Consider the following 52,199-nt stretch of genomic DNA (forward strand, 5'->3'; position numbering starts at 1 on the left):
CTCATCCTCGCCGCCCGGGCGCTGGGGCTGGATACCGGCGCGATGAGCGGCTTCGACAACGCCAAGGTGGATGAAGCCTTCTTCGCCGAGAGCGGCTGGAAGTCGAACTTCCTGGTCAATCTCGGCTATGGCGATCCCGCCAGCCTTTTCCCCCGCAGCCCGCGCCTCAGCTTCGACGAGGCGGCGCGCCTGGAATAGCCGCCACCCGCGCGGGGCGCGCTGCTCTCCGCCCGAACCGGACCGCCCGCTGCCCTGGCGCGGCCTTGCCGCGCCAGGCTGTGCGCGCTTTCGGGCCACGAGCGCGGAAGGCCCATGGCGTCCCGCAGCGACATCGCGGGAAGACACCTTGCAAGGCGGTGCGCCTGGATAGCCGGGCGCTTCCGCGCCCCGCCGAGCCGGACCGCCCGTTGCCCTGGCGCGGCTTTGCCGCGCCAGGCTGTGCGCGCTTCCAGGCCACGAGCGTGAAAGGACCCCGCGGCGGCGCGCAGCGCCCCGCCCGGGGCGAAACCCGGGGCCCCCATGAAGGCGCGCCAGCACCTTCATGGGGAATTCAAACCACCATCTGCCCCGCCTTGGCGTCCAGCCGATAGCCGCCGCCCTCGGTCAGCAGCAGCTTGGCATTGGCGGGGTCCGGCTCGATCTTCTGCCGCAGCCGGTAGATATGCGTCTCCAGCGTGTGCGTGGTGACGGCGCTGTTGTAGCCCCACACCTCGTTCAGCAGGATCTGCCGCCCCACCGGCCGGCCGCCGGCGCGGTAGAGGTATTTCAGTATGGCGCATTCCTTCTCGGTCAGCCGGATCTTCCGGTTGCGCGCCTGCTCCAGCAGCAGCTTGGCAGACGGCCGGAAGGTGTAGGGGCCGATCAGGAAGACCGCGTCTTCCGAATTGTCGTAGACCCGGAGCTGGGCGCGCAGCCGCGCCAGCAGCTCGTTCAGCCGGAAGGGCTTGGCGATGTAGTCATTGGCCCCGGCATCCAGGCCACGCACCACGTCCTGCTCCTCGCCATGCCCGGTCAGCATGATGATGGGCACCTTCAGCCCCTGCCGGCGAAGCTGCGCGCAGAGGTCCCGCCCATCCGCGTCCGGCAGGCCGATATCCAGCAGGATGGCGTCGAAGCGCGCATTGGCGCCGGCCAGCATGTGCTGCGCCTCCTCCGCCGTCGCTGCCTCGACGGGTGAGAACTCGCCATCCAACGAAAGCTGCTCCGCCAGCGTTTGTCGCAATGCGACATCATCGTCGACGATCAGCAGGGGGCGCGGACCAGCCATGCCATCTCCCAGGGAATCCCGCTACGCGGGCAGCCTTATCTGCTTCCGATGGCGAAGCTATGGCGCGCTTGTCAAGCCTGGACGGTTCCGCAGCCGGTGCGGTGTCATCGGATGAGCCCTGTCGAATATTTCATCCCGGCCCTGGCGGATGCCGTTTCAGCGCCACATTCCGGGGGCGCCATACCACGCCGATGGACCTATATGAATGCCGATGCCCCGGATGATGGCTGAAGACCCCCGGCTGGGCGCCCCTGCGCCGCAGCCCGACCCAGCGAGGGCCGCGCTGCGCGCCGTCCACCGGGCGGTGGCGGAGCTGCGCCGGGGCACGCCGGTGCTGCTGCGCGGCGAGGATCACGGCGTTGTGATGGCGCCGGCCGAGACCGTGGGCGCCGCCGGGCTAGGCGAAATCCTGGCTTTGGCCAAGGCGCCGCCGGTGCTGCTGCTGGCGCCGAGTCGCGCCGGGGCGCTTGCCCTGCCCCTTGCTCCACCCCCTGGCCTCCGCCCGGTGACGGCGGTGGAGGAGGCCGCCGTGGCGCTGCGCCTGCCGCCCGCCATGCTGGAGCCGGCGGCGCTGCGCAGCCTGGCCGACCCCACCTTCGAAGGGCTGCTGGACGCCGGCGGACGGCCGGAGCGTGCCCCGGCCCCGCCCCTGGCCCTGGCGGCGCTGGCCCTGGCGAAGCTCGCCCGGCTGCTGCCGGCGGTGGTGCTGGCGCCGCTGCGGGAGGGGCCGATGCGGGAAGGCCCCATGCGCGAAGGGCTGGCGCGGCCGGACCTGCTTTCGGTGGTGGCGGCGGATGTCCTGGCCTACCCGGCCAGCGCCGCCTCCAGCCTGCGCCGGGTCGCCGAGGCCGCCGTGCCGCTGGAGGATGCGGCGGATGCCCGCATCGTCGCCTTCCGCGCCGCGGATGGCGGGATCGAGCATCTGGCGATCGTCATCGGCCGGCCGGAGGATATGGCCGAGGCGGGCGGCGCGCCGCTGGTGCGGCTGCATTCGGAATGCTTCACCGGGGATCTGCTCGGCTCGCTCCGCTGCGATTGCGGGCCGCAGCTTCGCGGCGCCATTGCCCGCATGGCGCAGGAGAAGGGCGGCGGCGTGCTGCTCTACCTGGCGCAGGAGGGGCGGGGGATCGGGCTGGTGAACAAGCTGCGCGCCTATGCGCTGCAGGATGCCGGCCTCGACACGGTGGATGCCAACAAGGCGCTGGGCTGGGGGGCGGATGAGCGGAATTTCCTCGTCGCCGCCACCATGCTGGAGCAATTGGGCATTGCCCGGGTGCGGCTGATGACGAACAACCCGGACAAGCTGGTCGGGCTCGTGGCCTGCGGCGTGGCGGTGGAAGGCCGCGTGCCGCACGAGATCGCGCCGAACGGGGTGAATGACGGCTACCTTGCCACCAAGGCCGCGCGCTTCGGCCATCTGCTGGCGCCGCAGGAGGGCAATTGAGATCCCCATGAAGCCGCTGCGCGGCTTCATGGGGGCCCTGGGTTTATTCCCCACAACGTCGCTTCGCGCCGTTGCGGGGGCCCCGGGTTTCGGCCCGGGCGGGCGCTGCGCGCCGCCGCGGGGCCCTTTCGGGCTGGATGATCGGGGCCTCGCACAGCCTGTCGCGGCAAAGCCGCGCCAGGGCAACGGGCCGTCCGGTTGGTGGCTGCGCCCGCTGATTGCCCGGCTTGCGCGTGGCCGCGACGGTCGAGGTGCCAAACTCAAGGGTTCAATGGACCTTTCGGCCCTTTGCGGGGAGAGCTTGAGAGGGGGTCGCGGCGCTGCTGCGACGCCCCTCTCGATCTTCCTGTTCTTCGCCGCCTGCGCGGCGCCGCCGCCGCCCCCCGCCCCGCCGCTGCCCTACCCGCCCTCCGCCAAGGCCCGCATGCTGCGCATCGCGGAGGCCGAGTGGGTGGAATGGGGCAGCATCACCGTCGCCCCCAGCGATGGCGGCCGCACCACCGGCGCCGAGAGCGCGCCGGAGAATTTCCCCCGCGTCCTCGCCTATTGGCGCGCCGTGCCGGAGGATGAGGGCGCCATCGCGCTGAACCGCCGCCTCTACGCCGCCGCGCTTGCCGGCCAGGCGGCAGGCGCCGCGCTGTGGCACGAGCCCGCCTGGTCCGCCGCCTTCATCAGCTTCGTCCTGCGCAGCGCCGGCGTGGATCTCCGCGAATTCCCGCCCTCCGCCGCCCATTCCCACTATGTGGACGCGCTGATCGCTGATGCCGCCGCCTTCCCGGCCAGCGCCCCCTTCCTGCCGCGCGCGCCGCAGGACTACGCGCCGCAGCCCGGCGACCTGCTCTGCGCCGACCGCAGCCCCCGCCCGCTGCGCCGCTGGCAGGACCGCGCGGCGGATAACGGCGCCTTCCGCCCCATGCATTGCGACATCGTCGTGGCGGCAGGGCCGGGTGCGGTGGAGGCGATCGGCGGCAATGTGCGGGACGCCGTCACCCGCACCCGCTTCCCCGCCGATGCAACCGGGCGTCTCTTGCCGCTTCCGCCTGGCGCCCCAACCTGCTTCGTCATCTTCGAGAACCGCCTCGGCCGCCTCGGCCCCTGGAGACAAGCTTCATGACGGATCTGTTCGAGCCGCTGGTCCTGCGCGGCGTGACGCTGAAGAACCGCATCGGCGTCTCGCCCATGTGCATGTATTCCTGCGGACCGGACGGCATGCCGACGGAATGGCACCTGGCGCATCTCGTCGCCCGCGCCGTCGGCGGCGCGGCGGTGACCTTCACCGAGGCGGCGGCGGTCGCCCCCGAAGGCCGCATTTCCCCGGCCGATCTCGGCATCTGGTCGGATGCGCATCTCCCCGGCCACCAGCGGCTGACGGCGGCGATCGCGGCGGCGGGCTCGGTGCCCGGCATCCAGCTCGCCCATGCCGGGCGCAAGGCCAGCCGGAAGGCGCCCTGGGAGGACGGGCCGGCCGAGCCGGGCTGGACCACCCTCGCCCCCTCCGCCGTCGCCTTCGGCGACTACGCGGTGCCGCGGGCGATGAGCGAGGCGGACATCGAACAGGCCATCGCCGATTTCGCCGCCGCGGCGAAGCGCAGCATCGCGGCCGGCTACCGGATCATCGAGCTGCATGCGGCGCATGGCTACCTGCTGCACCAATTCCTCTCGCCGCTGTCCAACCAGCGCAATGACGGCTGGGGCGGCGACCTGAACGGCCGGGCGCGGCTGGTGGAGGAGGTGGTGAAGGCGGTGCGCGCCGCCATCCCGGACGAGGTGCCGCTGGTCATCCGCGTCTCCCATACCGACTGGGTGGAGGGCGGCTGGGATACGGCGGAGACGGTGCAGCTTGCGGCGCGGGTGAAGGCGCTGGGCGTCGACATGGTGGATGTATCGTCGGGCGGGCTCGACCATCGGCAGAAGATCGTGCTGGGCCCGGGCTACCAGGTGCCGGGCGCCGTCGCCGTGAAGGATGGGGCGAAGATCCCGGTCGCCGCCGTCGGGCTGATCACCGAGCCGGCGCAGGCCCAGGCCATCCTGGCGGAGGGCAAGGCAGACCTGATCCTGCTGGCCCGGGTGCTGCTGCGCGATCCCTACTGGCCGCTGCACGCTGCGGAGGCGCTGGGCCGGCCGGAAGCGATCCCGACCCCGCCGCAATACGAACGCGGCTGGGCGACCTTCGGCAGGATGCAGCGGCTGATGTCGACGGCGGCGGTGCAGGCCAGGCTCTGACGTGAGATCAGGCTCTTCTGACGTCAGATAGGGGCTTCGCCCCAAACCCCCGGCAGGGGGCGCTGCCCCCGTTGGCGGCAGTGCCGTCAACCCCCGCCGGGGGGTGGACCACCCCCCGGACCCCGGTCTGGGTCCGGGACCCGTGGGTTGAACCGGCGGACTCACGGCGGGGTGCCGGGCGGTCATGCGCCGGCACCCGCCTTGTACGAATTCCGCGGACTGCCGAATGCCGCCGGCATCGGCGGTGTCCCCGTCGCCAGTCGGCTGGTCCTGCGTGATCGGTTGAGGTCGAATCGACCGAAACCGTGAATCACGCGACCGAACAATGAGCTAGAGCGGGGCGGGTGAGCGCAGCTCAACCGATCCCACGCTAGAGCAGATCGCCGGAGGGCGGCATCGCCCGGAGGCGTGAAGCTGCTCTACCATCCATAAGCTAGAGCGGTTTCGCGCTGCACAGTCAGCGTGAAACCGCTCTAGCGGCACCGCCGCCAACGGGCAGCGCCCCCATGGCCCGCCGCCCCCGCTTCCGCTTATCCTGCCGCCGATACGGCAGGAGGCCGGCCGATGCCCGAGGCGGAGACCGATTGGCTGGTGGAATACGGGCCGCTGCTCTGGCTGCTCGGCTCCTTTCTCCTGGTCGGCGTGCTGGCCGGCTCGGTCGGGCTGCGGCGGGCCATCTGGCATGCGCGGGTGCCCGCCGCCTTCGCCGTCATCGCCTGCTTCGCCCTGGCGGGGCCGGAGCAGACCCGCTTCCTGCTCGCCGGCATCGACGGCCCGGGCCGCATCCTGGCGCTGCTGGCGGCGGTGCTGCTCACCGGCATCGGCGCCTGGTTCTGGGCGCGCTGGTCCCTGAACCTCGCCTGGCAGGCGGCGCTGCCGGGGGTGGAGGAGGTGTGCCGGAGCTGGTGGTGGAGCGCCCTGCCGCGCATCATCGCCGTGGCGCCGGCCGTCGCCGCGCTGCTCTGCCTGTTCCTCGCCCGGCGCATGCTGGACACCTGGGTGGCCCTGGCCCTGCTGGTCGGGCTGGTGGCGGTCGGCGCCGCGCTCGTCGCCCTTGCCGTCTTCCGGCGCAGCGTGCTGCGCGGCCATGCGGCGCGGCGGCTAGGCCGCCGTATCAGCCTCTCCGGCGTGCTGGCGGATGAGGCGCTGCAGCTCCGCGCGCCGGCGCGGCCGGTGGGCCTCGGCGCCTGGCTTTCCCTGGCCCGCGATTGCCTGCCCTTCGACCTGCCGCTGATCCGCCCGCTGCTGGTCGCCTTCCTGCTGGCCATCGCCAGCGTGCTGGTCGGCGTCGCCTGGCCCAGCGACCTGGCCCAGGCGGTCGGCGCCGCCCCCACCGCGCTGTTCGGCCTGGCCGCGCTGCTGACGCTGCTGGCGGCGCCGGTGGGGCTGGTGGCGGCGGCCTGGCGCTGGCCGGCGATGTTCTTCCTGCTGCTCCTCATCCTCGGCGCCGCCGGCGTCACCGTGAACACGCTGGTGCGGCACGGCGATCAGCCCGCCCCGCGACGGCCGGAGCTGGCAACGGCCGCCGCCTGGTGGCTGCAGCATTGCGCCATGCCGGAGGGCCCGCAGCGGGTGATCCGCGCCATGGTCGTCGCCAATGCCGGCGGGGCCAGCCGCGCCGCGCTCTGGACCGCCGCGGTGATGGGCGCGCTGGAGACGCGGCTGGGGATGCAGCCCGGGCAGCATCTCTTCGCCATCAGCGGCATCTCCGGCGGGGCGCTGGGGTCGGCCGCCTATGTCGCGACGCTCGACCAGTCCGGGTTGCGCTGCGGCGCCACGCAGGAGGCCGGGGCGCGCGACCGGCGGCTGCAGCGGCTGCGGAAGGGGCTGGGGCAGGATTTCCTGGCGCCGCCGCTCGCCGGGCTGTTCCTCGGCGACGGGGTCTGGCGGATCTTCGGCCCGGTTTCGGCGCTGGCCGGCTGGGTGGGGCTGTGGCCCGCGGACCGCAGCGTGCGGCTGGAACAGGCCTGGGAAGCCGCCTTCGGCGAGCAGGACGGGGCCGGGCTGGCGGCGCCGCTGATCGCCCGCAGCGTGTCGAAGGCGGGGGAGCCGCTGCTGCCGCTGCTGCTCACCGGCGGCACGCATCAGGAAAGCGGGCGGCTGGCGGTGACGGCGCCGGTGGATCTGCGCCGGGCGCTGCCGGAGGTGATCGACGTGGTGGCGACGCTGGATGCCGACCTGCCCTTCTCCGTCGCCGCCAGCAACAGCGCGCGCTTCCCCTATGTGACCGCGCCCGGCCTGCTGCGGAACCGGCGGGAAGAGGCCTTCGGCCAGCTCGTCGATGGCGGCTACCACGACAACCAGGGCGCCGTCGCCGCCCGCGCCGCGGCGGAGGCGCTGGCCCAGGCGCATGCGCGGCTGCTGGAAGCGGGCAGGCTGACGGGGACGCGGCTGGAGCTGTTCGTCGTGCAGGTGCTGAGCGACCCGGAGCTCAAGCGGGACGAGCTGCCCCGCTGCGGCCCGGAAGCGCCCGGCTTCCAGCCGGTGGTGCAGGAGGCGAAGGCGGCGCCGAGCCGCCCCTCGGCGCTGGATTTCCTCACCTCGCCGGTCGGCGCGCTGGCGGCGGTGCGGGGGGAGCGGGCGAATGGCGGGGCGCTGGAGATGGCCCGGCGCTATTGCGGCGGGGCGGGGCAGCATTTCGCGGTCTTCGCGCTGGGGGTGGGGCCGGAGGGGGTGAAGCCGCCGCTCTCCTGGGTGCTGAACCAGGCGGTGCGGGGGGCGATCACCGCGCCCGGCCTTGCGGGTTTCGACCAGCCCGGCACCAGCCAGGGCAATGCGGAGGAGCTGGAAAGGCTGGCCGGGGAGTGGCAGGCCGCGCTGGTGCCTTGAGTCCGACACCCTGCGGATTCCGGTCGCATGCCCACGGGGCGGCTCGCTGACCGGCCCGAGCCTGCGCGGGATCGGGGCCGCTGCCATCGGGCCACCGGCGCTTGTTCAATGCCGGCCTGCCTGCGAATTCGCCGGCAATCCGGCGAAATTCGCAGGCAGGACACTCAGCCCTGGTCCGCGCAGATGGAAGCGCGGGTCATGGCCTGCTTTCATGCTCCGGCGCGTGGTTCAGGCCCCCGGATGGACGATCGCGCGCCGGGGGAACCCACCGAAAGGGAGGAGACGGAGAATGAGCGCCTATCTCATCGCCAATATCCGGGTGAAGGACCCGGGGAAATTCGCCGAGTACCGCGACAAGGTGGCGCCGCTGATCGCCGCCCATGGCGGGCGCTACCTGATCCGCGGCGGGGCGCTGACGCCGCTGGAGGGCGCGGCGGTGTTCGACCGGGTGGTGGTGCTGGAATTCCCGGACATGGCGAAGCTGCGCGGCTTCTATGAGAGCGCCGAATACGCGCCGCTGATTGCGCTGCGCCAGTCGGCGAGCGAGGGGGAGGTGGCGCTGGTGGAGGGGTATGGCTGAGGTTGGGGAGACATCCCCGCCCCGACCCTCCCCCGCAGGCGGGGGAGGGAGCAGGCAGGCTGAGCCTGCCAACTCGGCACGGCCTTCACCCGCCGGCGGAGGTGCAGGAGGCAGCGCCTCCTGCCGGGGGCTGGCGGCACTGCCGCCAACGGGCGAGGCCGCCGGTTACGCCGCGTCCTCGCGCCGGTCCCGCACCTTCACATAGGCCAGCGCCGCATGCTCGGCGCAATAGGGCTTCCCGGTCAGCGCGCTTTCCGTGCAGAAGCGGAAGCCGCTGGTGCCCGGCTCGCCGATCGGCCAGCAGCAGGTGCGGCCGGTGGCGCGCGGGAAGGGCCGCACCACCGCGGCGGGGGCGGGCGGCGCCACCGGGGCAGGCCGCGGCGCCGCGGCGGCCGGCATCGCCGGGCGCTGCTCCAGCCGCCGCATCGGCGGGGCCATGGGCGCGCGCGGCGCGGCCATGGGAGCCTGCGGCCGCGGCGGCGCCACCGGCTTCGGTCGCGGCGTGGCGTCGCGGCGGATCGGGCTCGGCCGGGCCGGCAGGTTCAGGCGATGCGCCTTACCGACCACCGCATTCTTCGAAATGCCCATGCGGCGGCCGATTTCGGCGGTGGACAGGCCCTCATCCCAGAAGGCGCGCAATTGGTCGATGGCTTCCGCTGTCCAGTCCATGTGGTGCTCCCCTGTATCGCCCCACCATATTTTGTGCCTACCAGATACGGTAGGGCAGAGCCCGGGCGGACCACAAGTTCTGGATGGCCTGGCGGCAGCGAAAATCTGTGGACAACCTCAACCGGGGCCGAAGAGGCGCCAGAGCAGGGGCAGCAGCAGGGCCGAGGCCAGCGCGTTCAGCCCCATGGCGAGGCCGCTGAAGGCTCCGGCCGTGGCATCCACCGAAATGGCCCGGGCGGTGCCAAGGCCATGGCTGGCGGTGCCGAGCGCCAGGCCGCGCGCCCGCATGTCCCGCACCCGCGCGACGTTCAGCACCAGCGGGCCGAGCGCCGCGCCGGTGATGCCGCTGGCGATGACGAGCGCGGCGGTGAGGGAGGGCAGGCCGCCGATCCGCTCGGCGATGCCCATGGCGACGGGGGTGGTGACGGAGCGGGCGGCGAGGCTCGCCACCACCTCCGGCGCCGCGCCCAGGCCGAGCGCGATCAGCACGCCGGTGGCCGCGGCGAAGAGCCCGCCGAGCAGCACGGAGGCCGCCGCCGCCCCGGCGGTGCGGCGCACCAGCCCCCATTGCCGGTGCAGCGGCACGGCCAGCGCCACGGTGGCGGGGCCGAGCAGGAAATGGACGAATTGCGCGCCCTCGAAATAGGCGCGGTAGTCGATGCCGGCGGCGAGCAGCCCGCCCGCCAGCAGCACCACGGCGAAGAGCACGGGTTGGCCAGAGGGTGGCGCCTGCACGCCAGATGCAGCCGGTGCGCCAGCAGCCAGGCAAGCAGCGTCGCGGTCAGCGCCGCCAGTGGCTCGCGCGAGAGATAGACCCAGATGGCGGCGATGTCGGGGTTCATCGCAGCCGCCGGAACAGCGCCTGGGCCAGCCGCCCGGTGGCGGCGATGGTGAAGAGCGTGCCCGCCAGCACGGCGAGGCCGAGCGGCGCCCAGGCCTCCGCCAGCAGCGGCAGGTAGAGCGTGATCGGTTGAGGTCGAATCGACCGAAACCGTGAATCACGCGACCGAACAATGAGCTAGAGCGGGGCGGGTGAGCGCAGCTCAACCGATCCCGCTCTAGAGCACCACGCCGACGCCCGCCGGCACGAAGAGCAGGCCGAGATTGCCGAGCAGCGCCTCCGCCGTCAGGGCGAGGGCGCCGGCGCTTCCGCCCGCCGCGCCTGCAGCCAGAGGAAGAGCAGCACCATGCCGATGACCGGGCCGGGCACCGGCAGGTGCAGCGCCCGCACCGCCACCTCCCCCGCGAGCTGGCAGGAGAGCAGCGCGGCGAGGGCGCCGATCACGCCCGGCCGGCCTGATAGGCCGCGAAGAAGCCGGTGGGGCGGATGATGCGGTTCTGCATGCGGATCAGCGCGCCCTGTTCCGCCACCTTGGCGAGATAGGCGGCCCAGGCCGGGTCGGCGGCCATGGCGGCGCGGCGCTTCTCGCGGTCCCCCTGGTCGGCATAGCCCCACATATGCACCACGGTGTTCAGCTCGCCTTCCACCGTGGTGTACCAGCCGACGCAATTCCCCAGATGCTTCCGCTGCAGCGGCCAGCCCTCGGCCTCGTAGAGCGCGACGAAGTCGTTCAGCCGGTTGGGCAGGCAGGTGTAGATGCGGAGGTCGACGATCATGCGGCACGGGCTCCCGAGGCCAAGGGGCGCGGCCGATTCAGACCTTCGGGCCTGCGGCCCTTCGGGCATCGGACGCGTGTCGCGGCATCCGGTCCGGCTCCTGCCGCTCCGGATGCGCGCCGCGCATGATCCGCCGCCGCCTACTGCAAATCCACCGTCACCAGATCCTGGAACCAGGATTGCGCGGAGACGAAGCCGCGCACCCGGCGGGACATGGCGCGCGGGTTCAGGTCATGGACGATGTAGAGCCAGGGCGGGTTGTCCACCAGCCGCTCATGCGCCTTGGCATAGGCGGCGTCATAGGTCGCCTGGTCGCGGGCATTCTCGAGGGCGGCGAAGGCCTCCTCGAATTGCGGGTCGTTGTACTGGCCCCAATTGAAGCCGTTGGGCGGCACGAAGGCCTGCAGGAAGTAGCGCGCCGCGACCGCGGGGTCGGAGGAGGGCGAGGACGGGTTGGTGGCGGTGGAGCCGTTCAGGATGGGCGCATCCGGCCCCTGCCGCACGGCGGTCAGCAGCGTGTTCCACTCGGTCACCTCGAAGGAGACATCGACGCCGCAGGCCTCCTTCAGGTTCTGCTGCATGTACTCGTTCATCGGCAGCGGCAGCATCTGGCCGGAGCCGCTGGCGGAGATCATCACCTTGAAGCGCAGCGGCCGCTGCGGCGTGTAGCCGGCCTCGGCCAGCATTGCCCGGCCGCGGGCCGCGTCGAAGGCGTAGCGGTGCTGCGGGGTGCCGAAATGCGGGTCGGCGGGCTTCAGCCAGCCCACCGAGGGCTCCGCCGTGCCGTTCAGCAATTGCACGAGGCCGGCGCGATCGACGCAGTAATTCAGCGCCTGGCGCACCCGGATGTCGCGGAAGGGGGAGGTGGTGCCGCCCATCTGGTACAGCCAGGGCCAGACATGCGGGTAGGAGTTGGTCACCACCTGGAAGCCGCCCTGGCGCAGCCCGGGGATGGCGTCCGGCGGCGGCACCTCGATCCAGTCCACCTGGCCGGAGCGCAGCGCGGCGAGGCGGCTATTGGCTTCGGGCACCGGCAGCAGGATGACGCGGTCGAGCTTCGGCACCCGCGCCTGGTCCCAGTAATCCGGGTTCTTCGCCAGCTCGGCGGAGACGCGCGGGGTGAAGCGCGCCAGGCGGAAGGGCCCGGTGCCGGCCGGCGGCAAGGCGGCGACGCGCGCCCAGTCCCGCCCGCCCTGCTCGAAGCTCTGCGGGCTGGTCATCAGGATGTAGACGACCATGAAGGGGAAGTAGCTGGCGACGCGCGTCGTGCTCATCGCCACGGTGAAGTCGTCGATCTTGCGGTAGCTCGCCATCAGCGGCACGCGGGCGCGGGTGATGCCGCTGCCGGCGGGTTCGAATTGCGGGCTGTCCGTCTTGAAGTAGCGGTCGAGGTTCCAGATCACCGCATCGGCGTTGAACGCCGTGCCGTCATGGAATTTCACGTCGCGGCGGAGATGGAAGATCCAGGTCTTCGGGTCGTCGGCGGATTGCTCCCACCGCTCGGCGAGGCCGGGGCGGAGCGGCGCCGGCCGGTCGGCGCGGGAGAGATCCCAGAGCACCAGCCCCTCGAAGATCGGGTAGCCGAGGAAGCGCACGCCCTCGAAGCCGTTGTTCGGCATGCCGGTGGTGGTCGGCACGTCGGCCGCCGTCATGGCGATGCGCAGCACCTTCTGCTGCGCCTGCCCGGCCGCCGGCAGGGCGGCAAGCAGCGCGGCGAGGGCGAGGCCCCCGGCGCGGTGGAGGAAATGCATGGTCGTTCAGCTCCCGATCCCGTTCTGGGGGCGGGGCGATGCAAGGGGCGTGCAAGGGAAAGCCGGGCCGGGGCGGCAGGTTGCGCGCGAGCGCGGCGACAGGGCTGCCGGCTTCGGTGGCAGGGGCGCCGGAAAATAGGCAGAGGCAAGGCTGCCGGCATGGCCGTTGGCGGCAGTGCCGCCAACCCCGCCCATGTCCGCGAAGTTTGGAAGTCGGGGGCTTTGCCTCCCGAACCCCCCACCGGGGGCTGGACCCGGTGTGAGTTTCAGGCCCGGCGGTCGCCTCAGCCGACTCACGGCTGGGTCCGGGGGAAGCCTTCCCTCGGCGGCGGTGCAGGGTCGCGGGCACTGCCCGCGACGACCTCCTGCCGGGGGCCTGGGGGCAAGGCCCCCAGTCTTACTCGGCCGATTTCACCTCTTTATCGCTCAACTTCGCACCTGTGGGCCCCAGCCCCGAACCCCGGTCCGATTTGTCAGGCCCGGCATCCGAACCCGCCGATTGACGGCAGGGTCCCCGGGGACGCCCCATCCTCACCCAAGCCGCCGCAGCTCTTCCAGGCAGGCCGCATGGTCGGCGGTGCAGCCGCCTTCCAGCCACCAGGCCCGCACCGCCTGCAGCGCCCTTCCCATCGCCGCCCCCGGCGCCATGCCGAGCGCCAGCGCGTCCCGCCCCTGCAGCGGAAAGACCGGCACCGGCGTCGCCGCCAGCCGGGCGCGGAGGGCGGCGCGGTCGGCGCCATCCGCCGCCTCGGCCAGCCAGGCGAGATCCTCGGGCAGCGCCGGGTCCGCCTTGCCCTCGCCGGCGGCGGTGAAGAGCCAGCGGCGCAGCGCCGCCCCCTCCAGCTCCGGCGCCGGCGGCGGCACCGCCCCGGCGCGGCGCAGCAGGGCCAGCCGCTCTTCGGCCGAGAGCTTGAGCCGGGTGGCGAGCGCCGCCGCCCAGCCCGCCGGCCCGCCCGGCTGCCCCATGGGCGCCAGCGCCGCCAGCCGCAGCATCACCCGCAGCGGCGCACCCAGCGCCAGCAGGCGTTGCAGCCGGGGGAGGTCGCACCCCTCCCCCAGCACATGCGGGCTGGTGAGCACCCCCGTCTTCGCCATCAGCGCCAGCGCCGCCCCGGGCTCGGGCGCGGCCAGCAGCCGCTTCAGCTCCATCCAGACCCGTTCCACCGAAAGCCGCGCCAGGCCCGGCACCGCGTCGCGGATCGCCGCCACCGCCGCCGCATCCGGCGCGCCGCGCCCGTAGCGGGCCTGGAAGCGGAAGAAGCGCAGGGCGCGCAGGTAATCCTCGGCCAGCCGCGTCGCCGGGTCGCCGACGAAGCGCACCTGGCCGGCCGCCAGATCCTCGGCGCCGCCGAAGTAATCCCACAGCTCCCCGGCGGCGGAGAGCGACATGGCGTTGATGGTGAAGTCGCGCCGCGCCGCATCCTCCCGCCAATCCGTGGTCCAGGCGACCTCGGCATGGCGGCCATCCGTCACGACGTCGCGGCGCAGGCTGGTCACCTCCACCGGCTGGCCCCCCAGCACGGCGGTGACGGTGCCGTGGGCGAGGCCGGTCTCGAACACCTTCAGCCCGGCGGCGCGGAGGCGCTGCGCCGCCGCCTCCGGCGGCAGGGGCACGGCGATGTCCACATCCTGGATGGGCCGGCCCGCCAGCGTATCCCGCACCGCCCCGCCCACGGCGCGGGCGCCGGGCAGGGCCGCCAGCACCGCGGCCGGGGCGCCGGCGGCGAGGGTGGCAGGGGGCTGGATGCGGCGCTGCGGCGGGTCGGGCGCGATCATGGCGCCCGCCCCCCCTGGATGATCCTGCCATCCGGGCCGAGCTGGGCCGGGCGGTATTCCTCATGCGGCTGGCTGCGGAGGGAGAAGCCGTACCAGGCGAGGCCGGCCATGGCGCAGGCCAGCCCCGCCGCGGCCAGCCACAGCGCCTTCGGCCGCGGCGCCATGCCCGGCGCCAGGCGGCGCCAGGCCAGGAACAGCGCGAAGGGCGCAAGGAAGAGCAGGATCTCGAAGAGATAGGGCATCAGCGCGGCGGGCTGCCCCAAGGGGAGGAGGCGCCGCCGGCGCCGGCGGCAGCCTCCGGCCGCAGCGTCACCGCCGTGCCGCTGGCCGAGACCATCAGCATGCCGTTGTTGCTGCCGAGCACCTCATAGTCGAAGTCGATGCCGACGATGGCCTCGGCGCCCAGGGATTGCGCCTGGGCGAGCAGGGCCTGCAGCGCGGTGTCGCGCGCCGCGCCCAGCTCCCGCTCATAGGTGCCGGAGCGGCCGCCGACGATGTCCCGGAGCCCGCCAAGCAGGTCCTTGAAGACATTGATGCCCAGCACCGCGTCGCCGAAGACGAGGCCGAGATAGCGGTCGATCTCCCGGCCCTGGATGGTGGCGGTGGTGGTGAACAGCATGGTCGGGGCCCGTGCGGCAATGGCGGGCCGAGCCTAGCATGGGCGCGGCCCGGCGGCGCGTTCGGCTCAGCCGCGCAGGCGCCGGGCCAGGTTCACCAGGATGGCCGCCGTGGCGCCCCAGATGAAGTGGCGCGCATGCGGCCAGACCCAGAATTCGCGGCTGCCGCCCGGCGCTTCCCGCCGCTGCCGTTGCGGTGCCCGGGGGTCCAGCACCACGGCCAGCGGCAATTCGAAGGGCTCCTCGACCTCCGCCGGGTCCGGGGTGAGGTGCAGGGGCGGGGGCACCAGGGCGACGATGGGGGTGATGTGGAAGCCGGTGCCGGTGAGCTGGTCCGGCAGCCGCCCCAGCAGCTCCGGCAGGCGGGGGTCCAGCCCGACCTCCTCCGCCGCCTCGCGCAGCGCGGCGGCTTCCGGGGTTTCGCCCTTCTCGATCTTGCCGCCGGGGAAGCTGACCTGGCCGGCATGGGAGGTCATCCGGGCGGCGCGGAGGGTCAGCAGAATGCTGGGTTCCGGGTGGGTGACGATGGGCACCAGGACGGCGGCGCGGACATGCGGCGCTTTGGGCGGCGCATCGGCGGGGCTGGCGGTCCCGGCCGGGGGCGGCGGCGCGGCGGCGAAGCGGGCGGCGATCTCGGCGGGGGTCACGCCCCCGGCTTAAAGCAGAACGCCCTGGCGCGGAACCGGCGATGCGGCGGCGCTACACCACCGCCGGCCACCGCTGCCGGGCCGGCAAATGCCGATCGCCCGCCGCCCACGCCTGAACCGGACCGCCCGTTGCCCAGCGAGCGTGCCTCCGACGGTCCAGGACGGCGGGGCGCCATGCCTGAGTCCTGGCGCCCCGCCCGCACCGGGCTGCCCGTTGCCCGACGCGGCTTTGCCGCGGCAGGCTGCGCGAGGCGCTGCTCGTCCGGCGCTTATCGGGGCCCGATGCGCCGTGCAGCGGCGCCATGGGGCCGAAACCCGGGGCTCCCATGACGCCGCGTCAGCAGTGTCATGGGGATGTCACTCCGCCGCCTGGTCCAGCCCGGTGACCTCGTCGATGGGAAAAAAGACCCCCTCGGACCACACGCCGAGCATTTCCTTCCCATCCACCATCTCCGTCTGGCCCAGCGCCACCAGCTCATAGAAGACGGGGCGGCTGAGCTTCGCCTCCAGCCCCGGGCGGATGGTCACGTAAGGCTGCGGCTCCCGCGTCACCGGGCAGAGATGGACGCGGATCGGGTGCTCGGCATTGGCCGTCACGATCTCGTCCAGATTCGTCCGGAAGGTGAGGCATTGCTTGGGCGCGCAGCCATCGCCGCAATCGCAGTGCCGCCACCACATTTCGACGGCGACGAAGGGGGCGTCCTCCACCTCGATCCGGCCGCGTTCCACCGGCGTCTCCAGCCAGAAGCTGCCATCCGCCTCCCGCTTCAGCACGCTGGCGAAGAGGCAGACCAGCTCCTTCCGGTTGATCGGGCTGCCCTGGTAATGCCAGGTTCCGCGCCGGTCGATCCGGATATCGAATTCCCGCGGCTCCGGCCGCTTACGGGGGGTGTCGCGCCGCGCCGGCATCGCGCCGCGGCCGCATTCCGCCGGCTGCATCGCCTGGCGTCCCAGCATCTGCCTCACGCCTGCCTCCCATTCGCCGCTTTGTTCGCGCCCTGCGCCGCCATAGGCTGTCTGTCCATCGGGTTCTGGGGAAGCTCTGCCCTGCACCTGCACGATAACGCACCTGCCCAATGCCCAATGCCGCGCCTTCGGTTGATGAAGGGTTACTGCCGCAGGCATCGCCGCAAGGGAACAGGCCCCCATATAGGGAGCAGCAGTGGGATGATTGAAGTGGCCGAAACCACAACAGGCAGCAGCGACCCCGCCACCTTGCTGGCCGAGGCGGAGGCGCTGGGCGACCGCCTGGCCCGGGTGCGGGAGGCGATCGGGAAGGTGATCTTCGGCCAGCAGGAGGTGGTGGAGCAGACCCTCATCACCCTGCTCTCCGGCGGCCATGCGCTGCTGGTGGGGGTGCCGGGCCTCGGCAAGACCAAGCTGGTGGAAACGCTCGGCGCGGTGCTGGGGCTGGACGCCAAGCGGGTCCAGTTCACCCCCGACCTGATGCCGGCGGACATCATCGGTTCCGAGGTGCTGGAGGAGGGGGAGAGCGGCAAGCGGTCCTTCCGCTTCCTGCCCGGGCCGGTCTTCTGCCAATTGCTGATGGCCGACGAGATCAACCGCGCCAGCCCGCGCACCCAGTCGGCGCTGCTGCAGGCGATGCAGGAGCACCGGGTGGCGGTGGCCGGCGTCGCCCACCCGCTGCCGGCGCCCTTCCATGTGCTGGCGACGCAGAACCCGATCGAGCAGGAGGGCACCTACCCGCTGCCCGAGGCGCAGCTCGACCGCTTCCTGCTGGAGGTGGAGGTGCGCTACCCGGATGAGGCGGCGGAGCGCGCCATGCTGCTGGCGACGACCGGCGCCCGGGAATCCCGCCCCGCCCAGGCAATGACCGGGCCGGAGCTGATGGCCGCCCAGGCGCTGATCCGCCGCCTGCCGGTGGGGGAGGCGGTGCTGGACGCCATATTGAAGCTGGTGCGCGGGGCGCGGCCGGATTCCGCGCCCATGGAGGCGGTGCGCAAGCATCTGGCCTGGGGGCCGGGGCCGCGGGCGGCGCAGGCGCTGATGCTAGCGACGCGCGCCCGGGCGGTGATGGATGGGCGGCTGGCGCCCTCCGTCGAGGATGTGCTGGCGCTGGCCGAGCCGGTGCTGCGGCACCGCATGGCGCTGAATTTCTCCGCCCGGGCGGAGGGGGTGCGGCTGGCCGAGGTGATCGAGGCGCTGAAGGGGGAGTTGGCGTGAGGGCAGGGCTGACGGCCCGATATCCATACCCACCCCCGCCCCGGCCTGCCCCCGCTGGAGCGGGGGCGACGATTCTCCCGCTGGCGGGGGAGGGCTGGGGTGGGGGAGGCCTCCCCGTTTGTGGGGGTGGCTTCCCCGTTTGTGGGGGTGGCTTCCCCGTTTGTGGGGGTGGCTTCCCCGTTTGCGGGGGTGGCTTCCCCGTTTGCGGGGGTGGCTTCCCCGTTAGTGGGGGTGGCGTCCCCGTTTGCGGGGGTGGCTTCCCCGTTAGTGGGGGTGGCTTCCCCACTGGCGGGCGTGACCTCCTCGCTCGTGAGGGCGATGCCCCCGCCGGCCCCGCCCACAGGCCCCCCCATGCCGGCTGACACCACCTTCCGCGCCGAAGCCCTTGCCGCCACCCTCCCGCCCCTCGTCGTGGCGGCGGAACGCGTGGCCGCCACCGTCCTCCAGGGCGTGCATGGCCGGCGCCGCGCCGGGCCGGGCGACGCCTTCTGGCAATTCCGCCCCTTCCTCCCGGGCGATCCCGTCGGCCGGATCGACTGGCGCCAGAGCGCCAAGTCGGACCGCCTCTTCATCCGCGAGACGGAATGGGAGGCGGCGCAGACCATCGCCCTCTGGTCGGACGCCTCCCGCTCCATGGAATGGCGCTTTTCCGCCAACCGCCCGAGCAAGCGGGAGCGCGCCGAGCTGCTGCTGGCCGCCCTGGCCGCCCTGGCGCTGCGCGGCGGGGAGCGGGTGCGGCTGATCGGCGGGCCGGGCCGCGCCCATGCCGGCCGCGCCGGCCTGGCGCCGCTGGTGGAAAGCCTTTCCGCCATCGCCAAATCCCGCGCCGTGCCCGCCCCGGACCCCGACCTGCCCCGCCATGCCCGCGCCGTGCTGATCGGCGATTTCATGTCGCCGCTCCCGGAGATCCACGCCGCCATCGCCGCCCTTGCCGCCTGGCCGGTGCGCGGCCATCTGGTCCAGGTGCTGGACCCGGAGGAGGCGACGCTCGGCGAGGGGAACCGCGCCTATGCCGGCCGCGTCCTGTTCGCCTGGGGCAAGGCCGGGGAGACGGTGCTGGTGCCGCGGGTGGAAGAGGCGAGGCCGATCTACCAGGAAAGGCTGCGCCGCCACCGGGAAGGCATCGCCGCCATCGCTGCCGCCGCGGGCTGGGGGTTCCTGACCCACCATGTCGACCAGCCGCCCCAGACGGCTTTGCTGGCATTGTGGCAGGCACTCGCGCCAGAGTAGTCCCTATGCCATCGAGGACCCGCATGCCGTGCATCGCCTTGCCGAGCTGTCACGAGGGTGGCCCCAGGCTTGCTGGTAATTCGGCCGGATGCTGACCCTCGGCCCCCTCGCCTTCGCCGCCCCCTGGCTGCTGCTGGCCCTGCCGGCCCTGCCGGTGCTCTGGTGGCTGCTGCGCGTCACCCCGCCGGCGCCGCGGCGCCTGGCCTTCCCGGCCCTGCGCCTGCTGCGGGATCTGCCGGTGGTGCAGGAAACCCCGGCGCGCACCCCCTGGTGGCTGCTGCTGCTGCGCCTTGTCGCCGCCGGGCTGGTCATTCTCGGCCTTGCCCGGCCGGTGCTCGGCCCCGGCGGGGCGGCGGGCGGGGCGGAGGGCACGCTGCTGCTGGTGGTGGAGGATGGCTGGGCCGCGGCGCCGGACTGGCCGGCCCGCATGGCGCTGGCCGGCGCGGCGCTGGACCGGGCGGGGCGGGAGGAGCGGCGGGCCGCCCTCCTCTCCACCGCCCCGGCCGAGACCGGGGCGCCGCCGCGACTCATCGGCCCCATGCCGGCGCAGGACCTGCATGCCCGCCTGGCCGCGCTGCGCCCCAAGCCCTGGGCCCCGGACCCTGCCGCGGCGCTCGCCGCCTTCACCGCCTGGCGCGGCGCCAATCCCGGGCCGCTGGCCCCGCTGCTGCTCTCGGACGGGGTGGAGCACACGCCGGACTCCGGCCGCCTGGCGGCGGCCCTGGCGGCCGCCGGCCCGCTGACCCTCGCCCTGGCCGAGGCCGCGCCGCGCCGCCTGCTGCTGCCGCCGGTGGCGGAGGCGGACCGGCTGCGCCTGACCGTGCAGCAGCTTCCCCTGCCCACCGCGACGGAAGCGGGGGTGCTGGCCCGCACCGGGGATGGCCGCGCTTTGGCCCGCGCCGCCGTGCCCATCCCGGCCGGGGCGGGCCAGGGGGAGGCGGTGCTCGACCTGCCGGTGGAGCTGCGCAACCAGGTGGTACGGCTGGAGATCGAGGGTGCCACCGGCGCCGGCTCCGTGGTGCTGCTGGATGAGCGCTTCCGCCGCCGCCCGGTCGGGCTGCTGCCGGCGCAGGAGGAAAGCGCCGATGCGCCGCTGATCGGCGATCTGTTCTATCTGGACCGTGCCCTCGGCCCCTATGCCGAGATCCGCCGCGGCCCGCTGGACCAGCTCCTCGCCCGGCCCATCGCGGTGCTGGCCCTGGCCGACCGCCGGGTGCCGGACGGGGCGGAGCGCCAGGCCCTGACCCGCTGGGTGGAGCAGGGCGGCACGCTGGTCCGCTTCGCCGGGCCGCGCCTCGCCGAAAGCCCGGACCCGCTGCTGCCGGTGGCGCTGCGGGCGGAGCGGCAATTGGGCGGCGCCCTGTCCTGGGAACAGCCGCAGCGCCTGGCCGCCTTCCCGGAGGGCTCGCCCTTCGCCGGCCTGCCGGTGCCGGAGGAGGTGACGGTGGAGCGCCAGGTGCTGGCCGAACCCTCCCCCCGCCTGACCGAGCGGGTCTGGGCCAGGCTGCAGGACGGCACGCCTTTGGTCACCGCGGAAAGCCGCGGCGCCGGGCGCATCGTGCTGTTCCATGTCACAGCCAATGCGGAATGGTCCAACCTGCCGCTCTCCGGCCTGTTCGTGCAGATGCTGCGGCGGATCGTGGCGCTCTCCGCCGGCATCCAGGGGGCGGAGGGGGAGGCGCCGCTGGCGCCGCTGGAGACGCTCGACGGCTTCGGCCGTCTCGGCCCTGCCCCGCCGGCGGCCGCCGCCCTGCCCGCCGCCCAATTGGAGGGCACCGTGCCCGGCCCCCGCCACCCGCCCGGCTGGTACGGCACGCCCGGCCAGGCGGCAGGGGAGGATGCGGCGGAGGCCGGGTATCGCCGTGCGCTCAATCTCGGCGGCGCGGTGCCGGCGCCGCGCGCCGCGCCGCCGCCGCCCGCCGGCGCGGCCCGGATCGCGATCGGCGGCATCCCGGCGGAGCGAGATCTCGGCCCCTGGCTGCTGGCCGCGGCGCTGCTGCTGCTGGCCGTCGATCTGCTGGCCGGGCTCCGGCTGCGCGGCCTGCTGGGCCTCCCCGGCGCGCCGGGCCGCCGTGCCGCGCTGCGCACCGGGGTCTCCGCCGTGCTGCTGCCCCTGCTGCTGCTCGCCGCCCCGGCGGCGCGGGCGGAGAGCGACGACCCGGCGCTCGCCACCCGCCTCGCCTATATCGTCACCGGCGATGCCGGGCTGGATGAGACGCTGCGCACCGGCCTCGTCGGCCTTTCCGATTTCGTGAACCGCCGCAGCGCCGCGGCGCTGGCGGAGCCGGCGGCGGTGCTGCCCGGGCGGGACGACCTTTCCTTCTATCCGCTGCTCTACTGGGTGGTGACGCCGGAGGCGCCGACGCCGGATGCCGCCGCCATCGCGGCGCTGAACGGCTTCATGCGCAATGGCGGGATCATCCTGTTCGACACGCGCGACGAAGGCTCCGGCGAGGGTTTCGCCCCCGGGGCGCGGGAGGCGCTGCGGCGGGTGACCCGCGACCTCGCCATCCCGCCCCTGGCCCCGGTGCCGGAGGACCATGTGCTGAAGCGCGCCTTCTACCTGCTGCCGGACCTGCCGGGCCGCTTCGCCGGCGGCCAGGTCTGGGTGGCGCGCGACCAGGACCGGGCGAATGACAGCGTCTCGCCGGTCATCATCGGCGGGCATGACTGGGCCAGCGCCTGGGCGGTGGATAGCCGCGGCAACAACCCCTACGCCGTCATCCCCGGCGGCACCCGGCAGCGGACGCTCGCCTACCGCTTCGGCCTCAACCTCGTGATGTACGCCCTGACCGGCAACTACAAGGGCGACCAGGTGCATGTGCCGGCCATATTGGAAAGGCTGGGGAATTAGATGGAGCAGGCCCTTTCCGGCATCGACCTCGCCCCCATCCTGCCGGCCTGGCTGCTGGTCGTGCTCGGCACCGTTGCGCTCATCGCCCTGCTGCCGGCGCTGTTCCGCCGGGCGCGTGGCGGGGTGCTGCGCGCCCTCACCTTCGCCCTGCTGCTGCTGGCGCTGGCCAATCCGCGGCTGGTGGAGGAAACGCGGGAGACCCGCCCGGATATCGGCGTGCTGCTGGTGGACCGCTCCGACAGCGCCCGCCTCGCCGGCCGCGCGGCGCAGATCGAGGCCGCCCGCCAGGCCCTGGAAGCCCGGGCCGGCCGCCTGCCCGATCTCGAGATGCGCACCGTGGAGGTGCCGGAGGGCGGCAACCAGGGCACCCGCCTCTTCACCGCCCTGGAACGGGCGCTGGCCGATATCCCCCGCGCCCGCCTCGCCGGGGTGATCGCCCTGACCGATGGCCAGGTGCATGACGTGCCGGCCAATGTGCCGCTGGACGCTCCTTTCCACGCCCTGCTGCCCGGCCGCCCGGGCGAGGTGGACCGCCGCCTCCGCATCATCGAGGCGCCGGGCTTCGGCATCGTCGGCCGTGCGGTGGAATTGCGCGTCGCCGTCGAGGATCTCGGCGCCGCCGCCGGCAGCCCGGCCAACCTCACCATCCGCCGCGACGGCGCCGCGCCGCGCACCGAAAGCGTGCCGACCGGGCGGGAGCACCGCATCACCGTCCCGATCGAGCGCGGCGGCCCCACCGTGGTGGAGCTTGCCGCCGAGGCCCGGCCCGGCGAGGTCTCCGAGGTCAACAACCGCGCCGTCGTCACCGTCACCGGCGTCCGCGACCGGCTGCGGGTGCTGCTCGTCTCGGGCGAGCCGCATGCCGGGGAGCGCACCTGGCGGCGGCTGCTGAAGGCCGATCCTGGCGTCGACCTGGTGCATTTCACCATCCTCCGCCCGCCGGAGAAGGACGACCTGACGCCGCTGAACGAGCTGGCGCTGATCGCCTTCCCGGTGCGCGAGCTGTTCCAGGTGAAATTGCGCGAATTCGACCTGGTCATCTTCGACCGATTCGCCAATCGCGGCATCCTGCCGCCCGCCTATCTGCGGAACATCGCGGATTACGTGCGGGGCGGCGGGGCGCTGCTGCTTTCCGTCGGGCCGGAATTCAGCGGGCCCACCAGCCTCGCCGCCACCCCGCTCGGCGCCGTGCTGCCGGCGCGGCCGGCCGCCGGGGCAGGGCAAGCCGGGGTGGCGGAGGGGGCCTTCCGGCCCCGCATCACCGCGCTCGGCGCCCGCCACCCGGTGACGGAGGGGCTGACCGGCGCCAACCCGGAGCCGAATGCCGAGGCGAGCTGGGGCCGCTGGTACCGCAGCCTGCGCGCCGACCAGCGCGGCGGCGTCGCGGTGATGGACGCCGCCGGCGAGGCGCCGCTGCTGATCCTCGACCGGGTGGCGGAAGGCCGCGTCGCCCTGCTGCTCTCCGACCATATCTGGCTGTGGTCGCGCGGCCATGATGGCGGCGGGCCGCAGGCGGAGCTGCTGCGCCGCGCCGCGCACTGGCTGATGCGGGAGCCGGAGCTGGAGGAGGAGGACCTGACCGCCCGCATCGAGGCCGGCAGGCTGCGCGTGGAGCGCCGCAGTGTGGAGCCCGGCCCGCTGCCCGAGATCACCGTGACCGCCCCGGACGGCACCACCCAGCGGCTGACGCTGGAGCCGGGGGCGGGCGGCCGCGCCATCGGCTGGCTGCCGGCGGAACAGCCCGGCGTCTGGCAGGTGACCGATGGCAGCCGCAGCGCCTTCGCCGCCGCGGCCGCTTCCAACCCGCCGGAGGTGGCGGATCTGCGGGCCGACCCGGCCCGGCTGGCGCCGGTGCTGGCCGCCACCGGCGGCGCCGCGCGCTGGCTGGGCCCCGCCGAGCCGCAGGGACGGAACGCGGCGGAGCCGGTGCTGCCGGAGCTGCGCCGCGTCGGGCCCGGGCGGGACGCGGCGGGGGCAGGCTGGATCGGGCTGCGGCGCAACGGCGATCATACCGTGACCGGCATCGCCGCCATGCCGCTCCTGCCGCCCTGGCTGGCCCTGCCGCTGACCCTCGGCCTGGCGCTGCTGGCCTGGCGGCGGGAGGGACGGTAAACAGGGGGGCTTCGCCAGGCTCAGCCCAGCCCTCACCCCTGACTCTGCCCCTGGCCCCGCCGGGGGCGGCAAGGCGACGACGATGAAACGCCTCCTCCTCCTTCTCCCCCTGCTGGCCGGCTGTGCCCGGGAACCCCCGCTGGAGGCGCGGCTGGCGCCGCTGGTCGGCCAGCCGGAATCGGCGCTGCTCGCCAGCCAGGGCGTGCCGACCCGAAGCTATGAATCCGAGGGGAAGAAATACCTGCAATATGAATGGCGCCGGACCCAGCTCTGGCCCAGCGACCCCTACTACTACCCCTATTGGGGCGGCCGCTATGGCCGCTTCGGCCCGCTGCTGCCCCCCGCCGGGCCGATGCTGGTGACCCGCGGCTGCGACGTGATCTTCACCCTGCAGGGCGGCAAGGTGGAGAGCTTCGGGGTGCGCGGGGATGATTGCCGCTGATCTGGCGGGCCGGGCTGGTGCATGATCGCCGCAGGGCGGAACGCCCGGAGGCGTGAATCACGCGCCAGGACAAAGGGCTGGTGTCCCGATTCCGCAGTCCTGCGGACGTCGTTCTCGGGCCACCAGCTTGTGTTTTCAGTGGCCTGCTTGTCCGCTGCGTTCGCTGGAAGTCCAGCGAACTTCGCGGGCAGGGCACTAGCGTCCCGATTCCGAAGTCCTGTGGACTCGTTCTCGGGCCACTGGCTTGTGTTTTCAGTGCCTGCTTGTCCGCGGCGTTCGCTGGAAAAATCCAGCGAGTTTCGCGGGCAGGGCACCAGGCCATGATCCGCGCTTCCGTCGGCGCGGATCACGGTCCGGAGCGGGTCGCCTCGCCTGTGCTCGGTGAACCCGCTCCAGCTTTTTGTTCTGTCGCATTTTCCGGGTCGTCCGGCGATTCCGCCGGAGTTGAAAATGCTCTAGGAGTCGGGCCCATGCGCCGCGCCCCCCTTGCCGCCCTGCTGCCGATGGCCGTCCTGGCCTGGCTGGCCCTGCCGAGTTCGGAGGCTGCCGCGCAATTCGGCGGCAACCGTGCCCGCAACCGCCCCACCGCCGCCGCGCCGCCGGAACGCCCGCCGCCGCCCGCCCTGCCCGGGCTGCAATACCGCAACGCGCCGGAGGCGATTCCGGCCGACCCCAATGCCGGCGACCTTTCCCCCAACGCCGCGCTGTTCGACGCCATCAACCGCGGCGACATGGCGGCGGCGCGGGATGCGGTGGCGCGCGGCGCGGATATCGAATCCCGCAACGTGCTGGGGCTGACGCCGATCGATTCCGCGGTGGATCAGGGGCGGACGGAGATCATGTTCTACCTGCTGTCCATCCGCACCGGGCTGCGCGGTGCGCCGGCCCCGGCCGAGGGGCCGCCGACCCGCGCCACCGCCGCCCCGCCCCCGGCCAGGATGCCCGCGCGGCGGGAGGCGGCGGCGCCGGCCACCGATCGCCCGCCGGCGCCGGTGCCGGAGGCGCGCAACCCGCGGCTCTGGGCCGGGGATGGCGGGGCGCCGATCCCCGCTATCGGCTTCCTCGGCTTCGATGCCGGACGCCCGGCGGTGGCGCCGCCCGCAGCGGCGTCGGCCCCGGCGGGGCGGAGGTCCGGCCGTGGCTGAGGCGCGGGCGGCCATCGTCAGCGGCGCCAGCCGCGGCATCGGCCTCGGCATCGCGGAACGCCTGGCCGCGGATGGCTGGCGCGTGCTGCTGACGGCCCGCAGCGGGGCGGCGCTGGAAGACGCCGCCGCCCGCCTGCCCGGCGCCGTGGCGCATCCCGCCGACCTGCGCGAGCCGGGCGCGGCGGCGGCGGCGGTGGCGGCCGCGCTGGCGGGGTTCGGCCGGCTGGACCTGGTGGTGAACAGCGCCGGCGCCACCCAGCGCGGCGACTTCCTGGAACTCTCCGACGCCGCCTGGGCCGATGGCTTCGCCCTGAAGCTGCATGGCGCGGTGCGGCTGACCCGCGCCGCCTGGCCGCATCTGCGGCAGACGGGCGGCGGCGTGGTGATGATCGCCGGCGTCGGCGGGCGGGTGGCGAGCGCCGATTTCACCATCGGCGGCAGCGTCAACGCGGCGCTGATGAACCTGACCAAGGCGCTGGCGGACAAGGGCGTGGCGGAGGGGGTACGGGTGAACTGCATCAACCCCGGCAGCATCCGCACCGGGCGGCTGGAAGGCCGGATCGCCACGGTGATGCGGGAGAAAGGGCTGGACCAGGCCGCCGCCGCGGTGGAGCTGGCGCGGCAGACCGGCGTGGCCCGCTTTGGCGAGCCGGCGGAGATCGCGGGCGTCGTCGCCTTCCTCGCCGGGCCGGACGGCGCCTATCTGCAGGGCGCGCTGCTGGACGTGGATGGCGGCTGGGTGCGGGCTGTGTAGCTTGACCCTCCCTCCCCCGGCGCTGCCGGGGGGGAGGGATGGGGGCTTCGCCCCCATGCCCCCAGCAGAGGGCGCTGCCCTCTGCACTCCCGCCGGGGACCGGACCGGTCCCCGGACCCCGGTCCGAGTTTTGGGTCCGGGGGTTGAACCTGCCGACGCTGATCGGGGGTGGGGGCATTGCGCCGTTGCTTCGCGCATATGGGGCCCTGCCCCTGGACCTATTCCGCGGCCACTCCCGAAAATTGCGCATCATGCAGCCGCCGGTACGGGCCGTTGGCCGCCAGCAGCGCCGCATGGGTGCCCTGCTCCGCAATGCCCGCCGCCGTCACCACCAGGATGCGGTCGGCATTCCGGATGGTGGCCAGGCGGTGGGCGATGACCAGCGTCGTCCGCCCCTCCGCCAGCTCGGCGAGCGAACGCTGGATGGCGCGCTCCGTCTCCGTATCCAGGGCGCTGGTGGCCTCGTCCAGGATCAGGATGGGCGGGTTCTTCAGGAAGATGCGGGCGATGGCGAGCCGCTGCTTCTGCCCGCCGGAAAGCTTCACCCCGCGCTCCCCGATCACCGTCTCCAGCCCCTCCGGCAGGGCGGCGATCATCTCGTCCAGCCGGGCGCGGCGGGCGGCCTCGCGGATCTCCGCCTCGGTCGCGTCCAGGCGGCCATAGGCGATGTTCTCCCGCAGCGTGCCAGCGAAGAGGAACACATCCTGCTGCACGATGCCGATCTGCCGCCGCAGCGAGGCGCGGGTCATGCGGCGGATGTCGATGCCGTCAATGGTGATGCGGCCCCGCTCCACCTCATAGAAGCGCGGCAATAGCGAGCAGAGCGTGGTCTTGCCGGCGCCGGAGGGGCCGACCAGCGCCACCGTCTCCCCGGCCCGGATCGTCAGATCGATGTCGCGCAGCACCGGGCGGCCAGGGGCGTAGCCGAAGGTGACGCCCTCATAGCGCACCTCGCCGGCAAGCTTCGGCGCCTCGACGGCATCCGGCGCGTCCGTGATGTCGGGTTCCTCCGCCAGCAGGGCGTTGTAGCTGCGCAGCCCGGCAAGGCCTTTCGGATAGGTCTCGATCACCGTGCCGATCTTGTCGAGCGGCCGGTAGAACACGCCGACCAGCAGCAGGAAGGCCATGAAATCGCCGATGGAGAGGCCGCCGCGCACCACCATCCAGGCGCCGGCCAGCATCACCGCCACCTGCACCGCCCGCATGCCGAGATAGTTCATGGTGATGGTCATCGCCATGGTGCGGTAGGCGGCGAGCTTGGTGTCGCGGTAGCGGAGGTTGTCGGCGGCGAAGAGGCGGCGCTCATGCGCCTCATTGGCGAAGGCCTGCACCACGCGCATGCCGCCGACATTCTCCTCGATGCGGGCGTTGAAGGCGCCGACGCGGCGGAATTGCTGCTGCCAGTTGCCGGTCATCCGCCCGCCATAGCGGATGACGATGAAGGCCGCGGCTGGCATCACCAGCGCCGCGACCAAAGCGAGCACCGGGTTCACGTAGACCATCAGCGCGAAGGCGCCGAGGAAGGTCAGCACCGCGATCAGCAGGTCTTCCGGCCCGTGATGCGCGACCTCGCCGATCTCCTCCAGATCCTTCGTCACGCGGCCGACGAGATGGCCGGTCTTCTGTCCGTCATAGAAGCGGAAGGAGAGTTTCTGCAGGTGGTCGAAGGCGCGGCGGCGCAATTCCGTCTCGATGGCGATGCCGAGGACGTGACCCCAATAGGCCATCACCGCCATCAGCCCGGCATTGGCCGCGTAGATCGCCATCAGCCCGGCCAGGGCGAGGAAGATCAGCGGCAGGTCCTGGCCCGGCAGCAATTGATCGATGAAGGCCCGCACGGCCATCGGGAAGAACAGCTCGAGCAGGCCGGACAGGGCGGCGCAGCCGAAGTCGAGCAGGAGCAGCCGGCGATGGGGCCGGTAGAGGGCGAGGAATTGGCGGAGCATTGCAGTGCATCATAGCGGAAGGTCGAGAGGGGCGCTGCCCCTCTCGAGCGCTCCCCGCCAAGGGCCGAAGGGCCCTTGGAACCCTTGAGCGTGGCGTCTCGACCGTCGCGCCTCGACTCATGGTTTCCAAAGGCCCTTCGGCCTTTGGCGGGTGGAGTTTGAGGAGGGCAGAGCCCTCCTCAACCCACCGCCTGGGCCGGCGGCACCCCAATGGCCTGCAGCAGCGCGAGCCCCGCGACCTCGCCGATGACGATCAGCGCCGGCGTCGGCAGCGCCGCCCGCTTCGCGTCCAGCGTGCAGGCGCCCAGCGTGCTGCGCAGCGTGGCCTGCCCCGGCAGCGAGGCCTGGGCGATGATGGCGACCGGCGTCGCAGCCGGCCGTCCCGCCGCCAGCAGCCGCAGCGCGATCTCGTCCAGCCGGGAGAGCGCCATGAAGGCGGCGATGGTGCCGCCCGCCCGCCCCAGCGCGTCCCAGTCCACGCTTTCCGGCAGCGCGCCCGTTTCGTCATGCCCGGTGACGAAGGTGACGGCGCTGGCGGTGCCGCGATGGGTCAGCGGCACGCCCGCCGCCGCCGGCGCCGCGGTGCCGGCGGTGACGCCCGGCACCACGCGCCAGGGGATGCCGGCCGCATTCAGCGCCTGGGCTTCCTCCCCGCCGCGGCCGAACAGGAAGGGGTCGCCGCCCTTCAGCCGCACCACGCGCAGCCCGGCGCGGGCGCCGGCGATCATCCGGGCATTGATCTTCGCCTGGGACATCGGCGCCTGGCCCTTGCGCTTGCCCACCGGCAGCAGCGTGGCCCCGGGCCGGGCCAGGCGCAGCACGGCGCGGCCGGGCAGCGCGTCGTGCAGGATCACGTCGGCGCGGGCGATGGCGCTGGCGGCGCGGCGGGTGAGCAGGCCGGGGTCGCCCGGCCCGGCGCCGACCAGCCAGACCTCCCCCGGGGCGGGGCCGTCGCCGCTGGCCAGGGCAGAGCCGTAATCCACGTCAGACATTCGTATGAATCCGCAGGGCATCCGGGGAATTCGGGCTTTCCGCGCCCTCGCGCAAGCCGAATTCGCGGGAAAAGCTCATATTCACGCCGGCTGCTTGATAAGAACCAACCCAGCCGTTAAATCCAGAGAACCTACGCTGCCCCTGCGTGCAGCCAGAGCGGCCACAGGATATTCCCGCATGAGCACCCCCCCGAAGGCGCGCCCAGCCACCGCCCCGCTGGCCTTCACCGGCAACCGCCTGCGCGATGGCCGCGTGGCCTGGCTGGGGGAGGGCGGCATCTGGGTGGACCGGGTGGCGGAGGCGCGCATCTTCCCGCCGGAACAGGCGGCGGAGGGGCTGGCGCTGGCGCAGCAGGGCGAGGCGGCGCAGCTCGTCGTCGGCGTCTATGGCGTGGAACTGCTTCTGGCGGGTGGCGTGCCGGTGCCGGCGAAGTACCGCGAAAGGCTGCGTGCCGCCGGCCCCAGCGTGGCGGCGGAGCCCGCCGAATGGCGGATGGCCTCCTGAGATGAACGCCATCGCCCCCCGCGCCGTGGCGCCCGTCCCGCCCCATGCCCGCACCTACCGCTATGACGCGGTGGACCGCGAATTCCTGGCCGAGCGCATCGCCGAATTCGAGGGCCAGGTGCAGCGCCGCCTGGCCGGCGAGCTGACGGAGGAGGAGTTCAAGCCGCTGCGGCTGATGAACGGCCTCTACCTGCAGCTTCACGCCTATATGCTGCGCGTCGCCATCCCCTATGGCGTGCTGAACGCGGCGCAGCTGCGCCAGCTTGCCTACATCGCCCGGCGCTGGGACCGGGGCTTCGGCCATTTCACCACGCGGCAGAACATCCAGTTCAATTGGACGAAGCTGGAAGACGTGCCGGACATGCTGCGCGCCCTGGCGGCGGTGGACATGCACGCCATCCAGACCAGCGGCAATTGCATCCGCAACGTCACCACGGATGAATATGCCGGCGCCGCGCCGGATGAGGTGGTGGATCCGCGCATCTATGCCGAGATCCTGCGGCAATGGTCCACGCTGCACCCGGAATTCACCTGGCTGCCGCGCAAGTTCAAGATCGCCATCACCGGCGCGGCGGAGGACCGCGTGGCGCTGCGGCTGCACGATGTGGGGCTGGAGGCGAAGCGGAACGCGGCGGGCGAGATCGGCTTCGCCGTCCATGCCGGCGGCGGCATGGGACGCACGCCGCTGATCGCCACGAAGCTGCGGGACTTCCTGCCGGAGGCGGAGCTGCTCGGCTATCTGGAAGCCGTGCTGCGCAGCTACAACGCGCTCGGCCAGCGGGACAATATCTACAAGGCGCGCATCAAGATCCTGGTGCGCGACCTGGGCGCGGAGTTCGCGGAGATGGTGGAGCGGGAATACGCCGCCATGCCGCGCGACCGCTTCCGGCTGGATCCGGCTATCGTCGCCGCCATCCGCCAGCATTTCGCGCCGCCGCCCTTCCTGGCGCTGAACGACGTGGCGCTGCCGGAGGCGCCGGAATTCCGCGCCTGGGCGGCGCGCAGCGTGCGGCCGCACCGGCAGCCGGGCTATGCCAGCGTGACCATTTCCCTGAAGCCGATCGGCGGCATCCCGGGCGATGCCAGCGCGGCGCAGATGGAGGTGGTGGCCGGGCTGGCGGAGCGCTTCTCCTTCGGCGAGATCCGCGTCAGCCATGTGCAGAACCTGGTGCTGCCGCATGTGCGGCAGGAGGATCTGCCCGATCTGTGGGAGGAACTGCGCGCGGCCGGGCTGGCGACGCCGAATATCGGCCTGGTCTCCGACATCATCGCCTGCCCAGGGATGGATTACTGCGCCCTGGCGACGGCGCGCAGCATCCCGGTGGCGCAGCGCATCTCCGAACGCTTCGCCGATCTCGACAGGCAGCTCGATATCGGCGAGTGCTTCGTGAACATTTCCGGCTGCATCAATGCCTGTGGCCACCATCATGTGGGGCATATCGGCATCCTGGGCGTCGATAAGCGCGGCGAGGAAGTCTACCAGGTCACGCTCGGCGGCGCCGCGGGCAATGACGCGGCGCTGGGGGAGCTGGTGGGGCCGGCCTTCTCCTATGACGATATCGTCGACGCCATCGAGACCATCCTGCTGACCCATGTGGCGCACCGCCTGCCGGGCGAGCGCTTCATCGATTGCTACCGCCGCATCGGCCTCGCGCCGTTCAAGGAGGCGCTCTATGCCGCTGCTTGAGGATGGCCGCCTGGTGGACGATGCCTGGGTGAGCGTGGCGGATGACGCCGTGCTGCCGGACAGCCCCGCCATCCTCTCCCTGGCGCGGCTGCGGCGGGACGCGGCGGAGTTGGCTTCGCGCCGCGCGCCGCTCGGCCTGGTGCTGCCGCCGGAGGTGGCGGTGGCGGAGATCGCCGATCTGCTGCCGCTTCTCTCGCTGGTGGCGCTGGTGCTGCCGAAATTCCGCGATGGCCGCGCCTTCACCCAGGCCCGCGCGCTGCGCGAGCAGCACGGCTTCACCGGCGAGATCCGCGCGACCGGCCATGTGATCCCGGACCAGTACCTCGCGCTGCTGCGCTGCGGCGTCTCCACCGTGGAGGTGCCGGCGGGCGCGGACCCGGCGGTGTGGGATGCGGCGCGGCGCGTCATCGGCATCGCCTATCAGCGCGCGGTGGTGCCGGACTCGCCGCTTTCCCTGCTGCGGCGCAAGCTGGAGATCGCCTGAGATGCGGCGCCGTTCCTTCCTGGCGCTCGGCGCCGCGGCGCTGGCGCGGCCGGCCCTGGCCGCCGCCGAATGGCCGGCGGAGCGTTCCATCCGCTACATCGTGCCGGTGGCGCCGGGCGGCAGCCAGGACATCGTGGCGCGGCTCTTCGCGCGGCACCTCACCCCGGCGCTCGGCCAGAACGTGGTGGTGGAGAACCTGCCGGGCGCCGGCAGCAATATCGGCTACGAGCACGCGGCGAAGGCCAGGCCGGATGGCTATACGCTGCTGGCGGGCTCCGACAGCCTCGCCATCAACAAGGCGCTGTTCCCGAAGCTGGGCTTCGACCCGGTGGAGGATTTCGCGCCGGTGGCGCAGGGCGTGCGGGTGCCGCAGATCTTTGTCGTGCGCGCGGATTCGCCGGCGCGCAGCTTCGAGGAATTCCTCGGCCTGGCGCGGCGGCAGCCGGTGGCGGTGGGCACGCCGGGCAATGGCAGCCTGGCGCATCTGCTGGGCGAGCAGATCCAGGCCGCGGCGGAGGTTCGCTGGACCCACGCGCCCTATCGCGGCGGCGCGCTGGCGGTGAATGATCTGCTGGGCGGCAGCCTGCAGGGCGTGCTGATCAATATCGGCGCGGTGGCGGACCATGTGAAGGTCGGGCGGCTGCGCGGGCTGTTCGTCTCCTCCGCCGCGCGCACCCAGGCGCTGCCGGGGGTGCCGGCGCTGGGCGAGGTCGGCTTCCGCGGGGCGGAGGCGGTGGGCTGGCACGGCATCGTTGCGCCGAAGGACCTGGACCCGGCCATTGCCGTGCGGGTCAATGCGGCGATCGGCGGCGTGCTGAAGCAGCCGGAGGTGGCGGAGCGCGTCGCGGCGCTGGGGCTGGAGCCAGTGGAGGCGCCACCCGAGGCGCTGGGCGTGCTGATCCGCGCGGATGCGGCGCGCTGGGCGGAGGTGGTGCGGCGCGCCCGCATCCAGCCGGATTGAGGCGCGGCCGGGTGGCCGCTTTGCCAGGGAGGCGTTGATGCTGCCGCTTGCCCTCGACATCGCCGCATGGCGCGTGCTGCTGGTGGGCGATGGCCGCGCCGCGCTGGCCCGGCTCGAGATGCTGGAGACCGGCGGGGCGCGCGACCTGGCGGTGTTCGCGCCGGATCCCTCGCCGGCGCTGCGCGAGAGGGCCGGGGCTCGGCTGGTGGAAAGGCTGCCGGAGGCGGCGGAGATCGCCGCGGCACGGCTGCTGCTGATGGCCGGGCTGAGCGAGGCGGAGAGCGCGCGCCTGGCGGCGATCGCTCGGGCGCACCGGGTGCTGGTGAATGCGGAGGATGTGCCGCCGCTCTGCGACGCCTATGCGCTGGCCATGGTGCGGCGGGGCAACCTCGTCATCGGCGTCTCCACGGAGGGGCGGAGCCCGGCCTTTGCCCGCGGGCTGCGGCAATGGCTGCAGCACCGCTTCGGGCCGGAATGGCAGGCGCGGCTGGACCAGGCGGCAGCGCTGCGCGCAAGGCTGCGGCGCAGCGGCGCGGCGCCTGCCGCCGTCACCGCCGCCACGACGGAGCTGCTGGAGGGCTGGCTGCCAGACCCGCTGGCCGCGCCGGGCCGTTCGCGCGAGGGCTGAAGGACGCCGTCGTCCGGGCACGCGACAGCACGCGACGCCGTCGAGCGTACCCTAGAGCGGGATCGGTTGAGCTGCGCTCACCCGCCCCGCTCTAGCTCATTGTTCGGTCGCGTGATTCACGGTTTCGGTCGATTCGACCTCAACCGATCACGCGCTAACGCCAATCGGCCGATCCGCCGGCCGGCCCAAAGGCCGCGCCGAAGGGCACTTCGCATGAGTCGGCGATCGGGGCTGCGGGCACAAGCCCCAGCCATGGTCCGTTCATGGCAGGAATGCCGCGCAGCGCTGCCGCGCCTGGCGCCGAGGGCGCGCTATTCGCGCGATGCGGCTTCGTCATGGGCCTGAAAACAGCACCATGGCCCGCGCGATGGGTTGCCTTCGACAGCGTCGAAGGCGCCTTCCGTTACGCGCATCGGCCGCGCTTGCGCCAGGGCGGCAACGGCGCTCAACTACCCCGCCCGCCGCAACGCCCCGCCGGCGAAGCGCGCCGAGGAGGAAACGCCCCCATGCCCTTCCCGCTGCAAGAATCCAACCCCGAGGCCCTTGGCCTGGACCCCAGGCCCCTGGCGCGGCTCTGCGCCGTCATCGAGCAGCATATCGCCGAGGGCCGCCACCCTGGCGCCCAGGTGGCGGTCGCGCGGCACGGCAAGCTGGCGCTGTTCCGCAGCTTCGGCAAGGCGAAGGTCTCGCCCGATGTGGCGGCGAATGACCGCACCCTCTTCCTCATGTACTCCAACACCAAGGTCGTCACCGCCGCCGCCATCTGGACGCTGGTGGAGGACGGCAAGCTGCGCTTCAGCGACCCCATCGCGCAGCACATCCCGGAATTCGCCGCCAACGGGAAGGGCGGCATCACCGTGCTGCAACTCCTGACGCATCAGGGCGGCTTCCCCGGCGCCGCCGTGCCGCCGGAATGCTGGACGGACCACGCCCTGCTGCGGCGGACGGTCAGCAGCTTCACCCTGGAATGGACCCCCGGCAGCAAGGTGCAATACCACCCGGCTGCGGCGCATTGGGTGGCGGCGGTGCTGATCGAGGCGCTGACCGGCGAGGATTTCCGGACCTATATCCGCAACCGCATCCTGCTGCCGCTGGGGCTGGAGGATGACGTCTTCGTCGGCCTGCCGGAGGCGGCGACGGGGCGCGCGGCGGATATCTACGACCCGCCGGAGAACGGCGCCTTCCCGCCCCGCCCCTCGGAGAACACCCCGGCGCACCATGCGGCGGGCATCCCGGGCGGTGGCGGCTACGGCACGGCGCGCGGCATGGCGGCCTTCTACCAGGCGCTCGGCGCCGGCGGTGCGCTGGGTGGGGTGCGCATCCTGGCGCCGCGGACGCTGGAATTCGTGACGCGCAACTTCACCGGCGACCGCATCGACGAATATATGGGCCTGCCCATGTGCCGCGGCATCGGCCCGCATTCGCGCGGCGAATACCCGGTGGCGCGCGGCCTCGGCGCCATCGCGCATCCGCGCACCTTCGGGCATGGCGGCGTCGGCTCCTCCTATTGCTGGGCGGACCCGACCAGCGGGGTATCCTTCGCCTTCTTCTCCAATTGCCGCCAGGGGAATGAATGGCACGAGGCGCGAATGGATGTGCTGAGCAATCTCGCGCATATGGCGATCCTGCCGGGGTAGGGGGGTGCGGCCACCCCCACCCTCCACCCGCCAGCGGGGAAGGGAGTCAGGGGCGCCGGGTCAACAGGCTCACGGCCAGCACCGCGACCAGGGCGATGACGCCCGCGCGGTGCTCGGCGATCCACTCCAGGGCTGGTTGCAGCATCCGCCTATTCCACCCGCAGGGCGGCGCCGGCGGCAAGGGGGGCGAGGGGCAGGGCGGCGGCCAGCAGCGCCCCCAGCAGCAGCAGATAGGGGGCGGGGGAAAGCCCGGCCGCCGCCGCCTCGATGCCGGCGGCGCCGAAGATCACCGCCGGGATGGCCAGCGGCAGCACCAGCAGCGGCAGCAGCACGCCGCCGCGCCGCGCGCCCAGCGTCAGCGCCGCGCCGGCGGTGCCAAGCAGGGAGAGGAACCCCGCTGCCATCCCCAGCGCCGCCATCGCGGCCGGCCAGGCCGGCACCGGCAGGTTCAGCATGGCGGCCGCCACGGGCGTGGCCAGCAGCAGCGGCAGGCCGGTGGTGAGCCAATGCGCTGCGGCCTTGGCCGCCGCCACCGCGCTGGGGCCCAGCCCGCTGAGCAGCAATTGGTCCAGCGTTCCATCCTCCGCATCCGCGCCGAACATCCGTTCCAGCGGCAGCAGCGCGGCCAGCAGGGCGGCGGCCAGCAGCGCGCCGGGGGCCAGCCGCGCCAGCGCCTCCGGCGCCGGGCCGATGCCGAAGGGGAACAGCGCCGCCACCAGCACGAAGAACAGCACCGCCGCGAGGCTGTCGCCCGGATGCCGCAGCGCCAGCCGCAATTCCCGCGCCAGCAGGGCCAGCCAGGCTTTCATGCCGCCGCCGCACCGCGCATGGCGCGCCCTGCCCAGCCCGGGCCATGCTGCGCGCGCAGCGGGAGGAGGGCGGCATGGCGGTACGACGCATCGTGGCGAATATCAGCGCCGAGGATCTGGCGCCGGCCCAGGCCTTCTATGGCGAGCTGCTCGGCCTCGACATCGTCATGGATCTCGGCTGGATCGTCACCTTCGCGGCGCCCGGGCAGGCGGTGCCGCAGGTCAGCATCGCGCTGGAAGGCGGCAACGGCGCCCCCGTGCCGGACCTCTCCATCGAGGTGGCGGGCGAGGAGCTGGAGGCGCTGCACCGCCGCGCCCTCACCGCCGGCTACGCCGTGGAATACGGGCCGGTGACGGAGCCCTGGGGCGTGCGCCGCTTCTTCCTGCGCGACCCCTTCGGCCGGCTGGTGAACATCCTGACGCATGTCTGAGGCCCGGTTCACAGCCGCAACTCCCGCGCGCCGGGCAGCGGCAGTGGCAGGTGGGTGGCGGCCAGCACCATGCCCCCCGCCGCCCGGTGCGCCGCCAGCAGCGCCCCGAGACGCGCCACGGAGGCGGCATCCAGCCCCACCGTCGGCTCATCCAGCAGCCAGAGCGGGACCGGCGCCAAGGGGGAAACCAGCGCCAGCCGCGCCAGGGCCAGCCGGCGCTTCTGCCCGGCGGAGAGCACCCGCGCCGGCAGCTCGGCCAGCGGCAGCAGATCCAGCGCCGCCAGCGCCGCTGCCGTATCCCCGCCCCAGAGCCGGGCGTAGAAGCCGAGATTCTCGGCGGCCGTCAGCGCCGGCTTCAGCGCCTCCTGATGCGAGACATAGCGCAGCCGCCGCGCATGGGCGGCGCGGTCCGCCAGCGCATCCGCCCCGTCCCACAGCAGCCGCCCCTCCGCCGGCGCCAGCAGCCCGGCGAGCAGCCTGAGCAGGCTGGACTTGCCCGCGCCGTTGGCGCCGAGGAGCTGCACCGCCTCCCCCGCGCCCAGCGCAAAGCTGAGCCCGGCGAAAACCACCCTCTCCCCGCGCAGGCAGGCCAGGTTCTCGGCTTGCAGCATTCTCAATTGGCTATCGGTACGATAGCCGGGCGGCCCGTGGACCCCCGCGGCCGCACATGCTTAAACCCCAGGCATGGCGCGCCCGCGCGGGGCGCGAGGTGAAGAAGGGTTCTCGGACCATGCGGATGATCGGGCAGGACAGCCTCAAAACCCGCCGCACCCTGGCGGTGGACGGCAAGACCTACCATTACTTCAGCCTGCCCGAGGCGGCCAAGAGCATCGGCGACATCAGCCGCCTGCCCTTCAGCCTGAAGGTGCTGCTGGAGAATGTGCTGCGCTTCGAGGATGGCCGCAGCTACACGGTGAACGACGCCAAATCGATCGCCGGCTGGCTGCCCGCCGGCAAGTCCGAGAAGGAAGTGCCCTTCCGCCCCGCCCGCATCCTGATGCAGGATTTCACCGGCGTTCCCGCCGTGGTGGACCTCGCGGCGATGCGCGACGGCATCATCAAGCTCGGCGGCGATCCGCGGAAGGTGAACCCGCTGGTGCCGGTCGATCTGGTCATCGACCACTCCGTCATGGTCGATGTCTCCGGCACGCCCGCGGCGCTGAAGCAGAATGTGGACATCGAATTCGAGCGCAATGGCGAGCGCTATGAATTCCTCCGCTGGGGCCAGTCCTCCTTCGACAATTTCCGCGTCGTGCCGCCGGGCACCGGCATCTGCCACCAGGTGAACCTGGAATACCTGGCGCAGGTGGTCTGGACCGCGACGGATGCCGGCGACACCTTCGTCTATCCCGATAGCTGCTACGGCACGGACAGCCATACGACGATGGTCAACGGCCTCGGCGTGCTGGGCTGGGGCGTCGGCGGCATCGAGGCGGAAGCGGCGATGCTCGGCCAGCCCATCGCCATGCTCATCCCGGACGTCATCGGCTTCAAGCTGCACGGCAAGCTGAAGGAAGGCGTGACGGCGACCGACCTGGTGCTGACCGTCACGCAGATGCTGCGCAAGAAGGGCGTGGTCGGGAAGTTCGTCGAGTTCTTCGGCCCGGGCCTCGACGATCTGCCGCTGGCGGACCGCGCCACCATCGGCAACATGGCGCCGGAATACGGCGCCACCTGCGGCTTCTTCCCGGTGGATGCGGTGACGCTTTCCTATCTGCGCCTCTCCGGCCGGGATGAGCACCGCATCAAGCTGGTGGAGGAATTCTGCAAGGCGCAGGGGATGTGGCGCGACAGCTCCACCCCCGACCCGGTCTTCACCGATACGCTGGAGCTCGACCTCTCCACCGTCGAGCCCTCCATGGCCGGGCCGAAGCGGCCGCAGGACCGGGTGGCGCTCGCCAGCGCCGCGACCGCCTTCGCCAAGGACCTCGCCGCCGGCACCATGGGCGTGCCGGGCGACGAGGCGACGAAGCGGGTGAAGGTCGAGGGCGCCAATTACGATCTCGGCCATGGCGATGTGGTGATCGCCGCCATCACCTCCTGCACCAACACCTCGAACCCCTATGTGCTGGTCGCGGCCGGGCTGGTGGCGAAGAAGGCGGTGGCGAAGGGGCTGACGGCGAAGCCCTGGGTGAAGACCTCCCTCGCCCCCGGCTCCCAGGTGGTGACCGAATACCTGGAGAAGTCCGGGCTGCAGAAGGATCTGGACGCGCTCGGCTTCCAGACCGTGGGCTATGGCTGCACCACCTGCATCGGCAATAGCGGTCCGCTGCCGGACCCGATCGTGGACGCCATCGAGAACAACAAGCTGGTCGCCGTCTCCGTGCTCTCCGGCAACCGCAACTTCGAAGGCCGGGTGCACGCCAATGTGCGCGCCAACTACCTCGCCTCCCCGCCGCTGGTCGTCGCCTATGCGCTGGCCGGCACCATCACGAAGAACCTGACGACCGACCCGATCGGCACCGGCAAGGATGGCCAGCCGGTCTTCCTCAAGGACATCTGGCCGACCCAGAAGGAGGTGGACGACACCGTCCACTCCGTCGTGACGCGCGACATGTTCCTCGAGAAGTACGGCGACGTGTTCAAGGGGCCGACGCAGTGGCAGGCCATCCGCGTCGAGGCGGACAGCGATACCTATCGCTGGAACAGCGGCTCCACCTACGTCCAGAACCCGCCTTACTTCGAGGGCATGACGGCCGAGGTGAAGCCGGTGCAGTCGATTCAGGGCGCGCGGGTGCTGGCGCTGCTGGCGGACAGCATCACCACCGACCACATCTCCCCGGCCGGCAACATCCGCAAGACCTCGCCCGCCGGCGAATACCTGCTGGAACACCAGGTGCGGCAGGCCGACTTCAACAGCTACGGCGCCCGCCGCGGCAACCACCAGGTGATGATGCGCGGCACCTTCGCCAATATCCGCATCAAGAACGAGATGGTGCCGGGCACCGAGGGCGGCATCTCCAAGCATTACCCCTCCGGCGACGTCGCGCCGATCTACGACGTGGCGATGCGCTACAAGCGGGAGGGGGTGCCGCTGGTGGTGTTCGGCGGCAAGGAATACGGCACCGGCTCCTCGCGCGACTGGGCGGCGAAGGGCACCTTCCTGCTCGGCATCAAGGCGGTCGTGGCGGAGAGCTTCGAGCGCATTCACCGCTCCAACCTCGTCGGCATGGGCGTGCTGCCGCTGGTCTTCCAGAATGGCGAGGACCGCAAGTCGCTCGGCCTGAAGGGCGATGAGCAGGTGGACATTCTGGGGATGGAGGCGCTGAAGCCGCGCATGCAGCTTGAGCTGGTCATCACCCGCGCCGATGGCAGCAAGCATTCCACCAAGGTGCTGTGCCGCATCGATACGGCGGATGAGGTCGAGTACTACAAGAATGGCGGCATCCTGCACTACGTGCTGCGCGGGATGGCCAAAGCGGCCTAAGCCTTGATCCCCACGAAGCCGCTGGCGCGGCTTCGTGGGGGCGCCCCAGGCGGCGCTGCGCGCCGCCATGGGGCCCTTTGGGCGAGGGTGATTAGGGCCTCGCACAGCCTGTCGCGGCAAAGCCGCGCCAGGGCATCGGGTGATCCGGTTCCACTGCAAACGCAGGCTTTCCAAAGGCCTTTCGGCCTTAGAGCGTGATCGGTTGAGGTCGAATCGACCGAAACCGTGAATCACGCGACCGAACAATGAGCTAGAGCGGGGCGGGTGAGCGCAGCTCAACCGATCCCGCTCTAGGGCCACCCCATCGACAATGCTGCGCATTGCCGATGGGGCCGCGGCGGGGTGAGCTCGAGAGGGCGCGCCGTAAGGCGCCTTACGGCGCGACTCCTCCCGCCGCTACGGCGCCACTTCCTGCGACAATGACCGCGCCGCCGGCTGGGCGATGGGCGGCAGGCGGGAGATCGCCTCCGCTTCCGCCGCCTGCCGCACCGGCGATGCCGGCTGCGGCGTCGCTGCCGCGGGGCTGGGCGCTTCCGCCTCGGCCGGCGGCGCCGGGCTTTCCGCCGCAGGGCCGGGCGCCGCGGCCGGCGCCGGGCCTTCCGCCGCCGCCGGGGGCGGGGGTGGCGGGGCCACCACCGGGGGCGGCGGCACGATGGGCGGCAGGCCGGTCACGGCCGGTGTCGCGGCCGGCGCGCCCGCCGCCGGTGCCGGCCCCGCGCCGGGCGTCCTGGCCGAAGCCGCCGCGGCCGAGGTCGCCGCCGGGTCGGTGGTGTAGTCCGGCACGATCCGCGCCTGGTTGCCGCTGATCACCAGCACCCGCTGCCCCACCACCAGCGGCGTCTGGTCCCGCTGGGTGACGGAGACGAGCTCCTGCTTCGCCGTGCGGACGACGTATTCGAAGGCCCTGGTGTCCACCACGGTGTGCTCGGCCGCCGTGCCCACCAGCCCGCCCAGCAGCGCGCCGCCGACACCGCCCAGCGCCGAGGCGATGCCGCTCGGCGCCTGCGCGCCCAGCACGCCGCCCGCCGCGGCGCCGGTGGCGGCGCCGGTACTGCCCTCGGCGCTGACCTGCACATCCCGGCGGCCGACCACCACCCCCTGCTCCACCTTGTTCGCCTGCTGCACGGCGCGGGTGGCGTAGGTGTCCGGGGAATAATCGGAGGTGCAGCCGGCCAGCAAGGCGAGCACGGCGATGAGGGGGGCGTTTCGCAAAGGCGGGGTCCCATCCGGTGCTGCGCTGCAGATAGGCCGGCGATGTGGCGAAGTCACGGCAAGGAGCCGGAACGGTCCGGCCGCGCCCCGGTCGCCGCCGCAGGGACCCGGCCCGGCCGGGCGCGCCGCGCCGGGGCCGGCGCCGCCCCTTGCCCCTGCCGCGGCTTTTGCCGTGGCAGGCTGTGCGCAGCGCCGGTCGCCCCGGGGGCCTCCTTGGGCCTCCTGCAATGGCGCGGAGCGACGCCCTGGGGGAGGTTCGTGGCCCCCATGGCGCTGCGCCGGCAGCGCCATGGGGAGATAATCAGCGGCTCTGCTGCTCCCGCTGCGCGAGCTGGGCGATCTGCCCCTGCATCGCCTGCAGCAGCGCCTGGATGGAGCCGTTATTGCGCTGGATGACGCTGGAATACTCGCTGCGTTGGGTGAGGCGGAGCGAGGTCCCCTCCGCGATCACATCGACGACGCGCGGCTGGCCGCCCACTTCCGAAACCCGCCAGTCCAGGGAGAAGGGGGCGGTGTTCGGCCGCTCGATGATGGTGTTCACCAGCACATCCTCCTCGGTGCGCTGCTGGCTGCGGCCGAGGGAGAAGCGCACGCCCTGGTATTCCCCGAAGCGGGCGGAGAGGTTGCGGATCAGCGTCTCCTCGAACAGCTTCATGTATTCCTGCTGCTGCTGCGGGGTGGCCTGGCGCCACCAGCGGCCAAGGATGAAGCGGCCGACGCCCTCGATATCCACTGCCCGGCGCAGCACCGCCGCCACCTTCTGACGGCGGGTGGCCAAATCGGCGCGGGTGTCGTTCAGCGCCGCCACCAGCTCCTGGCCCGTCGCCTGGATGAACTGGGTGGCGCGGGCGTTGTCCTGCGCCCGGGCCGGGCCGGCGAGGCCCAGGGCGGGCAGGGCTAGCAGGCCGGCAGCGGCGAACAGGGAACGGCGGGGGAAGCGGATCATGGGTGGGGCGCTTTCCTTGGGAGGGCCCAGGGGGCGTTGAAAAGAAGGGTCAGGGCGTTGCAGGAAGGGTTCCGTCCTCAACGCTCCGGCGTGACGCCGGTGCCGACGCCGAAACCAGTGCCGCCGGCAGCGGCCGGCGCAGCCTGCCCGGCATTGCGGATCTCGGCCGCCCGGCGCTGGCGATAGGCGCTGCGCAGCGTGGCATAGGGGTCGAGCGAGGTCCGCTCCACGTCATCCAGCGCGTCCAGCAGGCTTTCGCGGGTATCCACCACGGTCATGCCGCCACGGACGCCGGTCAGCACATCCACCGCCACGCCCTGGCCGACCCAGGTGAGCGGATCCCCGGCGATGCCGAGGCCGAAGCCGGTCAGGTCCCGCGGGTTGGAGGGGCCGAGGACGGGGATGAAGAGGTAGGGGCCTTCCCCCACCCCCCAGCGCGCCAGGGTCTGGCCGTAATCCTCGGTATGACCGCGCACGCCGAACAGGCTGGAGGCGACATCGAAGATGCCGGCGACGCCGAGGGTGGTGTTGACAACGAAACGGCCCAGCGTATCGCCGGCCCGCCGCGGCTCGCCCTGCAGCATGTCATTCGCCAGGATGACCGGGGTGCGGAGATTGCCCAGCACGTTGCGGATGCCGGTGCGGACGGGCTGCGGCACCACGCCGCGGTAGGCGCTGGCCACCGGCCGCAGCACCACCCGGTCGATGCCCTGGTGCACATCGTACATGGTGCGGTTGAAGGGCTCGGCCGGGTCGTTGTTCTGCTCGAACTCGGCCACCGCGTCGGGGTCGGCGGGGTCCGGCCGCGTGGCGCAGCCGGCCAGCAGGGCGACGGCGAGCGCCAGGGCGAGCAGGGGGGCATTCGGCGGCATCAGGCGCATCGGCGACGGAACCCTTCGGCCTACAGGGGCGGGAGACTGCCCGGATATGGCGTGCCGGAGCGCAAGGTCCAGCGGAGCGGCAGCCGCCTCCCCTGACGATGCCTTCGGCACCTTCCGGCCTGCCGCCCATAGCATCCTTCGCCGGTATGCCGTAACGGCCCTCGAGTAACCATACGCAACGCTTGCGAATATCGGCGTGAGGAGGCACATGCCGGCCATGGACCAGACCTCGCCCGCCGCCGCCGGCACCCTGCAGCGCTGGCTGACCGGCCCGCGGGTCGGCGGCCTGCCGCATCTGGCGGCGCTGCCCGCGCCGCGGCTTTCCTTCGAATTCTTCCCGCCCCGGACCGAGGCGCTGGAAGCCCAGCTCTGGGCCTGCATCAGGCGGCTGGAGCCGCTGCGGCCGGCCTTCGTCTCCGTCACCTACGGGGCGGGGGGCACCACCCAGGCCCGCACCCATGCGACGGTGGCACGCATCGTGCAGGAGACCAGCCTGGTGCCGGCGGCGCATCTCACCTGCGTCGGCGCGACGCGGGCGGAGGTGGAGGAGGTGGCGCGGCGCTACTGGGAGGCGGGGGTGCGGCACATCGTCGCCCTGCGCGGCGACCCGCCGGCGGGCGCCACGGGCTATGCCCCGCATCCGGGGGGCTTCGCCTATGCCGCCGACCTGGTGGCCGGGCTGAAGCGCATCGCCCCCTTCGAGATCAGCGTCGCCGCCTATCCGGAGACCCATCCGGCGGCGGTCTCGCCGGAGGCGGACCTGGACAACCTCAAGCGCAAGATCGATGCGGGCGCGACCCGCGCCATCACCCAGTATTTCTTCGATACCGGGGTCTATCTGCGCTTCCTCGACCGCTGCGCGGCGGCCGGGATTACCGTCCCGATCGTCCCCGGCATCATGCCGGTTTCCAATTTCACCCAGATGCGGAAATTCTCCGCCATGTGCGGCGCGGGCGTGCCGGACTGGATGGGCACCCTGTTCGAGGGGCTGGAGGAGGACGCCGAAACCCGCCGGCTGGTGGCGGCGGTGGTGGCGGCGGAGCAGGTGCGGCTGCTGCAGGCGAATGGGGTGGACGAGTTCCATTTCTACACGCTGAACCGGCCGGATCTGGTCTATGCCATCGCGCATCTGCTGGGTGCCCGGCCAGCGCCAAGGGGGTAGGCGTTTGGGTTAGGCGGAGCCCCATAGGGCCAGGGACGGGGCCGCCCCCCAGGAGCCTCCCCGGGGCCCCTACCCTGAGTCGGCAGGTTCAACCGTCGGGCCTGAGACTCGGACCGGGGTCCGGGGCCAGGTCCTGGCCCCGGCGGGGGTTCGGGGGCAGCGCCCCCGACCTTTCCAGCCGCTCGAAGCAGCGACTGCCCTCAGCGCTGGGCCGACTGGCTCCGCAGCTCCCGCGCCCGGGCCAGGACCTTGTCCTCGAATTCCGAATTCGTGGCCTGGGAGACCGGGCTGTCGATCCACTGCCCCCGGTCGTTCACCTGGCGGAAGACCTGCACCCGGATGCCGTCCGAGCGGAGCTGCCGGCCCATGACATAAGCCTGGGCGCGGAAACGCTCATTCTGCGCGCCGGGCGGGGCGTACCAATCGGTGATGATGGTGCCGCCGAAGGGGTCGGCGGAGGCCAGCGGCATGAAGGACAGGGTATCGAGCGTGGCCCGCCAGAGATAGGCGTTCACCGCCAGCCCGGAGGCGCCGCCGGCCGCCGCCGCCTCCCGCGCTTCCCGCTCCTTGTCCACGCCGAAGATGACGAGGCCGGCGGTCTGGCCGCCGCTGCGCTGGCGCGGGGCGGAGCCCCGCCAGTCGCCATATTCGTCATTCTGCACGCCGCGGGTGTTTTCGCCGCAGGCGGCGAGCAGGGGCAGCGCCGCGCAGGCGGCCAGGAGGAAGGGCTTCATGGGCTGGATGACCACCGTATGACCGCGACCGGTTAATCCTGTTCCCCGGCCGGCGGCAAGGGCCGAAATTGAAATGGGGCGGCGGATCGCTCCGCCGCCCCGTTCCGGAAGACCTGGCCGATCAGAAGGCCAGGCGGACGCCGGTGAGGAAGACGCTGGCCTTCACCCGGTCCACGCCCGGGGCCGCGGCGGAGAAGGCGCGCGGGGTGGCGTTGGCGCTCGGCTCCTTCATCTCCTGGCGGATGTATTCCGCGATCAGGTCGAGGCCCGGGGCCAGCCGGTAGGTGGCGCCCACGGAGTAGGCCCAGCGGCGCTGGCCGCGCGGGCTGTTGACGGTGTCCGGCGCCCGGGTGCCGTCGGCATTGTAGTTGCTGGTGTTCCAGGCATCGGTACCGGCGTACTGGCCGGAATAGAAGTTGGCGCCGATGGTGAGCGGGCCGGCATTGTAGCTCGCGCCGCCGAAGAACATCGACATCCGCTTATCGCCGCGGACCGACGGGATGTAGTAGAAGCTGGTGTTGCCCCACATGTAGCCGCCACCGACGGTGAAGCCCATGTAAGTGGCCTGCGCGCCGACCTGGTAGACTTCCGGGTTGCGCAGGTTGCGGCGGATGTCGCCGCTCGGGCTGATGTCGCGCACGACCTGGGAGAACATGCCGTTCGCGCCGACGGCGAGGCCGACGCCCGCCACCGAGCCGCGCCAGCGGACGGCCCACTGCAGCTCGTTGTAGCGGCCCGGCTGGTCGTGCGAGCGGCCGTTGCTCTGGATGTTCGTCACCGCATAGGCGCGATCGCAGTTCAGGCTGGCGTAGCTGTTCAAGCAGCCCGTGTCCTCGCCCTCGGCTTCGTTCGCGGCGTAGGAGAAGCCGAAGTCGAGGCCGAAGAATTGCGGCGAGAGATAGATGATCTTGGTGTTGTCACCCACGCTGCCCGGCGTGGTGCCGGTGCGGTTCGGGCGGACGATGAAGCTCTCGAAGTCGCCATAGGCACCGCCGGTGCCGAAGTTGGACACCCAGCCGACGTTCATCAGGCCGCCGAAGGGGCCGTCCTCGTCGCCGAAGCGGATCTGGCCGAGGGTCGGGGAGGCGATGAAGGCGTACATCTCGTCGATATTGGCGCCGGTCTTCTTGCTGAAGGCGCGGCGGGCGTCGGAGCGGACGGTACCTTCGGAGCTGTCGAACTCGATTTCGATCACCGCGCCGTAGGTCAGGCCGTTCGCCGTCTTGCCGTTGACGAAGACATGGACTTCAGCGTCGGTCGAGAAGTCGCCATGGCCGAGGCGGGCGGAGCCGGGGATGTTGCCGGTCGAGCTGACGGCACCGTTGTCGCCCGGATTCTGGTTCATCGTGACGTTGGTCGGCGACGTCGCGTTCTGCTGCGTGTAGCCGTAATATGCCCGGAAGTAACCGCCGACCCGAACTGTCGGGGCTTCCTGCGCCTCGGCGGCCATCGGCGCCAGGAGCGCCGCGCCGACCGCGGCGGTCGTGCCCAGAAGAATCTTACGCATTCCATCCTCCTCACGCGCCGGGCACGCCCGGCAGTTCCCACGACCCGCTGCCCCCCTGAGGCGTGGTCCCGTTCACCCGCCGCAATCGCCGGTTTCACGCGGCAATTGGCGGTTGCATGCGGCACCTGGGTCCGTGACCGAATATGAAGCAGCGGAACAAAGCCCGGCAACCAGCCAAAGCCAGGAACCGCGACATCGCCGAAACACTGTGGCGAGCGGGCAACAGGACCGTGTTGCAGTCCGGTTAAACAAACCCGCCGATGGCGGCGAGGCCGGCCGTGCGCCGCGGCAGGCGCCGCGCGCTGCGCCCCGTCACCCCCCCCAGCGCCAGCACCGGCCGCCCGGCGCGCGCCGCCAGCGCCGCCCAGCGCAAGGGGCCGAGCGCCGGCGCGCCGGGATGGCTGAGCGTCGGGAAGGCGGGGGAGAGCAGCACCGCCTCGGCGTGCAGCCGCCGCGCCCGGGCCAGGCCGCTCCGGCCATGCGCCGCCACCAGCAGCGCCCGCCCCGGCCGGCGTGCCAGCAGGAAGGGCAGCAGGTGGCGGGTGGGGCGGCGGTCCGGCAGCAGCAGCCCGGCGGCATGGCGCAGCGCCAGCCGGCCCTCGGCGGCGACCAGCAATTGCAGCCGGCGCCGCCGGGCCAGGGCGGCGAGCGCCGCCAGGCGCGGTGCCGGCAAGTCCCGCGCCACCACCGCCGCCCCCGGCGGCAGGCGGGCGGCCAGGGGCAGCGGGTCCGGCAGGCGGGCGGCATCGGAGAGCAGCCAGAGCCGCGGCAGCCCCGGCACCGGGCGCAGCCGGCGGGCGGCGGCGGCGAGGCTCAGGCGCATCCGCCGCGCGTCCGGGGCGGCGCGGTTCCAGCCGGCGGCATTCCGCGATAGCCTGAAGCCATGTCCGACATCGCCGCCAACCTCGCCCGCATCCGGGAAAGGATCGCCGAAGCCACTGCCCGCGCCAACCGGCCGGCGGGCAGCGTGCAGCTCGTCGCCGTCTCCAAGACCCATCCGGCGGCGGCGGTGGTCGCGGCGCTCGGCGCCGGGCAGCGCCTGTTCGGGGAGAACCGGGTGCAGGAGGCGGCGGGGAAATTTCCCGGCCTGCGGGCGGAGTGGCCGGAGCTCCGCCTGCACATCATCGGCGCGCTGCAGACCAACAAGGCGCGGGAGGCGGTGCGGCTGGCCGATGTCATCGAAAGCCTGGACCGGCCGAAGCTGGCCCTGGCGCTGGCCCAGGCCATGCAGGCGGAGGGGCGGCGGCCGGCGCTGCTGGTGCAGGTGAATGTCGGGGAGGAGCCGCAGAAGGCCGGGATCCCCCGCGCCGAGGCCGCGGATTTCCTGCGCGCCTGCCGGGAGGAGCATGGGCTGCCGGTGGCCGGGCTGATGTGCATCCCGCCCGCGGAGGGCGACCCGCGGCCGCATTTCGCCTGGCTGGCGGCGCTGGCGGCGCGGCACGGCCTTGGCGTGCTCTCCATGGGGATGAGCGCGGATTTCGAGGCGGCGATCGAATGCGGCGCCACCCATGTGCGGGTGGGCTCGGCGATTTTCGGCGCGCGCGGGTAGCGCCAGGGACGCTGCCCCTGCCCCGGCAGGGGCACGCCCGTTAACGGCTGCGCCAAGCCCCGCCCCGGGACCGGACCGGTCCCCGGTGCGGGTTTCAGGGTGCGGGTTTCAGGCCTGGTTCAGCCGGGGGCCCGGCGGCCGGACTTGCCCATCAGCAGCAGGCCGGCGGCCAGGAAGCTGATGGTGGTGGGCAGCACCAGCCCGGCATAGCCGCAGCCCGCCCCGATCAGGGACAGCACCCCCGCGGCCGGAATGGCATTGTCGACCAGAGTCCTGAACGCACCCTGCATGGATGTGACCTCCCATTGGCCGCCACGGCGGCGGTAGGAGACAGTGCCAAGCAGGGGTTCAACATGTCCAGAAGTTCATGAAGAAATCGCCACCTCAACGCCGCGCAGCCCCGCCAGCAGGCGGCGCAGCGCGGCCTCCGGCAGGGCGATGCAGCCTTCCGTCGGCGCCAGCTCCGGCCGGGCGAGGTGGAGGAAGATGGCGCTGCCCCGGCCGCGCATGACAGGCGCGTCATTCCAGCCCAGCACGCCGATGATGTCGTACAGCCCGTCCTCCCGCCACAGCGCCTCATGCCGCGCCGGGTGGGGCAGGCGGATATGGCGGTTGTAGTCCGGGTGGCCGGGGTCGTCGCACCAGCCATCCTCCGGCGCCAGGGGCTCCACCGGCACCAGGGCGGCGGGCTTGGCCAGGCGGTCGGCGCGCCAGAGGACCCGGCGCAGCGGCAGGCGGCCGGCCGGGGTGGCGCCGTCGCCCTCCTGCTTCTCCACCCTGATGCCGCCGCGGCCCAGCGCGCAGCGCCAGGTCTCGCCCCCCAGGCGCAGCAGCCCGTCCGGCGTGCAGCGCGCCCAGCCTGCCTCGGGGGGAGGCATCATGACCCTCCGGCAGGCTCGGATGGGCTGGCGGCCCGCCCGGCCCGGTTGTGACGGCTTACTGGCGGCACAACTCTCATGGCAGGAATTTCATGATTTTTCGCTTCTCACGAGAACGTGAAGATGGGTAGATTGTATGCGTTCAGGCGATGCCTTGGACGTCTCCTCCCAGTGACACAGGCCGCAACATGAGTGTTGGGTCTGCCAGTCACCACTTGGGGCCGCTGGGGAAACCCGGCGGCCCGTTTTTTTCGCCTCATGCCCCCCGGCGGGAACAGCTCAGCAGCCCGGCCAGCAGGGCGAAGCCGATGGCGCAGAACAGCGCCACGCGCGGCCCGTCCTCGCCCGCCACCTGGAAGCAGATGCCGACGACGGTGGTGCCGAGGGTGGTGCCGAGCAGCCGCGCCGTCGCCTGCATGCCGCCGGCGCTGCCGGCCCGGGTCTTCGGCGCGGCGCCCAGCATGGTGCGGTTGTTCGGCGTGGTGAAGCAGCCGAAGCCGGCGCCGCACAGCCACATCAGCCCGCCCAGCGCCCACCCCATGCCGGCCAGCGGCACCAGGGAGATGACGGCCAGCGCGCCGCCCAGCACCGCCATGCCGATGCCGCCCAGCACCCAGCTCGGCACCCGGTCGGAGAGCTTGCCGGCGAGCGGCGCGGAGACCGCCATGCCGAGCGGCCAGGGGGTCATCACCAGGCCGGTCATCACCTGGCTGAACCCCTCCCCATGCAGCAGGAAGGGCAGGGAGACATAGCTGGCATACCAGGCGCCGAAGGCGGAGATGGCGGCGAGCACCGAGAGCGCGATGATCCGGATGCGCAGCAGGTCCACCGGCAGCAGCGGCGCCGGGCGGGAGAGCTGGCGCTTCACCAGCACCGTCCCCGCCAGCCCTGCCGCGGCCATCAGCCCGAGCGCCGGCAGCGTCTCATGCAGCAGCAGGTCGAGGCCGAAGAAGAACAGGCCGAGGGTGGCGACGTTCAGCCCCGCGCTTGTCCAGTCGAAGCGCCGCCTTGTGCCGGGGTGGTTCGGCAGGGCGCGCAGCCCGATGGCGATGCCGACGAGGCTCACCGGGACGTTCACCGCGAACAGCACCGGCCAGGGCGCGACGGCCAGGATGGCGGCGGCGAGGCTGGGGGCGGAGGCGCCGGAGACCGCCACCACCATGGCATTGATGCCGAGCGCCTTGCCGAGATCCTTCGCCGGGTAGGTGTGGCGGATCATCCCCGCCGTCAGGCTCATCACCGCCGCGGCGCCGAGGCCTTGCAGGATGCGGAAGCCGAGCAGCGCCTCGAAGCTGCCGGCCGTGGCGGCGCCCAGGGCCGCGCCGGCGAAGAGCAGGAAGCCGGTGAGGAAGACCCGGCGGAAGCCGAGGGATTCCCCCAGCGAGGCCAGCGGCAGCAGGGTGGTGACGACGGTGAGCTGATAGGCGTTCAGCAGCCAGGTCGCGGTCGCCGGCGTGATGCCGAGGTCCCGCGCGATGCCGGGCAGCGCCACGTTCAGCATGGAGCTGTCCAGCACCGTCATCGCGATGGAGAGGGAGATGGCGATGACGGCCAGGCTGCGCCGCGGCTGCGGCAGGCCGTCCGCCTCCGGGGGCGCGGCGGCGGGGGCCGCGCGCCTTTCGCTGATCGTGTCGATGCGCTCCTCCCGCCCGCTTCGGCCGCCCGCCCTTCCCTGCCCGGCCCGCGCCTGCCCCGGGGTGCGTGGCTGTTCCACGCGCCAGGGGGCAGGGGGTTGCGGGCGCGGCCCGGCGCGTCCTTGGTTGGCCGTGGCGGGTTGTCGCGCCGCCGGCCCCCGCTGTCCAGGTGGCCGGGCCGGGCGGGGCGGCGGGAGGCTACTCGGCGGCGAGGGCCTGCGGCACCCGGGGCAGCGCAACCCCGACCAGCGCGTCACGCGTGACCAGGGCGGCGAGCCGGTCCTCCGACCAGCCTTCCGTCCCCTCCGGCCGCAGCGGCAGCACCATCCAGCGGTAATCCGCGGTGCTGTCCACCACCCGCACCTTCACCCCGGGGGCGAGCCGGGTGCCCCATTCGGCCATCACCGCCCGGGGTTCCCGCACGGCGCGGGAGCGGTATTCGAAGCTCTTGTACCAGCTCGGCGGATAGCCCAGCACGGCGCGCGGGTAGCAGGAGCAGAGGGTGCAGACGACGAGGTGATGCAGGTCCGGCCGGTCCTCCAGCACGCCGAGCGGCGGCGCGCCGGCCATGGAGACGCCCATGCGCTCCGCCGCCTCCGCGCCATTGGCCAGCAGCAGGCGGCGCCATTCCGGGTCCAGCCAGGCGCGGGCGACCATGCGGGCGCCGATCTCCGGGCTGGCGCGGTCGGTGCTCGCCTGGCGCGCCGCCAGCTCCTCGGCGCTGACCAGGCCCTTGGCAGTGAGGGCGGCCAGCAGCTTTTCCAGATGGGCGAGGCTTTCGGGCCGGGCCGGGGCGCTCATGCCGCTTTCTCCTCCTGGGTGGCCGGTTCCAGCCAATGCTCGAAGATCTCGACGAGGAGGGAATCCCCCGCCTCGCCTTCATTCCAGATCGGCGGTTGCTCGAACAGCACGTGGTAGAGCACGCGCTGCGGGGCGGGGCGGGCGAAGGCCAGGTCCTCCGGGTTGCGGAAGCTGCCCAGCACCGCCTGCACCGTACCGGTGCGGCCGCGCAGATAATGCGGCGTGCGGATATGGGCGGCGGGCAGGCCGGAAGGCAGCGGCTGCCGCTCCGGCCAGAGATACTTCACCCGGACCGCGTCGCCCGGCCGGAATGCGCCTGCTTCCTGGCGCGGCCGGGCCAGGCCCTCGCGCCCGTCCGGGCCGCCACGAAGCGGCGCTTTCCGGGGAAGCCCGGCGGCGCTGCGGCCATCGGGCGCGCTCATCGCAGCTCCTCCGCCGTGACGACGCCTTTCTCCAGCAGCAGGGTGGTGATGCTGGTCAGCCAGCGCTCGTAATAGGTGAGGGAGAAATATTCGGCCTCGGGGATCGCCTCGATGCCGCGGCGGAGCTCATCCACCGTCATGTAGCCCTTCTGGGCCAGCACCTGGCGCAGCGCGTCCACCTTCTTGCCGAATGCATCGGGCGGCGCCTCGTCCCGCTCCACCGGGGTGCAGCGGAAGCGGCTGAGGCCGCCCATGTCATGGATGGCGGGGGTAGGGGCTGGGTCGCTCATGGCGGGAAGGCTAGAGCAGGTCCGGCCGCCGCGTAAACGATGCAGCGGGTGGCGGGCTACTTCACCTCCTCCTCCGCCGCCACGCCGAAGATCTCGCTGCGGCGCAGCCAGCCGCGGTAGTCGGCGACCTGCACCTCGCACCAGGCGCTGCCGGCCTCGCAGCGGCGCAGGCGGCCGACCACGCCGGGGCGCAGCCGGGCGACGGGGGCGGCGTCCTCCTCCGGCGCGCGGCGCATGACGCGTTCCTGGCCCTGCACCAGGAAGCTGCGGCGGCTGGTCAGCAGCGGGCGCTGCACCCAGCCCTCGGTGCCCTCGGAATCGCGGATGCGGCGCCAGTGCTGGTGCTCCTCCACGATCTGCACCGGCAGGTCCTTGCGCTGATAGGTCCATTCGATCGGGTAGCGCAGATCCGGCCCGACGCGGAGATTGACCTGGTTGGAGCCGAGGGCGGCGAAGCGCGGCAGCGGCATGCCGGTGGCGCTGCCGAGGCGGGGCTGGGGCGGGGCCGGGGGCTCCGCCGGCGGGACGGGGGCGG

51 protein-coding genes (1 of these 51 running past the window's edge) are annotated in these 52,199 nt (G+C 72.8%); 23 read left to right on the forward strand and 28 right to left on the reverse strand.

What is annotated here, in order from left to right:
• Positions 1-198: the 3' portion of a malonic semialdehyde reductase gene (locus tag E5N76_RS23725; protein WP_149539804.1), read on the forward strand. It extends 393 nt beyond the left edge of the window; 198 of the gene's 591 nt are visible here — the last part of the coding sequence; its start codon lies beyond the left edge, outside the window; the stop codon is at positions 196-198.
• A gap of 352 nt (positions 199-550) precedes the next feature.
• Here the strand turns inward: E5N76_RS23725 and E5N76_RS23730 are convergent, their stop codons facing one another.
• On the reverse strand, positions 551-1,267 hold the full coding sequence (locus tag E5N76_RS23730) for a response regulator transcription factor (protein WP_149539805.1): 717 nt from the start codon (positions 1,265-1,267) through the stop codon (positions 551-553).
• 223 nt (positions 1,268-1,490) lie between these two features.
• Between E5N76_RS23730 and E5N76_RS23735 the strand changes: the two genes are divergently transcribed.
• The 5 genes from E5N76_RS23735 to E5N76_RS23755 all read left to right on the forward strand — a co-directional run bounded on the left by E5N76_RS23735 (position 1,491) and on the right by E5N76_RS23755 (position 8,343).
• Positions 1,491-2,711 carry a GTP cyclohydrolase II gene (locus E5N76_RS23735; RefSeq protein WP_187830352.1) on the forward strand — a complete coding sequence of 407 codons (1,221 nt, stop codon included), beginning with the start codon at positions 1,491-1,493 and terminating at the stop codon, positions 2,709-2,711.
• 271 nt (positions 2,712-2,982) lie between these two features.
• A complete protein-coding gene (locus E5N76_RS23740; RefSeq protein ID WP_187830353.1) occupies positions 2,983-3,825 on the forward strand; it encodes a DUF2272 domain-containing protein in 843 nt (280 codons plus the stop codon).
• Entirely contained in the window at positions 3,822-4,934 is a 1,113-nt protein-coding gene (locus E5N76_RS23745) for an NADH:flavin oxidoreductase/NADH oxidase (protein WP_149539807.1), read from the forward strand. The genes E5N76_RS23740 and E5N76_RS23745 overlap by 4 nt, the downstream gene beginning before the upstream one ends.
• A 564-nt stretch (positions 4,935-5,498) precedes the next feature.
• Positions 5,499-7,763, forward strand: a complete 2,265-nt coding sequence (locus tag E5N76_RS29790) for a hypothetical protein (protein WP_187830354.1) — start codon at positions 5,499-5,501, stop codon at positions 7,761-7,763.
• A gap of 289 nt (positions 7,764-8,052) precedes the next feature.
• Positions 8,053-8,343: a DUF1330 domain-containing protein gene (locus tag E5N76_RS23755; protein ID WP_149539808.1), complete on the forward strand. Its 291-nt coding sequence runs from the start codon at positions 8,053-8,055 to the stop codon at positions 8,341-8,343.
• Between the two features lie 165 nt (positions 8,344-8,508).
• On the opposite strand, the gene E5N76_RS23760 is transcribed toward E5N76_RS23755, so the two are convergent.
• The 10 genes from E5N76_RS23760 to E5N76_RS23810 all read right to left on the reverse strand — a co-directional run bounded on the left by E5N76_RS23760 (position 8,509) and on the right by E5N76_RS23810 (position 16,377).
• The gene (locus tag E5N76_RS23760; RefSeq protein ID WP_149539809.1) at positions 8,509-9,012 is read right to left on the reverse strand and encodes a GcrA family cell cycle regulator; all 504 of its coding nucleotides are present in this window, start codon (positions 9,010-9,012) and stop codon (positions 8,509-8,511) included.
• Between the two features lie 117 nt (positions 9,013-9,129).
• Positions 9,130-9,747, reverse strand: coding sequence for an LrgB family protein (locus E5N76_RS23765; protein WP_328593071.1), 618 nt, complete (start codon positions 9,745-9,747; stop codon positions 9,130-9,132).
• A gap of 391 nt (positions 9,748-10,138) precedes the next feature.
• The gene (locus E5N76_RS23775) at positions 10,139-10,297 is read right to left on the reverse strand and encodes a CidA/LrgA family protein (protein WP_235907848.1); all 159 of its coding nucleotides are present in this window, start codon (positions 10,295-10,297) and stop codon (positions 10,139-10,141) included.
• Positions 10,294-10,629 carry an NIPSNAP family protein gene (locus E5N76_RS23780; RefSeq protein ID WP_149539810.1) on the reverse strand — a complete coding sequence of 112 codons (336 nt, stop codon included), beginning with the start codon at positions 10,627-10,629 and terminating at the stop codon, positions 10,294-10,296. The genes E5N76_RS23775 and E5N76_RS23780 overlap by 4 nt, the downstream gene beginning before the upstream one ends.
• Before the next feature lie 140 nt (positions 10,630-10,769).
• Entirely contained in the window at positions 10,770-12,380 is a 1,611-nt protein-coding gene (locus E5N76_RS23785) for an ABC transporter substrate-binding protein (protein WP_149539811.1), read from the reverse strand.
• Between the two features lie 531 nt (positions 12,381-12,911).
• Complete coding sequence (locus tag E5N76_RS23790) at positions 12,912-14,156, reverse strand: CCA tRNA nucleotidyltransferase (RefSeq protein WP_149539812.1); 1,245 nt, start codon at positions 14,154-14,156, stop codon at positions 12,912-12,914.
• Positions 14,153-14,398: a hypothetical protein gene (locus E5N76_RS23795; protein ID WP_149539813.1), complete on the reverse strand. Its 246-nt coding sequence runs from the start codon at positions 14,396-14,398 to the stop codon at positions 14,153-14,155. The genes E5N76_RS23790 and E5N76_RS23795 overlap by 4 nt, the downstream gene beginning before the upstream one ends.
• Positions 14,398-14,775: a heavy metal-binding domain-containing protein gene (locus E5N76_RS23800; RefSeq protein ID WP_149539814.1), complete on the reverse strand. Its 378-nt coding sequence runs from the start codon at positions 14,773-14,775 to the stop codon at positions 14,398-14,400. Before E5N76_RS23800 ends, E5N76_RS23795 begins: the two co-directional genes overlap by 1 nt.
• Positions 14,776-14,841: 66 nt before the next feature.
• Positions 14,842-15,420: a CoA pyrophosphatase gene (locus E5N76_RS23805; protein WP_149539815.1), complete on the reverse strand. Its 579-nt coding sequence runs from the start codon at positions 15,418-15,420 to the stop codon at positions 14,842-14,844.
• Between the two features lie 357 nt (positions 15,421-15,777).
• Entirely contained in the window at positions 15,778-16,377 is a 600-nt protein-coding gene (locus E5N76_RS23810; RefSeq protein ID WP_149539878.1) for a DUF1285 domain-containing protein, read from the reverse strand.
• A 210-nt stretch (positions 16,378-16,587) separates the two neighbouring features.
• On the opposite strand from E5N76_RS23810, the gene E5N76_RS23815 reads away from it, so the two are divergent.
• The 7 genes from E5N76_RS23815 to E5N76_RS23845 all read left to right on the forward strand — a co-directional run bounded on the left by E5N76_RS23815 (position 16,588) and on the right by E5N76_RS23845 (position 26,141).
• Positions 16,588-17,604, forward strand: a complete 1,017-nt coding sequence (locus tag E5N76_RS23815) for an AAA family ATPase (RefSeq protein WP_149539816.1) — start codon at positions 16,588-16,590, stop codon at positions 17,602-17,604.
• Positions 17,605-17,955: 351 nt separating this feature from the next.
• Positions 17,956-18,834: a DUF58 domain-containing protein gene (locus E5N76_RS23820; protein WP_235907849.1), complete on the forward strand. Its 879-nt coding sequence runs from the start codon at positions 17,956-17,958 to the stop codon at positions 18,832-18,834.
• A gap of 88 nt (positions 18,835-18,922) precedes the next feature.
• The gene (locus E5N76_RS23825; RefSeq protein WP_149539818.1) at positions 18,923-21,688 is read left to right on the forward strand and encodes a DUF4159 domain-containing protein; all 2,766 of its coding nucleotides are present in this window, start codon (positions 18,923-18,925) and stop codon (positions 21,686-21,688) included.
• A complete protein-coding gene (locus E5N76_RS23830; RefSeq protein ID WP_149539819.1) occupies positions 21,689-23,800 on the forward strand; it encodes a hypothetical protein in 2,112 nt (703 codons plus the stop codon).
• Between the two features lie 82 nt (positions 23,801-23,882).
• A complete protein-coding gene (locus E5N76_RS23835) occupies positions 23,883-24,242 on the forward strand; it encodes a hypothetical protein (RefSeq protein WP_149539820.1) in 360 nt (119 codons plus the stop codon).
• 470 nt (positions 24,243-24,712) lie between these two features.
• Entirely contained in the window at positions 24,713-25,387 is a 675-nt protein-coding gene (locus tag E5N76_RS23840; RefSeq protein WP_149539821.1) for an ankyrin repeat domain-containing protein, read from the forward strand.
• A complete protein-coding gene (locus E5N76_RS23845; RefSeq protein ID WP_207792091.1) occupies positions 25,380-26,141 on the forward strand; it encodes an SDR family oxidoreductase in 762 nt (253 codons plus the stop codon). The genes E5N76_RS23840 and E5N76_RS23845 overlap by 8 nt, the downstream gene beginning before the upstream one ends.
• 218 nt (positions 26,142-26,359) lie before the next feature.
• Here the strand turns inward: E5N76_RS23845 and E5N76_RS23850 are convergent, their stop codons facing one another.
• Both E5N76_RS23850 and cobA read right to left on the reverse strand, forming a co-directional pair.
• Positions 26,360-28,087, reverse strand: a complete 1,728-nt coding sequence (locus E5N76_RS23850) for an ABC transporter ATP-binding protein (RefSeq protein WP_149539823.1) — start codon at positions 28,085-28,087, stop codon at positions 26,360-26,362.
• Between the two features lie 179 nt (positions 28,088-28,266).
• Entirely contained in the window at positions 28,267-29,079 is an 813-nt protein-coding gene (gene cobA / locus E5N76_RS23855) for a uroporphyrinogen-III C-methyltransferase (protein ID WP_149539824.1), read from the reverse strand.
• A gap of 178 nt (positions 29,080-29,257) precedes the next feature.
• Here cobA and E5N76_RS23860 point away from each other — a divergent pair, with 178 nt between their 5' ends.
• The 6 genes from E5N76_RS23860 (at position 29,258) to E5N76_RS23885 (ending at position 34,981) form a co-directional block, all read left to right on the forward strand.
• Entirely contained in the window at positions 29,258-29,584 is a 327-nt protein-coding gene (locus E5N76_RS23860; protein ID WP_149539825.1) for a DUF2849 domain-containing protein, read from the forward strand.
• Between the two features lies 1 nt (position 29,585).
• Positions 29,586-31,271 (forward strand): nitrite/sulfite reductase, encoded by a 1,686-nt coding sequence (locus E5N76_RS23865; protein WP_149539826.1) that lies wholly within the window; start codon positions 29,586-29,588, stop codon positions 31,269-31,271.
• Positions 31,258-31,755, forward strand: coding sequence for a DUF934 domain-containing protein (locus E5N76_RS23870; protein WP_149539827.1), 498 nt, complete (start codon positions 31,258-31,260; stop codon positions 31,753-31,755). The genes E5N76_RS23865 and E5N76_RS23870 overlap by 14 nt, the downstream gene beginning before the upstream one ends.
• 1 nt (position 31,756) lies before the next feature.
• The gene (locus tag E5N76_RS23875) at positions 31,757-32,716 is read left to right on the forward strand and encodes a Bug family tripartite tricarboxylate transporter substrate binding protein (protein WP_149539828.1); all 960 of its coding nucleotides are present in this window, start codon (positions 31,757-31,759) and stop codon (positions 32,714-32,716) included.
• A 37-nt stretch (positions 32,717-32,753) separates the two neighbouring features.
• Positions 32,754-33,344, forward strand: coding sequence for a precorrin-2 dehydrogenase/sirohydrochlorin ferrochelatase family protein (locus tag E5N76_RS23880; protein WP_187830355.1), 591 nt, complete (start codon positions 32,754-32,756; stop codon positions 33,342-33,344).
• Between the two features lie 506 nt (positions 33,345-33,850).
• Positions 33,851-34,981 (forward strand): serine hydrolase domain-containing protein, encoded by a 1,131-nt coding sequence (locus E5N76_RS23885; RefSeq protein WP_187830356.1) that lies wholly within the window; start codon positions 33,851-33,853, stop codon positions 34,979-34,981.
• 149 nt (positions 34,982-35,130) lie between these two features.
• Here E5N76_RS23885 and ccmB read toward each other — a convergent pair whose 3' ends face one another.
• A complete protein-coding gene (gene ccmB, locus E5N76_RS23890; protein WP_149539834.1) occupies positions 35,131-35,790 on the reverse strand; it encodes a heme exporter protein CcmB in 660 nt (219 codons plus the stop codon).
• Between the two features lie 44 nt (positions 35,791-35,834).
• Between ccmB and E5N76_RS23895 the strand changes: the two genes are divergently transcribed.
• Positions 35,835-36,221 (forward strand): VOC family protein, encoded by a 387-nt coding sequence (locus tag E5N76_RS23895; RefSeq protein ID WP_235907850.1) that lies wholly within the window; start codon positions 35,835-35,837, stop codon positions 36,219-36,221.
• Between the two features lie 8 nt (positions 36,222-36,229).
• Here E5N76_RS23895 and ccmA read toward each other — a convergent pair whose 3' ends face one another.
• The gene (ccmA, locus tag E5N76_RS23900) at positions 36,230-36,832 is read right to left on the reverse strand and encodes a heme ABC exporter ATP-binding protein CcmA (RefSeq protein WP_149539836.1); all 603 of its coding nucleotides are present in this window, start codon (positions 36,830-36,832) and stop codon (positions 36,230-36,232) included.
• A 119-nt stretch (positions 36,833-36,951) separates the two neighbouring features.
• On the opposite strand from ccmA, the gene acnA reads away from it, so the two are divergent.
• On the forward strand, positions 36,952-39,648 hold the full coding sequence (gene acnA, locus E5N76_RS23905; RefSeq protein ID WP_149539838.1) for an aconitate hydratase AcnA: 2,697 nt from the start codon (positions 36,952-36,954) through the stop codon (positions 39,646-39,648).
• 396 nt (positions 39,649-40,044) lie between these two features.
• Here the strand turns inward: acnA and E5N76_RS23910 are convergent, their stop codons facing one another.
• The 3 genes from E5N76_RS23910 to E5N76_RS23920 all read right to left on the reverse strand — a co-directional run bounded on the left by E5N76_RS23910 (position 40,045) and on the right by E5N76_RS23920 (position 42,678).
• Positions 40,045-40,860: a hypothetical protein gene (locus tag E5N76_RS23910; RefSeq protein ID WP_187830357.1), complete on the reverse strand. Its 816-nt coding sequence runs from the start codon at positions 40,858-40,860 to the stop codon at positions 40,045-40,047.
• Positions 40,861-41,161: 301 nt separating this feature from the next.
• Complete coding sequence (locus E5N76_RS23915; RefSeq protein WP_149539840.1) at positions 41,162-41,806, reverse strand: MlaC/ttg2D family ABC transporter substrate-binding protein; 645 nt, start codon at positions 41,804-41,806, stop codon at positions 41,162-41,164.
• Positions 41,807-41,883: 77 nt separating this feature from the next.
• Positions 41,884-42,678: an MlaA family lipoprotein gene (locus tag E5N76_RS23920; protein WP_235907851.1), complete on the reverse strand. Its 795-nt coding sequence runs from the start codon at positions 42,676-42,678 to the stop codon at positions 41,884-41,886.
• Positions 42,679-42,904: 226 nt separating this feature from the next.
• Between E5N76_RS23920 and metF the strand changes: the two genes are divergently transcribed.
• A complete protein-coding gene (metF, locus tag E5N76_RS23925) occupies positions 42,905-43,849 on the forward strand; it encodes a methylenetetrahydrofolate reductase [NAD(P)H] (protein ID WP_149539844.1) in 945 nt (314 codons plus the stop codon).
• A gap of 200 nt (positions 43,850-44,049) precedes the next feature.
• Here metF and E5N76_RS23930 read toward each other — a convergent pair whose 3' ends face one another.
• From E5N76_RS23930 to E5N76_RS23940, 3 genes are all read right to left on the reverse strand, one after another.
• A complete protein-coding gene (locus E5N76_RS23930; protein WP_149539846.1) occupies positions 44,050-44,583 on the reverse strand; it encodes a DUF3576 domain-containing protein in 534 nt (177 codons plus the stop codon).
• Between the two features lie 121 nt (positions 44,584-44,704).
• Positions 44,705-46,090, reverse strand: coding sequence for a porin (locus E5N76_RS23935; RefSeq protein WP_149539848.1), 1,386 nt, complete (start codon positions 46,088-46,090; stop codon positions 44,705-44,707).
• Positions 46,091-46,334: 244 nt separating this feature from the next.
• A complete protein-coding gene (locus E5N76_RS23940; protein ID WP_149539850.1) occupies positions 46,335-46,913 on the reverse strand; it encodes a thiamine phosphate synthase in 579 nt (192 codons plus the stop codon).
• A gap of 60 nt (positions 46,914-46,973) precedes the next feature.
• On the opposite strand from E5N76_RS23940, the gene E5N76_RS23945 reads away from it, so the two are divergent.
• A complete protein-coding gene (locus E5N76_RS23945; protein WP_149539852.1) occupies positions 46,974-47,639 on the forward strand; it encodes a YggS family pyridoxal phosphate-dependent enzyme in 666 nt (221 codons plus the stop codon).
• A gap of 119 nt (positions 47,640-47,758) precedes the next feature.
• On the opposite strand, the gene E5N76_RS29795 is transcribed toward E5N76_RS23945, so the two are convergent.
• From E5N76_RS29795 to E5N76_RS23975, 7 genes are all read right to left on the reverse strand, one after another.
• A complete protein-coding gene (locus tag E5N76_RS29795) occupies positions 47,759-47,929 on the reverse strand; it encodes a hypothetical protein (protein WP_187830359.1) in 171 nt (56 codons plus the stop codon).
• Positions 47,930-48,004: 75 nt separating this feature from the next.
• Entirely contained in the window at positions 48,005-48,517 is a 513-nt protein-coding gene (locus E5N76_RS23950; RefSeq protein WP_187830360.1) for a L,D-transpeptidase family protein, read from the reverse strand.
• Positions 48,518-48,773: 256 nt separating this feature from the next.
• Positions 48,774-50,231, reverse strand: a complete 1,458-nt coding sequence (locus E5N76_RS23955; protein ID WP_149539856.1) for an MFS transporter — start codon at positions 50,229-50,231, stop codon at positions 48,774-48,776.
• A gap of 118 nt (positions 50,232-50,349) precedes the next feature.
• The gene (locus E5N76_RS23960) at positions 50,350-50,952 is read right to left on the reverse strand and encodes a nitrile hydratase subunit alpha (protein ID WP_149539858.1); all 603 of its coding nucleotides are present in this window, start codon (positions 50,950-50,952) and stop codon (positions 50,350-50,352) included.
• The gene (locus E5N76_RS31140) at positions 50,949-51,374 is read right to left on the reverse strand and encodes an SH3-like domain-containing protein (protein ID WP_149539860.1); all 426 of its coding nucleotides are present in this window, start codon (positions 51,372-51,374) and stop codon (positions 50,949-50,951) included. Before E5N76_RS31140 ends, E5N76_RS23960 begins: the two co-directional genes overlap by 4 nt.
• The gene (locus tag E5N76_RS31145; RefSeq protein WP_149539863.1) at positions 51,371-51,664 is read right to left on the reverse strand and encodes an SH3-like domain-containing protein; all 294 of its coding nucleotides are present in this window, start codon (positions 51,662-51,664) and stop codon (positions 51,371-51,373) included. Before E5N76_RS31145 ends, E5N76_RS31140 begins: the two co-directional genes overlap by 4 nt.
• 56 nt (positions 51,665-51,720) lie before the next feature.
• Positions 51,721-52,199 (reverse strand): SH3 domain-containing protein (locus E5N76_RS23975; protein ID WP_149539866.1); only part of this gene is annotated, 479 nt, incomplete at its 5' end.

The organism is Siccirubricoccus phaeus (assembly GCF_008360935.1).
GTDB lineage: Bacteria > Pseudomonadota > Alphaproteobacteria > Acetobacterales > Acetobacteraceae > Siccirubricoccus > Siccirubricoccus phaeus.

Excerpts from the sequence above, each read along its gene's own strand:
- E5N76_RS23730 (WP_149539805.1), bottom strand. The coding sequence starts at position 1,267 with ATGGCTGGTCCGCGCCCCCTGCTGATCGTCGACGATGATGTCGCATTG.
- E5N76_RS23735 (WP_187830352.1), top strand. The coding sequence starts at position 1,491 with ATGGCTGAAGACCCCCGGCTGGGCGCCCCTGCGCCGCAGCCCGACCCA.
- E5N76_RS23740 (WP_187830353.1), top strand. The coding sequence starts at position 2,983 with ATGGACCTTTCGGCCCTTTGCGGGGAGAGCTTGAGAGGGGGTCGCGGC.
- E5N76_RS23745 (WP_149539807.1), top strand. The coding sequence starts at position 3,822 with ATGACGGATCTGTTCGAGCCGCTGGTCCTGCGCGGCGTGACGCTGAAG.
- E5N76_RS29790 (WP_187830354.1), top strand. The coding sequence starts at position 5,499 with ATGCCCGAGGCGGAGACCGATTGGCTGGTGGAATACGGGCCGCTGCTC.
- E5N76_RS23755 (WP_149539808.1), top strand. The coding sequence starts at position 8,053 with ATGAGCGCCTATCTCATCGCCAATATCCGGGTGAAGGACCCGGGGAAA.
- E5N76_RS23760 (WP_149539809.1), bottom strand. The coding sequence starts at position 9,012 with ATGGACTGGACAGCGGAAGCCATCGACCAATTGCGCGCCTTCTGGGAT.
- E5N76_RS23780 (WP_149539810.1), bottom strand. The coding sequence starts at position 10,629 with ATGATCGTCGACCTCCGCATCTACACCTGCCTGCCCAACCGGCTGAAC.
- E5N76_RS23785 (WP_149539811.1), bottom strand. The coding sequence starts at position 12,380 with ATGCATTTCCTCCACCGCGCCGGGGGCCTCGCCCTCGCCGCGCTGCTT.
- E5N76_RS23790 (WP_149539812.1), bottom strand. The coding sequence starts at position 14,156 with ATGATCGCGCCCGACCCGCCGCAGCGCCGCATCCAGCCCCCTGCCACC.
- E5N76_RS23795 (WP_149539813.1), bottom strand. The coding sequence starts at position 14,398 with ATGCCCTATCTCTTCGAGATCCTGCTCTTCCTTGCGCCCTTCGCGCTG.
- E5N76_RS23800 (WP_149539814.1), bottom strand. The coding sequence starts at position 14,775 with ATGCTGTTCACCACCACCGCCACCATCCAGGGCCGGGAGATCGACCGC.
- E5N76_RS23810 (WP_149539878.1), bottom strand. The coding sequence starts at position 16,377 with ATGCTGGGACGCCAGGCGATGCAGCCGGCGGAATGCGGCCGCGGCGCG.
- E5N76_RS23815 (WP_149539816.1), top strand. The coding sequence starts at position 16,588 with ATGATTGAAGTGGCCGAAACCACAACAGGCAGCAGCGACCCCGCCACC.
- E5N76_RS23820 (WP_235907849.1), top strand. The coding sequence starts at position 17,956 with ATGCCGGCTGACACCACCTTCCGCGCCGAAGCCCTTGCCGCCACCCTC.
- E5N76_RS23825 (WP_149539818.1), top strand. The coding sequence starts at position 18,923 with ATGCTGACCCTCGGCCCCCTCGCCTTCGCCGCCCCCTGGCTGCTGCTG.
- E5N76_RS23830 (WP_149539819.1), top strand. The coding sequence starts at position 21,689 with ATGGAGCAGGCCCTTTCCGGCATCGACCTCGCCCCCATCCTGCCGGCC.
- E5N76_RS23835 (WP_149539820.1), top strand. The coding sequence starts at position 23,883 with ATGAAACGCCTCCTCCTCCTTCTCCCCCTGCTGGCCGGCTGTGCCCGG.
- E5N76_RS23840 (WP_149539821.1), top strand. The coding sequence starts at position 24,713 with ATGCGCCGCGCCCCCCTTGCCGCCCTGCTGCCGATGGCCGTCCTGGCC.
- E5N76_RS23850 (WP_149539823.1), bottom strand. The coding sequence starts at position 28,087 with ATGCTCCGCCAATTCCTCGCCCTCTACCGGCCCCATCGCCGGCTGCTC.
- cobA (WP_149539824.1), bottom strand. The coding sequence starts at position 29,079 with ATGTCTGACGTGGATTACGGCTCTGCCCTGGCCAGCGGCGACGGCCCC.
- E5N76_RS23860 (WP_149539825.1), top strand. The coding sequence starts at position 29,258 with ATGAGCACCCCCCCGAAGGCGCGCCCAGCCACCGCCCCGCTGGCCTTC.
- E5N76_RS23865 (WP_149539826.1), top strand. The coding sequence starts at position 29,586 with ATGAACGCCATCGCCCCCCGCGCCGTGGCGCCCGTCCCGCCCCATGCC.
- E5N76_RS23870 (WP_149539827.1), top strand. The coding sequence starts at position 31,258 with ATGCCGCTGCTTGAGGATGGCCGCCTGGTGGACGATGCCTGGGTGAGC.
- E5N76_RS23875 (WP_149539828.1), top strand. The coding sequence starts at position 31,757 with ATGCGGCGCCGTTCCTTCCTGGCGCTCGGCGCCGCGGCGCTGGCGCGG.
- E5N76_RS23880 (WP_187830355.1), top strand. The coding sequence starts at position 32,754 with ATGCTGCCGCTTGCCCTCGACATCGCCGCATGGCGCGTGCTGCTGGTG.
- E5N76_RS23885 (WP_187830356.1), top strand. The coding sequence starts at position 33,851 with ATGCCCTTCCCGCTGCAAGAATCCAACCCCGAGGCCCTTGGCCTGGAC.
- ccmB (WP_149539834.1), bottom strand. The coding sequence starts at position 35,790 with ATGAAAGCCTGGCTGGCCCTGCTGGCGCGGGAATTGCGGCTGGCGCTG.
- E5N76_RS23895 (WP_235907850.1), top strand. The coding sequence starts at position 35,835 with ATGCTGCGCGCGCAGCGGGAGGAGGGCGGCATGGCGGTACGACGCATC.
- ccmA (WP_149539836.1), bottom strand. The coding sequence starts at position 36,832 with ATGCTGCAAGCCGAGAACCTGGCCTGCCTGCGCGGGGAGAGGGTGGTT.
- acnA (WP_149539838.1), top strand. The coding sequence starts at position 36,952 with ATGCGGATGATCGGGCAGGACAGCCTCAAAACCCGCCGCACCCTGGCG.
- E5N76_RS23915 (WP_149539840.1), bottom strand. The coding sequence starts at position 41,806 with ATGATCCGCTTCCCCCGCCGTTCCCTGTTCGCCGCTGCCGGCCTGCTA.
- E5N76_RS23920 (WP_235907851.1), bottom strand. The coding sequence starts at position 42,678 with ATGCCGCCGAATGCCCCCCTGCTCGCCCTGGCGCTCGCCGTCGCCCTG.
- metF (WP_149539844.1), top strand. The coding sequence starts at position 42,905 with ATGGACCAGACCTCGCCCGCCGCCGCCGGCACCCTGCAGCGCTGGCTG.
- E5N76_RS23930 (WP_149539846.1), bottom strand. The coding sequence starts at position 44,583 with ATGAAGCCCTTCCTCCTGGCCGCCTGCGCGGCGCTGCCCCTGCTCGCC.
- E5N76_RS23935 (WP_149539848.1), bottom strand. The coding sequence starts at position 46,090 with ATGCGTAAGATTCTTCTGGGCACGACCGCCGCGGTCGGCGCGGCGCTC.
- E5N76_RS23940 (WP_149539850.1), bottom strand. The coding sequence starts at position 46,913 with ATGCGCCTGAGCCTCGCCGCCGCCGCCCGCCGGCTGCGCCCGGTGCCG.
- E5N76_RS23945 (WP_149539852.1), top strand. The coding sequence starts at position 46,974 with ATGTCCGACATCGCCGCCAACCTCGCCCGCATCCGGGAAAGGATCGCC.
- E5N76_RS29795 (WP_187830359.1), bottom strand. The coding sequence starts at position 47,929 with ATGCAGGGTGCGTTCAGGACTCTGGTCGACAATGCCATTCCGGCCGCG.
- E5N76_RS23950 (WP_187830360.1), bottom strand. The coding sequence starts at position 48,517 with ATGCCTCCCCCCGAGGCAGGCTGGGCGCGCTGCACGCCGGACGGGCTG.
- E5N76_RS23960 (WP_149539858.1), bottom strand. The coding sequence starts at position 50,952 with ATGAGCGCCCCGGCCCGGCCCGAAAGCCTCGCCCATCTGGAAAAGCTG.
- E5N76_RS31140 (WP_149539860.1), bottom strand. The coding sequence starts at position 51,374 with ATGAGCGCGCCCGATGGCCGCAGCGCCGCCGGGCTTCCCCGGAAAGCG.
- E5N76_RS31145 (WP_149539863.1), bottom strand. The coding sequence starts at position 51,664 with ATGAGCGACCCAGCCCCTACCCCCGCCATCCATGACATGGGCGGCCTC.